At 71.6% G+C, this 54,855-nt stretch carries 54 protein-coding genes and 1 rRNA gene (2 of these 55 cut by a window edge); 34 read left to right on the top strand and 21 right to left on the bottom strand.

All coding sequences use genetic code 11. The features are described from left to right. Window positions 1–82 (top strand): 5S ribosomal RNA (gene rrf / locus ACWH95_RS16320); the annotation flags it as partial. 135 nt (window positions 83–217) lie between these two features. Here the strand turns inward: rrf and ACWH95_RS16325 are convergent. Beyond that, complete coding sequence (locus ACWH95_RS16325) at window positions 218–1,021, bottom strand: IclR family transcriptional regulator (protein WP_240745304.1); 804 nt, start codon at window positions 1,019–1,021, stop codon at window positions 218–220. A gap of 53 nt (window positions 1,022–1,074) precedes the next feature. Here ACWH95_RS16325 and hutH point away from each other — a divergent pair, with 53 nt between their 5' ends. The 3 genes from hutH to hutI are packed head-to-tail and all read left to right on the top strand — an operon-like array spanning window position 1,075 to window position 5,478. Then, window positions 1,075–2,616, top strand: a complete 1,542-nt coding sequence (hutH, locus tag ACWH95_RS16330; protein ID WP_454121012.1) for a histidine ammonia-lyase — start codon at window positions 1,075–1,077, stop codon at window positions 2,614–2,616. Next, window positions 2,609–4,273, top strand: a complete 1,665-nt coding sequence (hutU, locus tag ACWH95_RS16335; RefSeq protein WP_136035668.1) for a urocanate hydratase — start codon at window positions 2,609–2,611, stop codon at window positions 4,271–4,273. The genes hutH and hutU overlap by 8 nt, the downstream gene beginning before the upstream one ends. A gap of 23 nt (window positions 4,274–4,296) precedes the next feature. Then, a complete protein-coding gene (hutI, locus tag ACWH95_RS16340) occupies window positions 4,297–5,478 on the top strand; it encodes an imidazolonepropionase (RefSeq protein WP_454121013.1) in 1,182 nt (393 codons plus the stop codon). Window positions 5,479–5,550: 72 nt separating this feature from the next. Here hutI and ACWH95_RS16345 read toward each other — a convergent pair whose 3' ends face one another. Continuing rightward, the gene (locus tag ACWH95_RS16345) at window positions 5,551–6,468 is read right to left on the bottom strand and encodes an arginase family protein (protein ID WP_454121014.1); all 918 of its coding nucleotides are present in this window, start codon (window positions 6,466–6,468) and stop codon (window positions 5,551–5,553) included. Window position 6,469: 1 nt separating this feature from the next. Further along, a complete protein-coding gene (locus ACWH95_RS16350; RefSeq protein ID WP_454121015.1) occupies window positions 6,470–7,747 on the bottom strand; it encodes a DUF445 domain-containing protein in 1,278 nt (425 codons plus the stop codon). Window positions 7,748–7,783: 36 nt separating this feature from the next. Here ACWH95_RS16350 and ACWH95_RS16355 point away from each other — a divergent pair, with 36 nt between their 5' ends. Beyond that, window positions 7,784–8,056, top strand: a complete 273-nt coding sequence (locus ACWH95_RS16355) for a metal-sensitive transcriptional regulator (RefSeq protein WP_045255889.1) — start codon at window positions 7,784–7,786, stop codon at window positions 8,054–8,056. A gap of 21 nt (window positions 8,057–8,077) precedes the next feature. Here the strand turns inward: ACWH95_RS16355 and ACWH95_RS16360 are convergent, their stop codons facing one another. Together ACWH95_RS16360 and ACWH95_RS16365 are read right to left on the bottom strand one after the other, a co-directional pair. Beyond that, window positions 8,078–9,466: an aminotransferase class III-fold pyridoxal phosphate-dependent enzyme gene (locus ACWH95_RS16360; protein WP_454121016.1), complete on the bottom strand. Its 1,389-nt coding sequence runs from the start codon at window positions 9,464–9,466 to the stop codon at window positions 8,078–8,080. A 25-nt stretch (window positions 9,467–9,491) separates the two neighbouring features. Beyond that, a complete protein-coding gene (locus ACWH95_RS16365; protein ID WP_454121017.1) occupies window positions 9,492–10,976 on the bottom strand; it encodes a CoA-acylating methylmalonate-semialdehyde dehydrogenase in 1,485 nt (494 codons plus the stop codon). 98 nt (window positions 10,977–11,074) lie between these two features. On the opposite strand from ACWH95_RS16365, the gene ACWH95_RS16370 reads away from it, so the two are divergent. Further along, a complete protein-coding gene (locus ACWH95_RS16370) occupies window positions 11,075–12,622 on the top strand; it encodes a PucR family transcriptional regulator (RefSeq protein WP_454121018.1) in 1,548 nt (515 codons plus the stop codon). Between the two features lie 16 nt (window positions 12,623–12,638). Here the strand turns inward: ACWH95_RS16370 and ACWH95_RS16375 are convergent, their stop codons facing one another. From ACWH95_RS16375 to ACWH95_RS16400, 6 genes are all read right to left on the bottom strand, one after another. Then, complete coding sequence (locus tag ACWH95_RS16375; protein ID WP_454121019.1) at window positions 12,639–14,030, bottom strand: aspartate aminotransferase family protein; 1,392 nt, start codon at window positions 14,028–14,030, stop codon at window positions 12,639–12,641. Beyond that, window positions 14,027–14,494, bottom strand: a complete 468-nt coding sequence (locus tag ACWH95_RS16380) for an Lrp/AsnC family transcriptional regulator (protein ID WP_136031144.1) — start codon at window positions 14,492–14,494, stop codon at window positions 14,027–14,029. The genes ACWH95_RS16375 and ACWH95_RS16380 overlap by 4 nt, the downstream gene beginning before the upstream one ends. A gap of 84 nt (window positions 14,495–14,578) precedes the next feature. Then, on the bottom strand, window positions 14,579–15,739 hold the full coding sequence (locus ACWH95_RS16385; protein ID WP_136035754.1) for an acyl-CoA dehydrogenase family protein: 1,161 nt from the start codon (window positions 15,737–15,739) through the stop codon (window positions 14,579–14,581). Next, entirely contained in the window at window positions 15,736–16,494 is a 759-nt protein-coding gene (locus ACWH95_RS16390; protein ID WP_378803877.1) for an alpha/beta fold hydrolase, read from the bottom strand. Before ACWH95_RS16390 ends, ACWH95_RS16385 begins: the two co-directional genes overlap by 4 nt. 48 nt (window positions 16,495–16,542) lie before the next feature. Then, a complete protein-coding gene (locus ACWH95_RS16395) occupies window positions 16,543–17,460 on the bottom strand; it encodes a sugar kinase (protein WP_378803878.1) in 918 nt (305 codons plus the stop codon). Further along, complete coding sequence (locus ACWH95_RS16400) at window positions 17,457–18,620, bottom strand: MFS transporter (RefSeq protein WP_454121020.1); 1,164 nt, start codon at window positions 18,618–18,620, stop codon at window positions 17,457–17,459. Before ACWH95_RS16400 ends, ACWH95_RS16395 begins: the two co-directional genes overlap by 4 nt. Before the next feature lie 423 nt (window positions 18,621–19,043). On the opposite strand from ACWH95_RS16400, the gene nrdH reads away from it, so the two are divergent. The 4 genes from nrdH to nrdF are packed head-to-tail and all read left to right on the top strand — an operon-like array spanning window position 19,044 to window position 22,871. Then, window positions 19,044–19,277 carry a glutaredoxin-like protein NrdH gene (nrdH, locus tag ACWH95_RS16405; RefSeq protein ID WP_017202656.1) on the top strand — a complete coding sequence of 78 codons (234 nt, stop codon included), beginning with the start codon at window positions 19,044–19,046 and terminating at the stop codon, window positions 19,275–19,277. A 6-nt stretch (window positions 19,278–19,283) separates the two neighbouring features. Beyond that, window positions 19,284–19,718, top strand: coding sequence for a class Ib ribonucleoside-diphosphate reductase assembly flavoprotein NrdI (gene nrdI / locus ACWH95_RS16410; protein ID WP_136031133.1), 435 nt, complete (start codon window positions 19,284–19,286; stop codon window positions 19,716–19,718). After that, complete coding sequence (gene nrdE, locus ACWH95_RS16415; protein ID WP_308194380.1) at window positions 19,715–21,859, top strand: class 1b ribonucleoside-diphosphate reductase subunit alpha; 2,145 nt, start codon at window positions 19,715–19,717, stop codon at window positions 21,857–21,859. The genes nrdI and nrdE overlap by 4 nt, the downstream gene beginning before the upstream one ends. Before the next feature lie 31 nt (window positions 21,860–21,890). Beyond that, complete coding sequence (nrdF, locus tag ACWH95_RS16420) at window positions 21,891–22,871, top strand: class 1b ribonucleoside-diphosphate reductase subunit beta (RefSeq protein ID WP_136037131.1); 981 nt, start codon at window positions 21,891–21,893, stop codon at window positions 22,869–22,871. A 96-nt stretch (window positions 22,872–22,967) separates the two neighbouring features. Here the strand turns inward: nrdF and ACWH95_RS16425 are convergent, their stop codons facing one another. After that, on the bottom strand, window positions 22,968–23,972 hold the full coding sequence (locus tag ACWH95_RS16425) for a hypothetical protein (protein ID WP_454121021.1): 1,005 nt from the start codon (window positions 23,970–23,972) through the stop codon (window positions 22,968–22,970). Between the two features lie 120 nt (window positions 23,973–24,092). On the opposite strand from ACWH95_RS16425, the gene ACWH95_RS16430 reads away from it, so the two are divergent. Both ACWH95_RS16430 and ACWH95_RS16435 read left to right on the top strand, forming a co-directional pair. Continuing rightward, window positions 24,093–24,404, top strand: a complete 312-nt coding sequence (locus tag ACWH95_RS16430) for a DUF7882 family protein (RefSeq protein ID WP_136031128.1) — start codon at window positions 24,093–24,095, stop codon at window positions 24,402–24,404. A gap of 18 nt (window positions 24,405–24,422) precedes the next feature. Further along, on the top strand, window positions 24,423–26,159 hold the full coding sequence (locus ACWH95_RS16435; protein WP_454121022.1) for a DUF4304 domain-containing protein: 1,737 nt from the start codon (window positions 24,423–24,425) through the stop codon (window positions 26,157–26,159). A 25-nt stretch (window positions 26,160–26,184) separates the two neighbouring features. Here the strand turns inward: ACWH95_RS16435 and ACWH95_RS16440 are convergent, their stop codons facing one another. Then, window positions 26,185–26,796 carry a flavodoxin family protein gene (locus ACWH95_RS16440; RefSeq protein ID WP_454121023.1) on the bottom strand — a complete coding sequence of 204 codons (612 nt, stop codon included), beginning with the start codon at window positions 26,794–26,796 and terminating at the stop codon, window positions 26,185–26,187. Between the two features lie 88 nt (window positions 26,797–26,884). On the opposite strand from ACWH95_RS16440, the gene ACWH95_RS16445 reads away from it, so the two are divergent. Beyond that, complete coding sequence (locus tag ACWH95_RS16445; protein ID WP_136031122.1) at window positions 26,885–27,091, top strand: hypothetical protein; 207 nt, start codon at window positions 26,885–26,887, stop codon at window positions 27,089–27,091. A 24-nt stretch (window positions 27,092–27,115) separates the two neighbouring features. Here ACWH95_RS16445 and ACWH95_RS16450 read toward each other — a convergent pair whose 3' ends face one another. Genes ACWH95_RS16450 through ACWH95_RS16460 form a run of 3 tightly spaced genes read right to left on the bottom strand, consistent with a single transcriptional unit; the run spans window position 27,116 to window position 28,544 of the window. Next, the gene (locus ACWH95_RS16450; RefSeq protein ID WP_136031120.1) at window positions 27,116–27,718 is read right to left on the bottom strand and encodes a GNAT family N-acetyltransferase; all 603 of its coding nucleotides are present in this window, start codon (window positions 27,716–27,718) and stop codon (window positions 27,116–27,118) included. 33 nt (window positions 27,719–27,751) lie between these two features. Further along, complete coding sequence (locus tag ACWH95_RS16455) at window positions 27,752–28,147, bottom strand: ImmA/IrrE family metallo-endopeptidase (RefSeq protein ID WP_136031117.1); 396 nt, start codon at window positions 28,145–28,147, stop codon at window positions 27,752–27,754. A 25-nt stretch (window positions 28,148–28,172) separates the two neighbouring features. After that, entirely contained in the window at window positions 28,173–28,544 is a 372-nt protein-coding gene (locus ACWH95_RS16460; protein ID WP_136031115.1) for a helix-turn-helix domain-containing protein, read from the bottom strand. Between the two features lie 94 nt (window positions 28,545–28,638). Here ACWH95_RS16460 and ACWH95_RS16465 point away from each other — a divergent pair, with 94 nt between their 5' ends. The 4 genes from ACWH95_RS16465 (at window position 28,639) to ACWH95_RS16480 (ending at window position 31,254) form a co-directional block, all read left to right on the top strand. Continuing rightward, window positions 28,639–28,869 (top strand): helix-turn-helix domain-containing protein, encoded by a 231-nt coding sequence (locus tag ACWH95_RS16465; RefSeq protein WP_206253032.1) that lies wholly within the window; start codon window positions 28,639–28,641, stop codon window positions 28,867–28,869. Window positions 28,870–28,890: 21 nt separating this feature from the next. After that, window positions 28,891–29,820: an aldo/keto reductase gene (locus ACWH95_RS16470; protein ID WP_454121024.1), complete on the top strand. Its 930-nt coding sequence runs from the start codon at window positions 28,891–28,893 to the stop codon at window positions 29,818–29,820. 38 nt (window positions 29,821–29,858) lie between these two features. Continuing rightward, on the top strand, window positions 29,859–30,242 hold the full coding sequence (locus ACWH95_RS16475; RefSeq protein WP_136037193.1) for a PLD nuclease N-terminal domain-containing protein: 384 nt from the start codon (window positions 29,859–29,861) through the stop codon (window positions 30,240–30,242). A 67-nt stretch (window positions 30,243–30,309) separates the two neighbouring features. Further along, window positions 30,310–31,254 carry a DUF1214 domain-containing protein gene (locus ACWH95_RS16480; protein WP_454121025.1) on the top strand — a complete coding sequence of 315 codons (945 nt, stop codon included), beginning with the start codon at window positions 30,310–30,312 and terminating at the stop codon, window positions 31,252–31,254. A 42-nt stretch (window positions 31,255–31,296) separates the two neighbouring features. Here ACWH95_RS16480 and ACWH95_RS16485 read toward each other — a convergent pair whose 3' ends face one another. Both ACWH95_RS16485 and ACWH95_RS16490 read right to left on the bottom strand, forming a co-directional pair. After that, the gene (locus tag ACWH95_RS16485) at window positions 31,297–32,259 is read right to left on the bottom strand and encodes an epimerase (RefSeq protein ID WP_454121026.1); all 963 of its coding nucleotides are present in this window, start codon (window positions 32,257–32,259) and stop codon (window positions 31,297–31,299) included. Continuing rightward, window positions 32,256–32,906: a TetR/AcrR family transcriptional regulator gene (locus ACWH95_RS16490; RefSeq protein ID WP_454121027.1), complete on the bottom strand. Its 651-nt coding sequence runs from the start codon at window positions 32,904–32,906 to the stop codon at window positions 32,256–32,258. Before ACWH95_RS16490 ends, ACWH95_RS16485 begins: the two co-directional genes overlap by 4 nt. Window positions 32,907–33,012: 106 nt before the next feature. Here ACWH95_RS16490 and ACWH95_RS16495 point away from each other — a divergent pair, with 106 nt between their 5' ends. Together ACWH95_RS16495 and ACWH95_RS16500 are read left to right on the top strand one after the other, a co-directional pair. Continuing rightward, window positions 33,013–33,819, top strand: coding sequence for a sugar phosphate isomerase/epimerase family protein (locus ACWH95_RS16495; RefSeq protein WP_454121028.1), 807 nt, complete (start codon window positions 33,013–33,015; stop codon window positions 33,817–33,819). Then, window positions 33,819–34,955 carry a Gfo/Idh/MocA family protein gene (locus tag ACWH95_RS16500; RefSeq protein WP_454121029.1) on the top strand — a complete coding sequence of 379 codons (1,137 nt, stop codon included), beginning with the start codon at window positions 33,819–33,821 and terminating at the stop codon, window positions 34,953–34,955. The genes ACWH95_RS16495 and ACWH95_RS16500 overlap by 1 nt, the downstream gene beginning before the upstream one ends. Here ACWH95_RS16500 and ACWH95_RS16505 read toward each other — a convergent pair. Next, entirely contained in the window at window positions 34,907–36,124 is a 1,218-nt protein-coding gene (locus tag ACWH95_RS16505; RefSeq protein ID WP_454121030.1) for an ROK family protein, read from the bottom strand. The genes ACWH95_RS16500 and ACWH95_RS16505 overlap by 49 nt on opposite strands. 114 nt (window positions 36,125–36,238) lie before the next feature. On the opposite strand from ACWH95_RS16505, the gene ACWH95_RS16510 reads away from it, so the two are divergent. The 7 genes from ACWH95_RS16510 to ACWH95_RS16540 all read left to right on the top strand — a co-directional run bounded on the left by ACWH95_RS16510 (window position 36,239) and on the right by ACWH95_RS16540 (window position 44,234). Then, window positions 36,239–37,348, top strand: a complete 1,110-nt coding sequence (locus ACWH95_RS16510) for a Gfo/Idh/MocA family protein (RefSeq protein WP_136044197.1) — start codon at window positions 36,239–36,241, stop codon at window positions 37,346–37,348. After that, a complete protein-coding gene (locus ACWH95_RS16515; RefSeq protein ID WP_454121031.1) occupies window positions 37,345–38,865 on the top strand; it encodes a sugar ABC transporter ATP-binding protein in 1,521 nt (506 codons plus the stop codon). The genes ACWH95_RS16510 and ACWH95_RS16515 overlap by 4 nt, the downstream gene beginning before the upstream one ends. Further along, window positions 38,862–39,962 carry an ABC transporter permease gene (locus ACWH95_RS16520; RefSeq protein ID WP_136031092.1) on the top strand — a complete coding sequence of 367 codons (1,101 nt, stop codon included), beginning with the start codon at window positions 38,862–38,864 and terminating at the stop codon, window positions 39,960–39,962. The genes ACWH95_RS16515 and ACWH95_RS16520 overlap by 4 nt, the downstream gene beginning before the upstream one ends. Beyond that, complete coding sequence (locus ACWH95_RS16525; RefSeq protein ID WP_136044830.1) at window positions 39,959–41,029, top strand: ABC transporter permease; 1,071 nt, start codon at window positions 39,959–39,961, stop codon at window positions 41,027–41,029. The genes ACWH95_RS16520 and ACWH95_RS16525 overlap by 4 nt, the downstream gene beginning before the upstream one ends. Window positions 41,030–41,043: 14 nt before the next feature. After that, window positions 41,044–42,240, top strand: a complete 1,197-nt coding sequence (locus ACWH95_RS16530) for a substrate-binding domain-containing protein (protein ID WP_454121032.1) — start codon at window positions 41,044–41,046, stop codon at window positions 42,238–42,240. 77 nt (window positions 42,241–42,317) lie between these two features. Further along, window positions 42,318–43,169, top strand: a complete 852-nt coding sequence (locus ACWH95_RS16535) for a sugar phosphate isomerase/epimerase family protein (RefSeq protein WP_454121033.1) — start codon at window positions 42,318–42,320, stop codon at window positions 43,167–43,169. Between the two features lie 57 nt (window positions 43,170–43,226). Beyond that, the gene (locus ACWH95_RS16540) at window positions 43,227–44,234 is read left to right on the top strand and encodes a sugar phosphate isomerase/epimerase family protein (protein ID WP_136031084.1); all 1,008 of its coding nucleotides are present in this window, start codon (window positions 43,227–43,229) and stop codon (window positions 44,232–44,234) included. Window positions 44,235–44,354: 120 nt separating this feature from the next. On the opposite strand, the gene ACWH95_RS16545 is transcribed toward ACWH95_RS16540, so the two are convergent. Then, entirely contained in the window at window positions 44,355–45,317 is a 963-nt protein-coding gene (locus tag ACWH95_RS16545; RefSeq protein ID WP_136031082.1) for an NYN domain-containing protein, read from the bottom strand. Continuing rightward, complete coding sequence (locus ACWH95_RS16550; protein ID WP_136031079.1) at window positions 45,310–46,305, bottom strand: Gfo/Idh/MocA family protein; 996 nt, start codon at window positions 46,303–46,305, stop codon at window positions 45,310–45,312. Before ACWH95_RS16550 ends, ACWH95_RS16545 begins: the two co-directional genes overlap by 8 nt. A gap of 104 nt (window positions 46,306–46,409) precedes the next feature. Between ACWH95_RS16550 and ACWH95_RS16555 the strand changes: the two genes are divergently transcribed. Further along, the gene (locus ACWH95_RS16555; protein ID WP_454121034.1) at window positions 46,410–47,789 is read left to right on the top strand and encodes an NtaA/DmoA family FMN-dependent monooxygenase; all 1,380 of its coding nucleotides are present in this window, start codon (window positions 46,410–46,412) and stop codon (window positions 47,787–47,789) included. A 128-nt stretch (window positions 47,790–47,917) separates the two neighbouring features. Continuing rightward, the gene (locus ACWH95_RS16560) at window positions 47,918–49,552 is read left to right on the top strand and encodes a TIGR04028 family ABC transporter substrate-binding protein (protein WP_454121035.1); all 1,635 of its coding nucleotides are present in this window, start codon (window positions 47,918–47,920) and stop codon (window positions 49,550–49,552) included. A 16-nt stretch (window positions 49,553–49,568) separates the two neighbouring features. Then, window positions 49,569–50,546, top strand: coding sequence for an ABC transporter permease (locus tag ACWH95_RS16565; protein ID WP_136035448.1), 978 nt, complete (start codon window positions 49,569–49,571; stop codon window positions 50,544–50,546). Beyond that, the gene (locus ACWH95_RS16570) at window positions 50,543–51,433 is read left to right on the top strand and encodes an ABC transporter permease (protein ID WP_247639088.1); all 891 of its coding nucleotides are present in this window, start codon (window positions 50,543–50,545) and stop codon (window positions 51,431–51,433) included. The genes ACWH95_RS16565 and ACWH95_RS16570 overlap by 4 nt, the downstream gene beginning before the upstream one ends. A 114-nt stretch (window positions 51,434–51,547) precedes the next feature. Then, window positions 51,548–53,191 carry a dipeptide ABC transporter ATP-binding protein gene (locus ACWH95_RS16575; RefSeq protein WP_454121036.1) on the top strand — a complete coding sequence of 548 codons (1,644 nt, stop codon included), beginning with the start codon at window positions 51,548–51,550 and terminating at the stop codon, window positions 53,189–53,191. Beyond that, the gene (locus ACWH95_RS16580; RefSeq protein ID WP_454121037.1) at window positions 53,188–54,234 is read left to right on the top strand and encodes a putative FMN-dependent luciferase-like monooxygenase; all 1,047 of its coding nucleotides are present in this window, start codon (window positions 53,188–53,190) and stop codon (window positions 54,232–54,234) included. The genes ACWH95_RS16575 and ACWH95_RS16580 overlap by 4 nt, the downstream gene beginning before the upstream one ends. Beyond that, window positions 54,231–54,855 carry the 5' portion of a CMD domain protein gene (locus tag ACWH95_RS16585; RefSeq protein WP_454121038.1) on the top strand. 2 nt of this gene lie beyond the right edge of the window, so 625 of the gene's 627 nt are visible here — the first part of the coding sequence; it begins with the start codon at window positions 54,231–54,233; its stop codon straddles the right edge of the window (only 1 of its three bases is visible, at window position 54,855). Before ACWH95_RS16580 ends, ACWH95_RS16585 begins: the two co-directional genes overlap by 4 nt. Beyond that, window positions 54,854–54,855, top strand: partial view of an alkylhydroperoxidase domain protein gene (locus ACWH95_RS16590; RefSeq protein ID WP_454121039.1) — a 2-nt sliver only. The gene runs 691 nt beyond the window's last position; a 2-nt sliver of its 693-nt coding sequence is all that appears in the window; its start codon straddles the right edge of the window (only 2 of its three bases are visible, at window positions 54,854–54,855); its stop codon lies beyond the right edge, outside the window. Before ACWH95_RS16585 ends, ACWH95_RS16590 begins: the two co-directional genes overlap by 4 nt.

Raw genomic sequence — 54,855 nt, forward strand, 5'->3', positions numbered from 1 at the left:
CATTCCGAACCCGGAAGCTAAGCCTCACAGCGCCGATGGTACTGCAGGGGGGACCCTGTGGGAGAGTAGGACACCGCCGGACTCCTTTTAGTCAAGAAGGCCACCCATCGTTGGGTGGCCTTCTTGCGTTAACGGGCCGCGCCGCCTTGCGTTAACGGGCCGCGCCGCCTTGCGTTAACGGGCCGCGCCGCCGAACCTGCGCGCGCAGGGCACGGCCTCAACGCGTCGTGCGGGCCTCGAGAAGCGCTGCCGCCTCGCGGACCTCCGTGGCCAGTGCTGCGTCGCGGCCGTCCTGCGGTGCGTCACGGCTGTCGCCGGCCCAGGTGACCGCCACCGCAGCGACAGGCCATCCTGTGCGATCCGCGACGACGGCACCGACGGACCGCAGGCCGTCCGCGACCTCGCCGTCCTCCGTGGCGTACCCGCGCTCCCTCACCTGCCGCAGCAGCTCACGCAGCTCCGACGGCCGACGAGGACCGCGACCCGTCCGGTCCGGAAACGCCGAGGGCCCGGGATACAGCGCCCTGATCTGTTCACGGGGCAGCGCGGCGAGCATGGCGCGGCCCGTCGCCGTGAGATGAGCGGGGAGGCGCACGCCGACATCGGTGACCAGGGCCGGGCGTCGGGCCGCACGTTCTTCCACGATGTACAGCACGTCACTGCCGCTCATCACGGCGAGGTGCGCACTCTCTCCCAGGCGGTCGGAGAGCGCCGCGACGATCGGCCGGCCGAGACGGGCGAGCGGTTGCTGACGGGCATACCCGCCCGCGAGCTCGAACGCGGCGGTGCCGAGCGCCCACCGCTGGTCGTCGCGAAGGTGGATCACGAAGCCCCGGGCGGCCAGCGTGTTCAGCAGGTGATAGACGGTGGACCGCGGAAGCCCGAGCTCCCGCGCGATCGCCGACGCAGCGACCGGCGCCGGACGGGTGGCCAGGTGGCTCAGGATCCGCAGCGTCTGGTCGGCGGCCGGCACGCTCGTACCGGCCACGGCGCGCTCGCTGCTGTCTGGGATCACAGACACAGGATCTCACGAAGACGCCGCGCGACGGGGCCGTCGGGTGTGGAATCGGATCCATGAGCTCTTCCACCCCCGTCGTCGTCGGTCGCGGTCCCGTGTCTCTCGCGGATGTCGTCCGCGTGGCTCGTCACGGAGCACCCGTCGTCGTTCCCACCGAGGCCCTGGAGCGGGTGGCCGAGACCCGTCGTGTGATCGACGGGCTCGCGTCGGATCCGCACCCGCACTACGGAGTGTCGACCGGCTTCGGCGCGCTGGCCACGACGTTCATCGCGCCCGAGCGTCGTCTGCAGCTGCAGGCGAGTCTGATCCGCTCGCACGCCGCCGGTACCGGTCCGGAGGTCGAGCGCGAGGTGGTCCGCGGACTGCAGCTGCTGCGCCTGCAGACCCTCGCCTCCGGTCGCACCGGGGTGCGGCCCGCGGTGGTGGAGACGTACGCGGCGCTCCTCAACGCCGGCATCACACCGGTCGTGCGCGAGTACGGCTCCCTCGGCTGCTCCGGCGATCTGGCGCCCCTGGCCCACATCGCGCTCGCGACCATGGGGGAGGGGGACGTGCGCGACGCGCAGGGGACTCTCGTCCCCGCCGCCGACGCCCTGGCTGCCGCGGCGATCGCTCCGCTGACGCTGGTCGAGAAGGAAGGCCTCGCGCTGATCAACGGCACGGACGGCATGCTCGGCATGCTGGCGCTGGCCCTGCACGACCTCGACACACTTCTTCTCACGGCGGACGTGGCCGCGGCGATGTCCATCGAATCGCAGCTCGGTACCGACGCCGTCTTCGCTGCGGACCTGATGGCGCTGCGCCCGCAGGCGGGACAGTCGATCTCGGCGGCACACCTTCGCGCGCTGCTCGCCGACTCGCCCATGGTGGCCAGCCACAAGGGGCCGGAGGATGGACGTGTGCAGGACGCCTACTCCCTCCGGTGCTCTCCGCAGGTGCACGGGGCCGCCCGGGACACGGTCGCGCACGCCGAGACGATCGCGCTGCGTGAGCTCTCCAGCGTGATCGACAACCCTGTCATCACCCTCGACGGCCGCATCGAGTCCAACGGCAACTTCCACGGCGCACCTGTCGCCGCCGTGCTGGACTTCCTGGCCATCTCGGTCGCCGACGTCGCCTCGGTGTCGGAGCGCCGCACCGACCGCGCCCTCGACCCCGCGCGCAGCCACGGACTGCCGCCCTTCCTGGCCGCGGAGGTGGGCGTGGACTCGGGCCTCATGATCGCCCAGTACGCCGCGGCGGGCATCGTCTCCGAGCTCAAGCGCCTGGCCGTGCCCGCCTCGGTCGACTCGATCCCGTCGTCGGCGATGCAGGAGGACCACGTCTCGATGGGCTGGGCGGCCGCCCGCAAGCTGCGCCGTGCGATCGATGGACTGTCGCGCGTGCTCGCGATCGAGATCCTCACGGCTGCGCGAGCCCTCGATCTGCGCGCGCCCCTCGAGGCCGGAGCCGCGACCGGCGCCGTCCGCGACCTCGTGCGGACCGTCGCCGCCGGTCCGGGCCCCGACCACTACCTCTCGCCGGACATGGAAGCCGTGACCGCACTCGTCCAGTCGGGCCAGGTCGCCCGCATCGCAAAGGAGCACATGCATGAGTGACACCGTCGAACCAAAGAGCCGCACCGTCCGCGCACCGCGAGGGAACACCCGCACCGCCAAGAGCTGGGGCGCGGAAGCCGCCAAGCGCATGCTCATGAACAACCTCGACCCCGAGGTCGCCGAGCACCCCGAAGAGCTCGTGGTCTACGGCGGGACGGGCCGCGCGGCGCGCAGCTGGGCCGCATACGAGGCGATCGTCCGCACGCTCGACGAGATCGAGCCCGACGAGACGCTGCTCGTGCAGTCGGGCAAGCCGGTCGGCGTGTTCCGCACGCACGAGTGGGCGCCCCGCGTGCTCATCGCGAACTCGAACCTCGTGGGCGACTGGGCCACGTGGCCCGAGTTCCGTCGGCTGGAGGAGCTCGGGCTCACCATGTACGGGCAGATGACCGCGGGGTCGTGGATCTACATCGGCACGCAGGGGATCCTGCAGGGGACGTATGAGACGTTCGCGGCCGTCGCCCGCTCGCTCGGACGCGATTCGTTGCGCGGCACTCTCACGCTGACCGCCGGCGCCGGGGGCATGGGGGGCGCGCAGCCCCTCGCCGTGACGCTGAACGAGGGGGCCGTGCTGATCGTCGACGTGGACGAGACCCGGCTCGCGCGTCGCGTCGAACATGGCTACCTCGACGAGTACACGCACGACCTCGACGCCGCCGTCGCCCGAGCGGTCGCCGCGAAGGACGCAGGACAGGCGCGCTCCGTGGGCGTGGTCGGCAACGCCGCCGAGATCTTCCCCGAGCTGCGGCGCCGCGGAGTGCCCATCGACATCGTGACGGATCAGACCAGCGCGCATGACCCGCTCGCCTACCTGCCCGTCGGCGTATCCGTGGCGGACTGGCGAGCCGAAGCCGCGCGGGACCCGGAGGAGTTCACCCGACGGTCGCGGGCGTCGATGGCGGCGCACGTCGAGGCGATGGTCGGGTTCCTCGACGACGGGGCGGCCGTGTTCGACTACGGCAACTCCCTCCGCGCGGAAGCCGAGCTCGGCGGATTCGACCGCGCGTTCGCGTTCCCCGGGTTCGTACCCGCCTACATCCGTCCCCAGTTCGAGGAGGGTCGAGGGCCCTTCCGCTGGGTTGCGCTCTCCGGCGACCCCGCCGACATCGCGAAGACCGACCGCGCGATCGCCGAGCTGTTCCCGCAGGACACCGCCCTCCGTCGCTGGCTGGACAAGGCCGGGTCCTCCGTGCAGTTCGAGGGCCTCCCGGCACGCATCTGCTGGCTCGGCTACCAGGAACGGCACCTCGCCGGGCTGAAGTTCAACGAGATGGTGGCCTCGGGGGAGCTCTCCGCGCCGATCGTGATCGGTCGTGATCACCTCGACGCCGGGTCGGTGGCGTCGCCGTACCGCGAGACCGAGGCGATGAAGGACGGCTCAGACGCGATCGCCGACTGGCCGCTGCTCAACGCGCTGCTCAACACGGCCTCGGGCGCCTCCTGGGTGTCGCTCCACCACGGCGGCGGCGTCGGCATCGGGCGCTCGATCCACGCGGGCCAGGTGACCGTCGCGGACGGCACGGACCTCGCGGCCGAGAAGCTCGCGCGTGTGCTGACGAACGACCCGGGGACGGGCGTGATGCGGCACGTGGACGCCGGGTACGAGCACGCCCGCGAGGTGGCGCGCGAGCGCGGCCTGACGATCCCGATGCTCTGAGCCGCCCGGACCCAGGAGACCGCATGCCCACGCTCATCACCCGCATCGGCGAACTCACCACGAACGTCGTGAGCGACCGCGATCCCTGCGGTACCGCCGTCGACGCAGCTGTGCTCCTCGACGAGGGGCGCGTCGTCTGGACGGGCCCCGCTGGCGATGCCGCGGCGCGCACCGCCGGGCTGGCAGACCTCGAGGTCGTGGACGCTGCCGGACGTGCCGTGATCCCCGGGTTCGTCGACAGCCACAGCCACCTCGTGTTCGCGGGCGACCGCGCCGCCGAGTTCGAGGCCCGCATGGCGGGGCGCCCGTACACCGCCGGAGGCATCCGCTCCACCGTGGCCGCGACCAGGGCGGCGACGGACGCCGAGCTGCGGCTGCGGCTGCGGCGGTTCCGTGACGAGATGCTCGCGCAGGGCACCACGACCGTCGAGATCAAGAGCGGGTATGGGCTGAGCGTCGAGGACGAGGAACGGCTCGTGCGGCTCGCCGCCGAGATCACGCCCGAGGTCACGTTCCTCGGAGCGCACGTCGTGCCACCGGAGTACGCGGATCGTGCCGACGAGTACGTGGACCTGGTGGCGGGTCCCATGCTCGACGCCTGTGCGCCGCACTCCCGGTGGATTGACGTGTTCTGTGAGACCGGTGCCTTCACCACCGCGCAGTCGCGGCGCGTGCTGGAAGCCGGCATCGCCCGGGGACTGGGCGCGCGGGTGCACGCCAGCCAGCTCGGCCCCGGCGCGGGGGTGCAGCTCGCCGTCGAGCTCGGCGCCGCGTCGATCGACCACGGCACCTACCTGACCGATGCGGACGTGGCGGCGCTCGCCGGATCCGACACCGTGCTCACCCTGCTGCCCGGGGTGGAGTTCTCTACGCGTCAGCCGTACCCGGACGCGCGACGACTGCTCGATGCGGGGGTGACTGTGGCGCTCGCGTGCGACACGAACCCGGGGTCGAGCTTCACCTCGTCGATGCCGTTCTGCATCGCCGTGGCCGTGCGCGATATGGGCATGACGCCGGCGGAAGCGGTGTGGGCGGCCACGGCCGGCGGCGCCCGCGCCCTGCGCAGAGACGACATCGGCACGCTCGCACCGGGTGCACGCGCGGACCTGGTGCTGCTGGAGGCGCCGAGCCGCGTGCACCTGGCCTACCGCCCCGGCGTTCCGCTCGTGCACCGGGTGTGGAAGGGCGGCGTCGAGGTCGGCTGACCGCCCGCGCTCCGGCTCAGGAGCGGACAGCGTCCGCCGCGGACACCCTCGCCGGCCTCGCCGGCACGATCCTCATCGCCGGAGCGCGAGTCCGGTCAGCAGCTCCAGCAGGCACAGGGCGGCGAGTCGCACCGTCCGAGCGTCGGCGGCATCGGCGGTCGCGTCGACCTCGGCGATGTCGGCGCTCACGACGCGGGGATCCGACGCCACGGCACGCGTGAGGGCGCGGAGCTCCCACGCCTGCAGCCCACCGGGGACGCTCGCCGGACAGCCGGGAGCGACGGCGCGGTCGCACACGTCCACGTCGATGTCGAGGTGCACGCGCGGGTCGGCGCCCGCCCCCGCGACCTCCAGCGCCTCGGTCACCACGTCGGCGGCACCCCGCCGCCGCAGCTCGTCGAGCGTGATCACCCGGATGCCCCACTCGGCCGCGCGCCGGGCGTAGGCGACCGAGTTCGCGAAGTCCGCGATCCCGATCTGCACGATCCTGGTGGGGTCGAGCCGCGTCGTCGGCAGGAGCGACGCCACCGGGGTGTCCTCGACCAGGCGCCGCACCGGGCTGCCGTTGGACACGCCGTCGCGGAGGTCGAAGTGCGCGTCGAACGTGATGAGCCCCGTGGCCCGCGCACCGAGAGCGACCGGGTACGTGAGGGAGTTGTCTCCGCCGAGGGCGACCACGAGCTCCGCCGCCTCCGAGAGCTCTCGCACGCGGGCGATCACCTCCGCCTCCCCCGCGGGCCCGTCCGGCTCGGCGATGTCACCGGCGTCGGTGATGCGCAGCAGCTCGTTCAGGTCGCGGGGCGGCGGACCCATCAGCGCGGTGCCGTAGCGGGGAAGGGCCTCGCGGATCGCGGCGGGCGTGGCGTGCGCTCCGGTGGGCGACAGCGAGGTGCGCCAGGTCGGCACGCCCAGCAGCACGGCATCGGCCGCGGCATCGAACGCGGGCCAGGATCCGGCGCGGGGCCAGAGAGGGTCGTGGGACAGTGGCATGTCAGACTCCCGGGATCAGGGCGTGCGCGAGCGTGAAGATCGCCAGGCCCGCGAGCGCGCCCACCACGGTGCCGTTCAGGCGGATGTACTGCAGGTCCCTGCCCACCATCAGCTCGATCTTCTCGGTGGTCTCGGCGGGGTCCCAGCGCTCCACGGTGTCGGTGATGATCGAGGCGATGTCATGACGGTAGCGCTCGACCAGGAAGACCGCGGCGTCGGACACCCAGGTGTCGACGCGACGCTGCAGGGCGGCGTCCGTGGTGAGGCGCTCGCCCACCTCCTGCAGCGCCTGCACCGCCCGGCTCCGCAGTCCGCTCTGCGGATCGGCGAGCGAGGTGAGCAGTCCGTTCTTCGCGGTGTTCCAGGCCTCGGCGGCCAGCGCTCCCACCCGGGGGCTGTCGAACAGCGACGCCTTCGCGCTCTCGAGCTTCGCGCGGGTCGCCGGGTCGTTCTGCAGAGCGTCGGCCAGCCGGGCCAGATAGCCGTCGACGGCCAGGCGTGCCGGGTGGTGCGGATCGGCCTGCACGGCGCGCACGAACTTGAGGGCCTCGTTGTACACCGTGTCGTCGACGAACCGATGCGCGAGCTTCGGAACCCAGCCGGGGAGGCGTCGCGACACGAGCCCGGTGAACGAGGTGGCGTTGGCCTCCAGCCAGCGCTCGATGCTGTCGGCCGCCAGGTCGACGGCGCCGTGGTGCGCCTCGGACTCGACGATCTTCTCCAGCCAGGCACCGGCGGGCGGACCCCACTCCGGCGCCACGAGGTGCTCACGGGCGAGATCCGTGAGCAGGTCACGGACGTCGTCGTCGCTCAGGGCGTTGAGCACCGCCGTCGCGATCGTCGCGCCCTCCGCGGCGACGCGTTCCGCATGGGGCTCCTCCCGCAGCCACTCGCCGGCGCGGCGCGCGATCGCGGTGGTCGACAGCTTCGTGCGCACCACGTCGGCGGCCAGGAAGTTCGTCTCCACGAACTCGCCGAGCGTACGGCCGATCTCGTCCTTGCGGTTGGGGATGATCGCCGTGTGCGGGATGGGCAGCCCCAGGGGGCGACGGAACAGCGCCGTGACCGCGAACCAGTCCGCGAGAGCACCGACCATGCCGCCCTCGGCCGCCGCGCGCACGTAGGAGAGCCAGCCGATGCGTTCCTGGAACGCGAAGGCGATGACGAACGCGAGGGCCATGAACAGCAGGGCGCCGAGGGCGACGGCCTTCATCCGCCGCAGCGCTCGCCGCCGTTCCTGATCGGCGAGGGAGAGCAGCGTCGTGGGTGTTCGCGGCATGACGTCATCCTTTCACGGGGCGAGTACCCTCGATACGTGATCGAAGACATCAAGAAGCGCGCCCTGCATCGCACGAGCATCCTCGAGGGTCAGATGCGCGGCGTCGCGCGGATGATCGAGAACGAGGAGTACTGCATGGACATCATCACGCAGTCCCGGGCGATCCAGCGCTCCCTCGAGTCTCTCAACCGCTTGCTGCTCGAGAACCACCTGCGCACGCACGTGACCCACATGTTCGAGGAGGGCGGCGAGGAGCGCGACAAGGCCGTCCTGGAACTGCTCAAGGCGTTCGACTTCGACTCCAAGTAGCCCCGCCGGCCGCCCGGCTCCTCAGCCGGCGGCCACCTCGTCCGCCACGGCCAGTGCCTCGTCGATCACCCGCAGCCCGCGCCGCAGCTCCTCCTCCTCGATCACCAGCGGCGGCGCGACGTGCACGCGGTTGAAGTGCGTGAACGGCCAGACCCCTGCGCGTCGAGCGGCCGTGGCGAACGCGACCATGGGCGCAGCGTCGGCACCCGCGGCGTTGAACGGCACCAACGGCTCCCTGGTCTCCGCATCCCGCACGAGCTCGACCGCCCAGAACAGCCCGCGCCCCCGCACCTCGCCCACGGACGGGTGCCGTTCGACCCAGGAGCGCAGGGTCGGCTCGACGACGCCCTCGCCGAGGTCGCGGACGCGCTCCAGGATCCCGTCCCGGCGGAACACCTCGAACGTCGCGACGCCGGCCGCGCACGCCAGCGGATGCCCGGAGTACGTGAGCCCGCCCGCGAACGGCATCGTGTCGAACGCGCGGGCGATGCGGTCGGAGATTACGACACCTCCGAGGGGCACGTAGCCCGAGTTCACGCCCTTCGCGAAGGTGAGGAGGTCGGGCTGCGCGCCGAACGCGTCGATGCCGAACCACTCGCCCAGGCGTCCGAACCCCACCATCACCTCGTCGGCGATGTAGACGATGCCGTAGCGGTCGCACAGCTCGCGCACCCCCGGGAGGTAGCCGGGCGGCGGCACCAGCACGCCGTTCGTGCCGACGACCGTCTCGATGATGATCGCCGCGATCGTCTGCGGTCCCTCGAGCTGGATGGTCTGCTCCAGGTGGGCGAGGGCGCGCTCGGCCTCCTGCTCCGGCGTCTCGGCGTGGAACGGGGAGCGGTACAGGTACGGGCCGAAGAAGCGCACGGCTCCCGCGTCGGCGGTGTCGTTCGCCCAGCGGCGGGGGTCGCCCGTGAGCGAGATCGCGGTCGAGGTGGAGCCGTGGTAGCTGCGGTACATCGACAGCACCTTGCGGCGCCCGGTGGACTGGCGTGCCATGCGCACCGCGTACTCGTTCGCCTCGGCGCCGCCGTTGGTGAAGAACACCTTCTCGAAGCCGTCGGGCGCCACCTCGGAGATCAGCCGGGCGAGCTCGCCGCGGACGTCGTTGGCCATGGCCGGCTGGATGGTCGAGAGCCGCCCCGCCTGCTGTTGGATGGCGGCCACGAGGTCGGGGTGCTGGTGACCGAGGTTCAGATTGACCAGCTGGCTGGAGAAGTCGAGGTAGGCGTTGCCGTCGTAGTCCCAGAACGTGGAGCCGTGCCCCGCGGCGACGGGCAGCGGATCGATCGCCGCCTGCGCGCTCCAGGAGTGGAAGACGTGCGAGCGGTCGTCGGAACGCACGCGCGCGTCGGCCGCCGCATCGGGCAGGGGAAGGGTGGCGCCGTGCCGATCGGTGTAGGTGGTCATGAGTCGTGCCCTCCGGTCGCGGTGGTCAGTGGTTGCTCGGGAAGCCCAGGTCGATCTGGGAGGGGGTGTGGTCGGGCCAGCGAGTCGTGACGACCTTCGAGCGGGTGTAGAAGTGGATGGACTCGGGACCGTAGATGTGGGAGTCGCCGAACAGCGAGTCCTTCCATCCGCCGAACGAGTACGCGCCGATCGGTACAGGGATCGGCACGTTCACCCCCACCATGCCGACCTCGACGTCGAACTCGTACTGGCGGGCGGTGCCGCCGTCGCGCGTGAAGATCGCGGTGCCGTTGCCGTAGGCGTTGGCGTTCACGAGGGCGACCGCGTCGGCGTAGGTGTCCACACGGACGACCGACAGCACCGGGCCGAAGATCTCCTGGTCGTACGCGGCCATACCGGGACGCACATGGTCGAGCAGGCTCACGCCGAGGAAGAACCCGTCGGAGTCGAACTCCTGCCACGTGCCGTCGACGACGACCGTCGCGCCCTCCGCCGGTGCGCCGTGCACGTACGAGGCGACCGCGTCACGGTGCTCGCGCGTGATGAGCGGCCCCATGTCGCTCGCGGCGTCGGTGCCGGGGCCGATCCGGAGTCCGCCGATGCGTGCGGCGACCGCGGCCACCAGGTCGTCGGCCACGTCGCCGACCGCGACCAGCACCGACACCGCCATGCAGCGTTCACCCGCGGAGCCGTAGGCGGCGGACACGGCCGCGTCGGCCGCGGCGTCGAGGTCGGCATCGGGCATCACGACCATGTGGTTCTTCGCGCCGCCGAGCGCCTGCACCCGCTTGCCCGCGGCCGACGCCCGCCGGTAGATCGAGCGCGCGATGGGTGTCGAGCCGACGAAGCTCACCGCATCCACGCGGGGCGAGTCGAGCAGGGTCTCGACGGCCTCCCGGTCGCCGTGCACGACGTTGAGCACGCCGTCGGGGAGCCCGGCCTCCCGGAACAGCTTCGCGAGCCAGACCGCGGCGGAGGGGTCCTTCTCGCTGGGCTTGAGCACGACCGTGTTGCCGCACGCGATCGCGGACGCGACCATCCACAGCGGCACCATGACCGGGAAGTTGAACGGGGTGATGGCCGCCACGACACCGACCGGCTGCTTGACGGAGTGCACGTCCACGCCGCGGGCGACCTGTTCGCTGCGCTCGCCCTTGAGCAGGTGCACGAGCCCGGCGGCGAACTCGACGTTCTCGATGCCGCGCGACACCTCGCCCGCCGCATCGGAGAGCACCTTGCCGTGCTCGGATGTCACGATCGCCGCGAGCTCGGACGTGCGGTCGGCGAGCAGCTGCCGCAACCGGAAGAACACGTCGGCGCGCTTGATCAGGCTGGTGGCCCGCCACGCGGGGAGCGCCGCGGCCGCGGCGGTGACGGCGGCCTCGACCTCCGTGGCGTCGGCGAGCGCCACCTGCTTCGTGATCCGGCCCGTCGCGGGGTCGTACACGGGGGCGGTGCGGCGTGCCGCCGCGGTCTCGCTGCCGTCGATGATGTGTCGGACGATGTCCACGGTTCCTCCGCTGGGTGATGCGCCTGACCGGACACTCTGACCGGCGCTCGCTACGCTGGGTGCGAGTCCATGGTCACAGAGCCGGCAGGAGATGCGGAGTGTCAGAACGTCGGGAGTTCACCCCGTCCGAGACAGATCGTCCGGAGCGACACGGATCGCCGCTGCTGCGGGTGGCGGACGTGGTCGCGCTCCCCGTGGTGCAGGACGGTACGCCGCGCGTGCTCGTGGGCGGGGCGGCGCTGGACGCGGGCGTGCGCTGGGTGCACGCGTCCGACAGTGCCGGGGTCGCGCGATTGCTCGACGGCGGAGAGCTGCTGCTGACCACGGCGGCCGCCTGGCCGCGCGACGCCCGCTCGCTGCGCGCGCTCGTGCGCGAGCTGGCCGCGGTCGGCGTCGCCGGGGTCGTGGTGGAGCTCGGCGACCGGATGCCGCGCGTGCCGGACGCCGTGGTCGAGGCGTGCGCGGAGGCGTCGCTCGCCCTGGTCGCGCTGGCCGGAGAGGTCAAGTTCGTCACGGTGACGGAGGCCGTGCACCGCGCACTGATCGACGCGCAGACGGCGGCCCTGCGCGAACGGCAGCGACTGCACGAGCTGTTCACGGCCCTCAGCCTGCGGGGAGCCCCGGCGGACGTGATCGTGACCGAGACGGCCCGCGCGCTCGACGTGCCGGTCGTGCTGGAGAACCTGGCGGGAGAGGTGATCGCCACCGAAGCGCTGTCCCGTCCCGTCGCCGAGGTGCTCGCGCTGGTCGCCGACGGGGCGTCCGAGCGGGTACCCGTGCAGGCGAGGGGTGTGCGCTGGGGGTCGCTCACGGCACTCGTGGGGCCCCCGCACCCGGCCGGTCGGCTCACGGTCCTGGAGCTGGGGGCCACCGCGCTCGCGTTCGGATGCCTCGCTGACGGAGCGGCAGAGTGGACGGTGCTCGCGCATCGCACGCTGATCGACGACCTGCTGGGGTCGCGGTTCGTACGCGTCGACGATGTCGCGGCACGGCTCGCCCGACTGGGGTTCGACGTGGGCGGGCGTCCGGCGTGCGGCGTGGTCGTGCGCACGACCGAGGCGGCGGAGAGTATCCGAGCCCGCGCGACCGCGGAAGGGGTGGCCGCGCTCGCCGCCCGACGCGACGACGCGGTCGTGCTTCTCGTCGTCCCACCAGCCGGAGGTCTGAGCGACGCCGCCGCGCGCCGCATCGCCGGCCCCGCGGTCGCGGTGGTCATCGGTCAGCCGGCCGACGATGTGCGCGGCCTCCTCGCGTCCACCAGGGCTGCACTGGAACTCGCCGCCCGGGCCCCGGAGGACGCCGCCGACACCGTGCGCCGCGTGGCCGACCGTCCGCTGGCGCAGCTGGTGGCGGCGCTCGGCGATGACCGCCGACTGCAAGAGCACGGCGAACGCATGCTCGCGCCGCTGATCCGCCACGACCGGGAGCGCCGCGGGGATCTGCTCGACGTGCTCGCCGCGCTCGTCGCCCACCCGGGGAACCGGTCGGCGGCCGCGACGGCGAGCCACCTGTCCCGCTCCGTGTTCTACCAGCGGCTCGCGGTCATCGCAGATCTGCTCGCCGTCGACCTCGACGACGGCGAGGTGCTGGCGGCGCTGCACATCGCGCTGCTGGCGCGGCCCCGCGGAGCCCGAGAACGTTCCTGACGCCGCACGGCGTGGCTCAGAGCACCGCCTGCGCCCGCGTGAGCACGTCCCGCAGGATCTGCGTGATCTCGCGGAACTCCGCGGGTCCGACGGTCAGCGGCGGGGCGAGCTGGATGACCGGGTCGCCGCGGTCGTCCGCCCGGCAGTACAGCCCGGCCTCGAACAGTGCGGGCGAGAGGAAGCCGCGCAGCAACCGCTCCGACTCCTCCTCGTCGAACGTCTCCCGCGTGGCGGTGTCCTTGACCAGCTCGATGCCGAAGAAGTACCCGTCGCCGCGCACGTCTCCCACGAGCGGGAGGTCGAGCAGTGTCTCCAGCTCCGCGCGGAACACCGGCGAGTTCTCCCGCACGTGCGCGTTGAGCCCTTCCTCGTCGAAGATCGCGAGGTTCTCCAGGGCCACCGCGGCCGACACGGGGTGGCCGCCGAACGTGTAGCCGTGCGGGAAGGAGACATCGCCCTGCGCGAACGGCTCGTACACGCGGTCGCTCACGATCGTGCCGCCGATGGGGGAGTAGCCGCTGGTCATGCCCTTGGCGCACGTGATCATGTCGGGCACATACCCCAGCCCCGTGCAGGCGAAGGTGTGCCCGAGCCGTCCGAACGCGCAGATCACCTCGTCTGACACCAACAGGACGTCGTGCCGGTCGCAGATCTCGCGCACGCGGGCGAAGTAGCCGGGCGGCGGGGGGAAGCAGCCGCCCGAGTTCTGCACCGGCTCGAGGAACACGGCCGCGACGGTGTCCGCACCCTCGAACAGGATCATCTCCTCGATGCGGTCGGCGGCCCAGCGCCCGAACGCCTCGAGGTCGTCGGCGGGCGCGCCCATCTCGGCCGCGCGATAGAAGTTGGTGTTGGGCACGCGGAACCCGCCGGGTGTGACCGGCTCGAACATCGCCTTCATGGCGGGGATCCCCGTGATCGCGAGGGCCCCCTGCGGGGTGCCGTGATACGCGACGGCACGCGAGATCACCTTGTGCTTGGCGGGCTTCCCCTGCAGCTTCCAGTAGTGCTTCGCGAGCTTGAAGGCCGTCTCCACCGCCTCGCCGCCGCCCGTGGAGAAGAACACGCGGTTGAGGTCGCCGGGCGCCTCGTCCGCCAGCCGGTCCGCGAGCTCGATCGCCGCGGGGTGCGCGTACGACCACAGCGGGAAGAAGGCCAGTTCGGACGCCTGCGCCGCCGCGGCCTCGGCGAGCCGGCGCCTGCCGTGTCCCGCGTTCACCACGAACAGTCCCGCCAGACCGTCGATGTACTCCCGGCCCTCGACGTCCCAGATGCGGTGCCCGTCGCCCCGGACGATGATCGGCACGCCGGAGTCCGCCATGGTCGACTGGCGGGTGAAGTGCATCCAGAGGTGATCCTTCGCCATGGACTGCAGCGCGGACGCGGACGGCACGGAGCGCGAGGTCATCGGGTCCCCCAGTTGTAGAGCTGCTTCTGCAGCTTCGCGTAGATGAACGTCTCGGTCGACAGCACGCCGTCGATCGGACGGATCACGTCGTTCACGAGGGCCAGCAGGTGGTCGTCGTCTTCGCACACGACCTCGACGATCACGTCGAACGAGCCCACCGTGATGACGACGTAGTCGACGGCGTCGATCTCCGCGATCGCCTCCGCCACGTGCCGGGCGTCCCCGGCCACACGGATGCCGATCATCGCCTGGCGGTGGAAGCCGAGCTGCATCGGATCGGTGACCGCGACGATCTGCATCACGCCGGTCTCGGTGAGCCGCTGCACGCGCTGGCGGACCGCTGCCTCGCTGAGGCCCACCACGCGGCCGATGTCGGAGTAGGAGCGACGCCCGTCGTCCTGCAGCAGCTCGATGATGGTCTTGGAGATCGCGTCGAGGGCGGAGTTCTTCTTCGCCGGTGCCATGCTGCGATCCTGGCACTGGCGGCGGTCATGGACAACCGGATCCGTCGAATCTGAGTGACCGACCTGCACGATCCGTGCGTTCGGTCAGGCCTCCACGGGTCCGAGCCAGGCGCTGGCCGCGGTCGCGTGCGCCGACTCGGGGTCGGACGGATGGAACATCCCGGCGAGGACATCGCGGTACAGCCGGGAGAGCTCGTTCCCGGAGAAGTAGGACCCGCCGCCCGCCACCAGCATCGCCTCGTCGACCACGCTCTTGGCCATCGTCACGGCACGGTGCTTGAGGCCGGACAGGGCGGGGAACCAGCGCGGCCCGTGGTCGACGCGCTCGTCCACGTCGCGCGCGAGCGCGGCGATCTGGGGCGGCAGCGCGTCGTACGCGATCGCCATGTCGGCGATGCGCCAACGGATGTCGGGGTCCTGGCTGTACGCGGCGCCGCTCTTCTTGGAGCGACGGGTCTGCGCCGTCGCGACCGCCAGCTCCAGTGCGCGGCGGGCGATGCCGGTGTACACCGACGCGAGCAGGATCTCGAACACGGAGAAGATGCCGAAGACGATGGGGTCGGCGCTCGGGCCCTGGTCGATCCGCCGGACCACGTGCGCGGCGTCGGCGACGGCGCCGTCGAGCCGCGTCGTCCTGCTCTGCGTGCCGCGCATGCCGAGCGTGTCCCAGTCGTCCGAGGTGGTGACGGCGTCGGTCCGCTCGACGAACGCGAACACGAGCTTCGGGGCGTCCGCGCTGGTGGTGTCCAGGCCGTGCAGTCCGAGCCTGGTCCAGACGGGCGCGAGCGAGGTGAAGATCTTGGTGCCCGTGAACGCGTAGCCCCCGTCGGCGTCGGGCACCGCGGCCGTGTCGCTGCCGAACAGCACGAGGTCGTTGCCGCCCTCGCTGATGCCGAACGCGAACACCTCGCCGGCGACCGCGCCGTCCTGCACGAACTCGAGCCCGGGAACACCCCGGTCGGAGAAGACCTTCGCGACCCCGGTCCACACCAGGTGCATGTTGATCGCGAGGGCCGTGGCGGGGGCCGCGCCCGCAAGACGCTGCTGAAGGATCGCGGCCTCGGCGAGCCCGAGTCCTGCGCCGCCGCGCTCGACCGGGACCAGGATCGACAGGTAGCCGGCGTCGCGGAGTTCGTCGAGGTCCTGCTGCGGGAACGTGTTCTCGCGGTCGTGGATCGGCGCGCGTTCGCGGATGCGCGCGAGGAGGTCGTCCGGGAGGTAGCGGGTCGGGTCGAACGCGGTCATGCGAGTGCCTCCAGGAGCTGTCGGATCGCTTCCTCCGGGCGGTCGCGATGAAGGGAGTGCCCCGCGCCCGCCACGACCGACATCGTGATCCGCGGGTTGCCGGCGAGCACCTCGGCGGCGAGGTCGCCCGCGAAGATGCTGTACACGGCGGGATCGGCGCCGATGACATGGGTGGGGACGGTGAGACGGGCGGCGTGCGGGCGTACGTCCCACGGCCGGTTCTGCGCGCTGGTCTGCTCCACGGCCCAGGCGCTCGCGCGCCGCACGGCGTCGATCTTCAGCTCGTGGTCCTGCGGGTGCCAGTGCGGGTGCTCCTCCCGGACGACCTCGATCCGGTTGTCGGCGAACGCCCGTTCCTGACTGCGCCGCACGATGCCCGCGTCGCGTCCGTCGACGTGCAGGGCCGGGTCGATCAGCACGAGGCGTCGCGTCCAGTCCGGCGAGCCGGCGGCGGCGACCGTCGCGGCCGCGCCGCCGAGCGAGTGGCCGACGACCGCGTCCCACGGTCCTCCGTCGTCGGGTGTCGTCGCCGCGAGGTCGGCGGCGTACGCGTCGACGGTGTAGTCGAGGGAGCGGGGGGCGTCACCGTGCCCGCGCAGGTCGACGGCGGTCGCGGCCGCTCCGGTCGCCGCGATGGCATCGCCCAGCCGCCACATGAGGGCGCCCGACGAGCCGAGTCCGTGCACGAGAAGAATGCGGCGCGCGGCTGCGGGATCGCCCCACGACCGTCGGGGCAGGGTGAGGGGTGCGGGCATGGCACCAGCCTACGACCGCGGCCGCGGCACCGGTCGGCCCGGCGGGGCTCAGCCGACGCGGCTCAGCGGGGGCAGGTCGGCCGCGATCCGCAGGACCCGGGCGGCGGCGGCGTGCCCGGCGGCCAGGCGTGCGGCGAGGTCCTCGCCCTCGAGCGTCGCCGCGAGGAAGCCGGAGGCGAACGCGTCGCCGGCTCCCACCGGCTCGACCACGTCCACCGTGGGGGCCGGGACGAAAACGGGCTCGGCGTCGTGCGTGAACGCGGTCGCGCCCACGTCGCCGTCCTTCACCACGAGCAGCGCGCAGTGGGGGAGATGCGCCCGGATCGCGGCCGGTGTCGCGGTGCCCCAGATGCGCTCCGCCTCGTCGCGGCCGACGAAGGCGATGTCGGCGGCGTCCGCGAGTCGCGCGAGCGTCGAGGCCGCGTCCTCCGGGCTCCACAGGGCGCGGCGGTCGTTCACGTCGAACGACACGGTGGCTCCCGTGGCGCGGGCGTCGGCGTACAGCGCATCGACCGCCGCCAGGCAGGTGGGCGAGAGCGCCGGGGTGATGCCGGTGGTGTGCACGATGCGCACGCCCTCGAGCCGGGCGGCGTCGAGGAAACCGGGAGCCATGCGGGAGGCCGCGGATCCGCGCCGGTAGTAGTAGACCGCGGACGACTCGACACCGGGATCCTTGAACATGACCCCGGTCGGCGCGTCCCCGTCGCGCTCGACCCACAGCTCGACCCCGCGACGCTCGAGCTCGCCGGCGAGACGGTCGCCCAGCGGGTCGTCGCCGAGGCGCGAGGCCCAGGCGGCGCGGTGCCCGGCCGCCGCGACGCCGACCGCCACGTTGGCCTCCGCGCCGGCATGGGTGAGGGTCGCGGTGTCGGCGTCCGCGAGCGGTGCGCCGGTGGGGGTGATCAGGGCCATCGACTCGCCGACGCAGACGATCTCGGGCGCGGGGGAGGGGACGGGGAGGCTCATGAGGGGGTGACCGCCAGGGGTTCGGTGTCGGGATGCGGGCTCGCGTCGCGGTGACGCAGGTCGGGGAAGGCGCGGACGAAGACGATGGAGACCAGGAGGCCGACGCCGGCGAAGATCGTGGCGGCGAGGTAGGCGCCGCGCCAGTCGCCGACGTCGACGAGGAAGCCCGCGACGGCGGACCCCGCGGCGGCGCCGATCAGCTGCCCGGTTCCCGCCCAGCCGAAGGCCTCCGCTGTCTCGCTGAACTTGACGCTCGCGGTCGTGATGGCGAACAGGACCGCGAGCGCGGGGGCGATGCCGATGCCCGCCAGGATCAGGGTGCCCCCGAGCCAGAAGACGTTGAGCATGACCATGGTGAGCGCGAGCCCGACCGTGACGATGAGGAGCCGTCGGGCCATGGCCCACGGGCCGATCGGGATGTGGCCGAACGCGAGGCCTCCGGCCAGGCTGCCCGCCGAGAACACCGCGAGGATGAGGCCCGCCGCGAGGCTGCCGTGCTCGAATGTCGCGACGACGCCGACCTCCACGGCCGAGCAGGCGCCGATCAGGAGGAAGCCGATCACGGTGGCCAGCAGCACGGGGGGCTTGAGCACGACCGTGCCGAGAGCGTTGCGGCTGCGCGGGATGCGCACGCGCCCCACCTCGGGGGAGAGGATGAACCACGCGCCGCCGCCCACGAGCACGATCGCGACCAGCAGCAGCCCTTCGGTCGTGCCGATCTGGGTGGAGACCAGGGTGATGACGACGGGGGCGAGCACCCAGATGATCTCCTGCAGCGAGGCGTCGAGCGAGAAGAGCGGGGTGAGCTGACCGGCGTTGACGAGCTTGGGGTAGATCGTGCGCACAGCGGCCTGCACGGGAGGGGTGGAGAGCCCGGCGACCATGCCGAGCGCCATGTATCCCGGCACCGAGAGCGAGAGGACGGCCAGGCCGAGCACGGCGAGCACGCACACCGTCAGGGTGAGGGTGAGCACGCGACGCATGCCCCACGCGCCCATCCAGCGGCTGGTGATCGGCCCGGCGACGGCCTGCCCGGCGCTGGTCGCGGCGAGCACGAGACCGGCCGATCCGTAGGAGCCGGTCTGCTGTTCGACGTGCAGCAGGATCGCCAAAGACATCATCCCGTTGGGGAACCGCGCGGTGAGCTGGGCGGCGATCATGCGCCCGACTCCCGGCGTGCGAAGGAGATCCCGATAGCCCGCCACCCGACAACGGTACCGGCCCGCGAGGGGGCTGCGGAGACGGCGTCGGGGACGACACGCCGCGACACGCCCGCGACACGCCGAAGAGCGAATTCCACAGGCATTCGGATGTCCGAGGCCCGGCGTACGGTGCCCCCTGTGGATGGATCTCTCCCAGCGTCTTCCCAGCCGCGATTTCACGCGGTTCGGGAGGGCTGCGAGCGCACCTCCGCCTGTGGAAGAAACGGTGGAGAACCTGTGTTGTATCAGTGGAGAGCGGTGGAAAAACTACACGGATGTAACTACTACCCCTTGTGGTCACTCCGAATGTCCGCACCCATATGTAGTATTGAGATCCCGGCGGGGGCCTGCCGGAGAAACCAGAGATTCGAGGGGAATCAGATGTCGATCACGGTCTACACCAAGCCTTCCTGCGTTCAGTGCAACGCCACCTACCGCGCCCTCGACGCCAAGGGCATCGAGTACGAGATCCACGACCTGTCGGAGGACCCGACGGCCCTGGAGCAGGTCAAGGCGCTCGGCTACATGCAGGCGCCGGTCGTCGTCACCGACGAGGACCACTGGTCGGGCTTCCGTCCCGACAAGATCGACGAGCTCGCCTCCCGCCTGGCGTGATCGGCCATGAGCGCCGTCGCGACCGCAGCGCCGCTCCTGGTCTACTTCTCGAGCGTGTCGGGTAACACCGCGCGCTTCATCGAGAAACTCGGGTTCCCCGCCCGACGCATCCCCCTTCACCGCACGGACGAAGACCTCGTCGTTGACGAGCCCTTCGTGCTGGTCACCCCCACCTACGGTGGGGGTGCGGGGCGCGGCGTCGAGAAGGGCGCGGTGCCCAAACAGGTGATCCGGTTCCTCAACGACGAGCGCAATCGGCGCCACATCCGCGGAGTGATCTCCGCGGGCAACACCAACTTCGGCGACGCGTTCTGCCTCGCCGGCGACATCATCAGCCGCAAGTGCCACGTGCCTCACTTGTATCGGCTCGAGATCTTCGGCACACAGGACGACGTGGATCGCGTGAGCGACGGATTGGAACGACGGTGGGAACTTCAGTGACCGAGACGGTGGCCTTCAAGGTGAACCCCGCATACGAGGGGCTCGACTATCACGCCCTCAACGCGATGCTCAACCTGTACGACGCGAACGGCAAGATCCAGTTCGACGCCGACAAGCGCGCCGCGCGGGAGTACTTCCTGCAGCACGTGAACCAGAACACCGTCTTCTTCCACTCGCTCCGTGAGCGCCTGGACTACCTCGTGGAGAAGGAGTACTACGAGGGTGCGGTCATCGAGAAGTACTCGTTCGACTTCGTGCAGAAGCTCAACGACCTGGCCTACTCCAAGAAGTTCCGCTTCGAGACGTTCCTCGGCGCGTTCAAGTACTACACGAGCTACACGCTCAAGACGTTCGACGGCAAGCGCTACCTGGAGCGCTTCGAGGACCGCGTCGTGATGACGGCCCTCGCCCTGGCCGACGGCGACGAGAAGCTCGCGGTCAACCTGGTCGAGGAGATCATCTCCGGTCGCTTCCAGCCGGCCACCCCCACGTTCCTCAACGCGGGCAAGGCGCAGCGCGGCGAACTCGTCAGCTGCTTCCTGCTGCGCATCGAAGACAACATGGAGTCGATCGCCCGCGGCATCAACTCCGCGCTGCAGCTCTCGAAGCGCGGCGGCGGCGTCGCCCTGCTCCTGTCGAACATCCGCGAGGCCGGTGCGCCGATCAAGCAGATCGAGAACCAGTCGTCCGGTATCATCCCCGTCATGAAGCTGCTCGAAGACAGCTTCAGCTACGCCAACCAGCTCGGCGCGCGTCAGGGCGCCGGCGCGGTGTACCTCAACGCGCACCACCCCGACATCATGCGGTTCCTCGACACCAAGCGCGAGAACGCCGACGAGAAGATCCGCATCAAGACGCTGTCGCTCGGCGTGGTCGTGCCCGACATCACGTTCGAGCTCGCCAAGAACGACGAGGACATGTACCTGTTCTCGCCGTACGACGTCGAGAAGGTCTACGGCGTGCCGTTCGGCGACATCTCGGTCACCGAGAAGTACCGCGAGATGGTCGACGACCCGCGCATCAAGAAGACGAAGATCAACGCCCGCGAGTTCTTCCAGACCGTCGCCGAGATCCAGTTCGAGTCCGGCTACCCGTACGTCATGTTCGAGGACACGGTCAACAAGGCCAACCCCATCAAGGGGCGCATCAACATGTCCAACCTGTGCAGCGAGATCCTGCAGGTGAACACGCCGACCACGTACAACGACGACCTGTCGTACGACAGCATCGGCAAGGACATCTCGTGCAACCTCGGCTCGATGAACATCGCGCTGTCGATGGACGCCGACGACCTCGGCCAGACGGTCGAGACCGCGATCCGCGCGCTCACCGCGGTCAGCGACCAGAGTCACATCGGCTCGGTGCGCTCGATCGAAGACGGCAACGACCGCTCCCACGCGATCGGCCTCGGCCAGATGAACCTGCACGGGTACCTCGCCCGCGAGCACGTGTTCTACGGTTCGGAGGAGGGCATCGACTTCACGAACATCTACTTCTACACGGTGCTGTTCCACGCGCTGCGCGCGTCGAACAACCTCGCCATCGAGCGCGGCACCACGTTCGATGGGTTCGAGGACTCGACCTACGCATCGGGGGAGTTCTTCGACAAGTACATCGAGCGCGCCTGGGTCCCCGAGACCGAGAAGGTGAAGGAGCTCTTCGCCGGCAAGCACATCCCGACGCAGGAGGACTGGGCCGCGCTGAAGGCGTCGATCCAGGAGCACGGTATCTACAACCAGAACCTGCAGGCCGTGCCGCCCACGGGCTCGATCTCCTACATCAACAACTCCACGTCGTCGATCCACCCGATCGCGTCGAAGATCGAGATCCGCAAGGAGGGCAAGCTCGGTCGCGTGTACTACCCGGCGGCGTTCATGACGAACGACAACCTGGAGTACTACCAGGACGCGTACGAGATCGGCTACGAGAAGGTCATCGACACGTACGCCGCGGCCACGCAGCACGTCGACCAGGGCCTGTCGCTGACGCTGTTCTTCAAGGACACCGCCACCACGCGTGACATCAACAAGGCGCAGATCTACGCGTGGCGCAAGGGCATCAAGACGATCTACTACATCCGCCTGCGTCAGCTGGCGCTCGAGGGCACCGACATGACCGAGTGCGTCTCCTGCATGCTCTGACCGGCCTCCGCACCCCAAGGAACAACGAGAAATGACTCCGCACGAACCCCTCAAGCTGGTCGACAGCGTGCAGGCGATCAACTGGAACCGCATCCAGGACGACAAGGACCTCGAGGTCTGGAACCGCCTGGTGAACAACTTCTGGCTGCCCGAGAAGGTGCCGCTGTCGAACGACATCCAGTCGTGGAACACGCTCACTCCCGAGGAGCAGACGCTCACGATGCGGGTGTTCACCGGCCTGACGCTGCTCGACACCATCCAGGGCACCGTCGGCGCCGTGTCGCTCATCCCCGATGCGATCACTCCGCACGAGGAGGCCGTCTACACGAACATCGCGTTCATGGAGTCGGTGCACGCGAAGAGCTACTCGTCGATCTTCTCGACGCTGTGCTCGACGAAGGAGATCGACGAGGCGTTCCGCTGGTCGGTGGAGAACCCGAACCTGCAGAAGAAGGCGCAGATCGTCACGGACTACTACCGCGGCGACGACCCGCTCAAGCGCAAGGTCGCCTCGACCCTGCTGGAGAGCTTCCTCTTCTACTCGGGCTTCTATCTGCCGATGCACTGGTCGAGCCGGGCGAAGCTCACCAACACCGCCGACCTCATCCGCCTCATCATCCGTGACGAGGCCGTGCACGGCTACTACATCGGCTACAAGTTCCAGCGCGGGCTCGAGACGCTCGACCAGGCGCGCAAGGACGAGCTGAAGGACTACACGTTCTCGCTGCTCTACGAGCTGTACGACAACGAGGTTCAGTACACGCAGGACCTCTACGACGGCGTCGGCCTGACCGAGGACGTCAAGAAGTTCCTGCACTACAACGCCAACAAGGCCCTGATGAACCTGGGCTACGAGGCGATGTTCCCCTCGACGGTCACCAACGTGAACCCGGCGATCCTGTCGGCGCTCTCCCCGAACGCGGACGAGAACCACGACTTCTTCTCGGGGTCGGGCTCCTCGTACGTCATCGGCAAGGCCGAGGCCACGGAAGACGACGACTGGGACTTCTGAGTCCCCCGGCCGACGTCGACGATCGATAGGCCCCGCGACCCGATCACCATGAGCAGGTGGCGGGGCCCTTCCGCGTGGACGTGCACCCGGCAGTCGTCACCGGGCGTCGCGCTCGTCGGCCAACCGGGCGCGGCGCTCCTCCTCGCGCTTGGAGTACGTGGCGGCCCGGATCGCCTCGTCGGACTCCAGGCCGGTGCCCAACGCCCCGCCGACAGTCGCCGCCGACGCGACGAACCAGGTGAGCACGAACAGATCGCCGAACTCGACGGACCGCCCGAGGTCTTCACTCATGACCGCGGGGTCGAGGACGAACAGCGCCCACGCCAGGTTCACGACGTAGAGCGTCAGATAGCAGATGACGATCCCGACGGTGAGGGTCAGCAGCGTCGAGGTGTTGTAGAGACGGGATCGCTCCCGCGCCGCGGGCGAGTGGTCGTCGGGTCGGTCCCACAGCCTGCCGTCGATCACGATCCAGGCGATGATGATCGCGATCGAGGCCACCGTCGCCGCCACCAGGCGCCAGGGCGACAGCGAGAGGGCGAGAGACCACACGGTCGGCTCGATGGTCGCCACCGCGCCGGTGGCGAGGGCGGCGACGAGCGCCGATTTGAGACCCGCGGCGAGCCGCCACGGGCGGTTGGCCAGCACCATGCCCAGGAGCACACGCCCCCGGGCGCTGAGCCGGGGGAGCGGCAGGCGCTGCTCTTCCGGCGAGACGGGTTCAGCCATCCCGTCCACGAGGCCCCGAACCGCGTGTCGTGCGCGGCGCTGCACCCGGAACCCTCCCAGTGCGGGAAGCGACAGGACGGCGGAGCGCCGTCGAGGGTGGACCGCTGCCAGGAGATAGCGGCCGTCGTCGTCGCGGAGCGGAAGCTCGGTGACGCCGATGACGAGGTCCCACCCGTGCTGATCGGCGTGCGAGCGGAGTCGCTCCAGAGCGACGTCCACATCCTCCGACCCGAGGGTGAACGGCTCGCTGACGAGCTCGACGATCCATCCGTCGGCCTCGGCGGCGAGCGGTGGAGTGAGGCCGGTCATCCGGCGCGCAACGGCGGTGGGCGACGCCGGATCCGCGACGAGACCCACTCTGATCGTCTCCATGCGCGGAACCTACACCCGCACCGCGCCGGGCCCAGGGCCTTGACAGCCCCGGACGAGTCCTCCTCCCGCGAGCGCAGCACGGCCTTCGCATGCGGGAGAGCCGCCCGCTACAGTCGTGGCATGGGAACCATGCAGTACGGGAGCGGCAGCGAGATCCAGATCGAGGACCGCGCCCTCGCACACCTCAAGGTCGCGATCGCGACCAAGCTCCGCCGCAACGAGAGCTTCACGCTCTCCTGGCGTCACCCCGAGGGCGATACGCCCGGTCGCTCGACCATCTGGCTGCACCCGTCCATCCCGCTCCGGTTCACGTTCGAGGAGCCGGAGACCCCGCAGCTCAACGTGAAGTGGATCCAGGCGCTGATGGTCGAGGCGAGCTCGTCCGGAGGTATCAGCCTGGTCGACGAAGTCATCGATGGTCCCGCCGAGTAAGCGCTCGGCGGTGCCGGCGTGGCACTGACCCGCGAGGCACTGCGCCGTGAGCTGGGGGAGGCCCTCGGTCGTCCCGTGTCGTCGGACACCGACTGGGCGGAGGCCTTCGCCGGGAGAGCGTCGACACCGCGCCTCCAGCTCGTCGCGCTGCTGCTGATCATGGACGTCAGCCCGCAGCTCGTGAACGGGTGGCGGCATCGATCGGCCGAAGACGATCTCATCCGATCCCTCCCGCGCAAGAAGCTGCCCTGGGACGCAGAGACCGCGGCGTTCGCCCTGCGCGCCGCGCTCGCCATCGATGCCATGAGCTATGTGTGCGCCCCGGCGCTGCGCGGCGCCAAGACGGCGACGGACGCCGGGCATCGGGATGCCGAGCTGTATGAGGCGCTCGAGGCCAGCGTGCAGCACCTCGACGGGCTGATGTCCGGACGGTTCGCCTCTCGCTACGGCGTCGACAAGGATCTCAAGGTCGCGCGCCGCCTGCGGGCGTCGTTCCTGCCGTCGGGAGTCCTCGACCTCACGGTGGTCGACGACGGAGACGAGTGGGCCGAGTCGGCACGACGACTCGCCCGCGCGCTGCCCGTGGATGACATCGAACCGATCGTGCGGCACCTGGCCGCGCTCGGACACAAGGCGCCGTCCCAGACCTGGCAGCGCCAGGCGCGGCAGCACGTGCAGTCCGACGCCGGCCGCCGTCTGGTGCGCGAGTGGATACGCGCCGCGGCCGAGACCGGGGTGGCCGCGGACGGCCATCTCTTCACGCCGTCGAACGAGGATCTCGTGCGCGCGGCCGTCGTCGCCGCGCGCTGGCTGTCCTCGGACGACGTACCCGCGCCGCTACTCGGCGCGCTCGCCCGCCAGGGCGCCGCCACGCGACCCCCGCAGACCGAGTCGCTCGCCCTGCGGGTGGCGACCGCGGCGATCGACAGTCTGGTGCAGCGCGATGCGCCCGCCGACACCGCAGAGATCGAGGCGCTGCTGGAGAGCATCGCACGCCGCGATCTGGTGAAGCGCATCGGAGCGGCGCTCGGCTCGGAGGCGACGGCCCGAGCGGCGACGCGCGACGACGACCTGAAGCGGGAGAAAGCGGCGGCCGTACGGGCCAAGGCGAATCCGATCCCCCGGGTGCTGCGTGGTGAGGTCGATCGGCTGTTGCGCGACCACGTCGACGGCACGATGCGCGGATTCGGCTTCCGCAAGTCGGGGCGCACGTGGCGGCGGACCGTGGAGGACCGCGTCGAGGTCGTCGACTTCTTCTCCAGCGGCCTGCACATGAGCGTGCACTACGGCGTGCTGTTCCCGGCGCTGCATCCGGAGGACGGCGTCGCCGCCCACCGCGACCCGCAGCGGGTGAAGCCCTACCAGCTCGATGTGTCGATCGTGGAGAGCGCGTGGTTCGCGGAGGAGGACACCCTCGAGCGGCTGGCCGCCCGCGTGCGCTCGGCCATCGTGCCGTTCCTGGGCGCCTGCGGCGACCGGGATCGGCTCGCGGCGGTGCTCACCACAGGGGAGGGCATCCCGGCTGCGGAGGGCGTGCGGGATCCGGTGACCGGCCACACCGAGACGACGCTCCACCTGCGCACCCGACCGTTCACGCCCGGCATCGCGCTCGGCGCCCTGTCGTGCGTGGCCGGGGACCGGCTCTCCGCGCAGGCGTGGCTCGACGAGGCCGATGCCGCGGTCGATCCCCTCAGCCATCCACGGTCGAAGGCGGAGATCGACTACTGGCGCCGGCGCCTCGCGGCCACGGAGTGAGGGCGCCGCGGCGGGTGTCCTCGCGTCAGGACGCCGGGTACGGCTGCGCGGTCAGCTGCCGTGCGAGGTGTGCCGCGTTGCGCGCGGCCGTCTGGATGGCCGAGGCCACCTTCTCCGGGGTCTCCTCGAGGTCTTTGTAATCGACCGTCTGCATCGCCTCGCCGTTCCAGTACACCGAGGCCTGGGCGGGGATCGTGTAGCCGATGTCGTCGAGCGCCTGGAACAGGATCGCCGAGATGTGGTGGGCGCCGTCCTCGTTTCCGAGCACGCCGGCGATCGCGACCTTGTCGAACAGGATCGGGCGGCCCTGGTCGTCGGTCTCGCTCAGCTCGGCGTCGAGCCGCTCGAGCACGCGCTGCGCCATGCTCGAGTGCTGGCCCATCCAGGTCGGCGTCACGAACACGAGGATGTCCGCCGCCAGCACCCGCCGACGCAGGGCTGGCCACTGGTCGCCGTCGCCCATGTCCTTCTCGACACCGGGACGGATGTCGAAGTCGACGGCCCGGACCACGTCGCCCGAGACGTCGTGCGCGGACAGGGCGTCGAGCAGCTGGCGCGAGAGGAGATCGGAGCTCGACTCCGCGGGGGAGGGCTTGAGCGTGCAGGAGATCGCGAGGGCGGTGAGCGTACTGGTCATGCGACGATCACACCAGGGCCGGTGACCGCGGCACAGGGCCTTCCCGGGGCCGGGCTATCCTGGTAGGGCACCGACGACAGGAGATCCCGTGATCCTCAGCTTCTTGTTCTTCATGATCCTCTTCCTCGGAGGCTTCTGGCTGCTGGGGATCGCGCACGAGCTCCCCGACACCGCCGCTGCGCTCACCTTCTGCGCCGGCATCATCCTGGTCTCGCTCGCCCTCGGTTTCGCGATGCGGCAGCGCGGTTCGGCCACGCGCCGCTCCAAGAACTGGACCGGCAGCCCGACCGAGTGAGGCCGACCCCGTCGGCGCGATCGCTCAGCGCCGACGGGACAACCGCGCCTCCAGGTTCGCCCGGACCGCGGGCCACTCGGGCTCGATGATGGAGTACTCGACGCTGTCGCGGAGCGCGCCGTTGCGGTAACGACTCATCGCGCGCATCACGCCGTCCTGCTTGGCGCCCAGTCGCTCGATCGCCGTGCGCGACTGGAAGTTGACCCACTGCGTGGTGAGCCCCACGCGGAACACCCCGAGCGTTTCGAACGCGTGCCGCAGGAGCAGCAGCTTCGACTCCGCGTTGGTTCCGGTTCCGTGCGCGGACGGGCGGTTCCAGGTGTAGCCGATGTGGAGCCGGGGCACGTCGGCGACGATGTCGTAGTACGACGTGAGGCCGAGGATCCGTCCGCTCGCGTCGATCGCGGTGAACGGCAGCATCTCGCCGCGGTCGACGAGCCCGAGCCGCCGATCCACCTCCGCGGCCACGCCGTCGGGCTCCGGGACCGACGTGTACCACGCCGTCTTCCACAGCTCGCCCTCGCGGACGGCGTCGACCAGCCCGTCGATGTGGGAGCGATCGAGGGGACGCAGCTCGACGAGGTCGCCGGTCAGGGTCACGGGGGCGGGCGGGACGAGGAAGGCCATGTCCCCATTCAACCAGCGCGATGCGGGTGGACCTCACGCCGCCCGGGTCGCGGTGGTCCCCTGGCGCAGCAGACGCTGGAAGGCGACGACGATCTCGACCGTGACATCGAGCTCGAAGGCGAGGCTCGCGAGGTGCGCGCCGCGAGCCCGCTCGGCGGCGGCATACGCCTGCGGTGTGAGGAGGAGCCGGGCGGCCCATTCGTCCGCCGCCCGTTCCTGGCGTTCGCGGGTGTGGGGGACCTCGGTGGGTCGATGACCGAGATGTGCGTGACCCAGCTCATGCGCCAGCACGCTGCGGGCCGTCCGTCTGCTCATGCCCGGCGCGAGGCGGATGGTGCCGGTCGCGGGGTCGAACCCGCCGCGCGTGCGTCCCGGGCGCTCGATCACGCGCAGACCGAGGTCTTCGGCGCGCAGGAGGAGCTGCTGCATGTGCGTCCTCCCACGGTCGTCGGCGTCAGTCGTAGAGGTCGTCGGTGTCGGCGTCGTGCCGCTCGTCGGATTCGAAGGCGACCTCGCGGGTATTGTCGCGCGGGGTGGCGACATCGGCGGTGCGGCGCAGGGGAGTGATGATGGCGGTGGTGCCGTCGGCGTCGAGGCGCTCCTCGGCTCTCGCGACCAGGACGTGCGGCTCGATCCCGAGAGTCGCGCACACGGCATAGACCACGGGCACCGGGATCGCGCGCTTTCCGGTGACGTAGTTGTCGAGGGCGCTGCGTGCGATCCCCACGCTGCGCGCCATCGCCGCGATGCTGCTGCGCGCGGCGGCGATCTCGGCCCGCATCTGCCGCCCGACGGCCTCGTTGAACTGCTCGGCAGGTGTCCTCATTCGGCACACCCTAGCAGCGCTCCGAGATCAAGATGCCGTCATATCGGTTCATTCTTCCCGAGTGAGCGTCCGCGTGTGGGGGTAGTGTCGGCGTATGGGGACAGAACTGAGTCACACGATGGCATCGACGGTGGAGGCGGCGCGACTGCACGCCGGAGTGTCGCTCGACCGGCTGGCGGATCGATCAGGCATCTCCGCTCGTCGACTGCACGACCTCTTCGACGCGCGCGTGGACTTCACCATGGTCGACCTCGCGCGCATCGCGGCGGCGCTCGACATCCCGGTGACGGACCTCCTGCCGTTCTCGACTGCCGTGGACCCGTGAGTGCGCGATAGCGTGGCGACCATGAAGACCGTGCCCTTCGGAACCGCCACCGCCCCCGCCGTCATCGCCGGGATGATGCGTATCGCCGACAAGGACGACGCCCACATCCGCGCGCTGTATGCGACAGCCCGCGAGGCCGGCATCGACTTCTTCGACCACGCCGACATCTACGGCGGTGCGATGCACCGCTGTGAGGCCCGCTTCGCGGAGGCGCTCGCCCTCAGCCCGGGCGAGCGCGACGAGATCGTGCTGCAGACCAAGTGCGGCATCGTGCCGACGCAGGGGATGTTCGACTTCTCCTACGACCACATCGTCACCCAGGTCGAGGGATCGCTCGCGGCGCTGCGCACCGATCGCATCGACGTCCTGCTGCTGCACCGACCGGACGCGCTCGTCGAGCCCGACGAGGTCGCGCGCGCGTTCGACCACCTCGAGTCCTCCGGCAAGGTCAGGGCGTTCGGCGTCTCGAATCACACCCCGTCGCAGATCGACCTGCTCCGCACGGCCGTCCGCCAGCCCCTGATCGCCAACCAGCTGCAGCTGTCGCTCACCCACGCGCCGATCATCGCGCAGCCGGTCGCAGCGAACATCGGCGGACACGACCAGAGCATCGTGCGCGACGGCGGGGGCATCGTCGACTACTGTCGGCTGAACGGCATCACGGTGCAGGCGTGGTCGCCGTTCCAGAGCGGCACCGACGCCGGTGTCTTCCTGGGCAGTCCGGAGTATGCCGAGCTGAACGCCGTGATCGACCGGCTCGCGGCCCAGTACGGCGTCGAGCCGATCGCGATCGCCACCGCGTGGATCACGCGGCACCCCGCCGGGATGCAGGTCGTGCTGGGGACCACGACCCCCGAGCGCGTGCGGGACGCGGCGGCCGGCGCCGACGTCGTCCTCACGCGGCCCGAGTGGTACGAGCTGTTCCGCACCGCCGGGCATCTCCTGCCCTAGGGCGGCGCGGCGCACGACCCGTCGTCTACCCTGAACTCATGCCGTTCCTGTTCTCGCTGCTGATCATCGCGCTGATGGTCGGTGCGCTGATCGACATCATCACCCGCGACGACGGGCAGGTGAAGCACCTGCCCAAGATGGTGTGGCTGATCATCGTGATCCTGCTGCCGCTCGTCGGAAGCCTGCTGTGGTTCGCGCTCGGACGCGAGTACGGCGAGGGCGGCGTCGCGATCCCCCGGATGCGGAGGGCCGAACGACCCGCCGCACCCACCGTGACGGCGCCCCCCTCCCGGCCCCGCGACACCCGCACGACGGAGCAGCAGATCGCCGACCTCGACCGCGAGATCGAGGAGTGGCGGTTGCGCGAGGAACTCGAGAAGCGGCGACGCGACGACGGCGACGCGCCCGCGGCGGGAGCGTAGACGGTTCGGAGACCGGCCGTTCGAGACGATCCTGGCTCGGGGTGCGCGTCGGTGCCATCATGCCGGTATGAGCGCACCCGTGAACGTGGAGAACTTCGCCGTCGCCGAGACCCACCGCATGATGTCCGACCTGCAGCGCGATGCCGGGGGCGTGAACCGGTTCCGACACAACAGGGAGCCGGCCGCGATCGAGCATCAGACGGTCATCCGGCTCAACCGCGACACGCTCTACAGCTTCGCCGTCGTCGACATCCGCGCGGGGGCGACGCTCACGATCCCGGACCACGGCGATCGCTACCTCTCGGCGATGGTCGTCAACGAACGCCACTACGTGGACGCCGTCTTCCACGACCCCGGAGAGTACCGGCTGACCACCGAGCGGTTCGGCACACCCTACGTCGTGGTCGCGGTGCGCATCCTCGTCGACCCGGAAGACCAGGCAGACGTGGCCGTCGTGACGGCGCTCCAGGATCAGCTCGGGATCGACAGTGCGTCCGCCGAACCGTTCCCCCTCCCCGACGACGACCCCGCGGACCTGGACGAGACACGCGGGGCGCTGCTGACTCTTGCGCGGAACCTGCGCGGCTTCGACCGCATGTTCGGAGCCGAGGCCGAAGTCGATCCGGTCCGGCACCTGATCGGAACCGCGGCGGGGTGGGGAGGGCTGCCCTCCTGGGAGGCTCAGTACATCGGAGTCGACCCGCGGCTGCCGCAGGGGCGATACGAACTCCGAGTGGTCGACGTTCCCGTGGACGGGTTCTGGTCCATCTCGGTGTACAACGCCGACGGCTTCTTCGAGCCGAACGACCGCGGTGCCTACACGATCAACAACATCACCGGAGTCCGGGACGACGACGGCGCCATCACGGTGCGGTTCGGCGACCACCCCGACGGCGTGCCGAACGTGATCCCGATCCCGGAGGGGTGGAACTACCTCGTTCGTCTGTACCGTCCGCGGGCCGAGCTCCTCGACGGGAGCTGGACGTTCCCGGCCCTGCAGCGTTCGGTGTGACCCTCGCCGGAGACGTCGACCTGATCGCGCGCCGGGGTGCGATCAGGTCGACGCGGCGAAGGAGGAGCGCAGCGCCTCATCGAGGTCGGGGTGGCGGAAAGTGAAGCCCGCGGCACGGAGCTTCTCGGGCAGCACCCACCGGCTCTTCAAGACGAGCTCGGTCTCGGTGCGGATGCCGATCGCGCCCAGCTCCAGCATCCACCGCGGCGTCGGCGGGCCGAGACGCACCCCCAGCGCGCGACGCACGGCCGCCATGACGGCGACGTTGTCCACGGGGTTCGGTGATGCGGCGTTCACCGGACCCTCCAGCGCCGGCGTCTGCTCCAGGAACTCCACGATCCGCGCCACATCCTCGAGGTGGATCCAGCTGAACCGCTGGCGACCGCGGCGCGCGCCGAAGCGATGCGCGGTGCCGGCCTCCCGGCGCGCACGGCTCACCGGCCAGCGCCCGTCGTACTGCGGACCACCGAGGCCCAGGCGGGCGAGGGTGCGCAGCGGGCCGAGCACTCCGCCGTCGCCCAGCACGATCGCGCTGCGCAGGGCGACACGGCGCGTGCCGGGCAGCGCGCCCGTGAACAGTTCCCGCTCCCAGGCCTTCGCGACGTCGACCGAGAAGCCGCTGCCGAGCTCGCCGTCCGCCTCGGTCATCGGCCGGTCCTCGGCGTGGCGGTAGATCGTCGCGGTGGACGAGTTGATCCACAGGGCGGGCGGGGTCGAGGCGCGCGCGATCGCGGTGCGCAGGGCGGCGGTGGTGTCGAGCCGGGAGCGGAAGATCTCGGCGCGGTTCGCCGGCGTGTATCGGCAGTTGACGCTCTTGCCCGCGAGGCCGAGGACGAGCGCGGAACCCTCGACCGCCGCGTCGATCCCGGCCTGATCGGTCCAGGCGAGGTCGGCGCCCGCGCGAGAGACCGTCACGACCTCCCGCCCCTGTCCGCGCAGGCGCTCCGTGAGGTACTGCCCCATGAATCCGGTGGACCCGCCCACCACGACCCGTCCTGTGCTCATGCGCGGTCATCCTCCGGTGGTCGGGGCTCGGCGCCCGGGGTGGGGCGGAGCAGGCGGTCCAGCAGTGTCAGCGCCTCGTGCTGCGGGGCGTCGGGGTCGAGCAGCCACTGCGTCTGCAGGCCGTCCGAGGCGGCGATGACCAGGGCAGCGACCGCCTCGGGGTCGGCGTCGTCGCGGATGCGCCCCTCGCGCTGCTGCTGCCGCACGGTCGCGGCGATGCTCGCTCGCAGTCGCGCGAACCGGTCGGTGGCGAACTCCCTCGCCGCCGGATGGCCCTCCTCGAGCGCGGAGGCCACCAGGGCCGAGTACAGCTGCACGAGGCCTGGCACCTCGCGGTTGACCCTGGCCGACAGGATCATGCTCTCCACGGGTGTCGCGTCGTCTCGCGCCTCGGGGTGCCGGCCAGGGGCGTTGCTCTCGCGGTAGACCGCGACCAGGAGCTCCTCCAGGGAGCCGAAGTAGTGCGTGAGCGCGGCGTGCGTGACGCCGACCTCGCTGGCGATCGCGCGCAGGCTCGTGCGGTCGGCGCCGCGGGTCGCGAACACCTCGATCGCGCGGTCGAGGATCTCCTGCCGACGCGCGATTCCCTTGGCGTAGGCGCCACGGGCGCGTGGGCGCTCGGGACCGTCGGCGGAGGAGGAGGGCATGGCCCGAGTCTAGTGCGATCAAAACTTCCATGTGGAGGTATTCGGTGATAGCGTGCCAGCGCGGGGCACCACCCGCGAGTCGCCGACGACCCGAGGAGCACGACCGATGACGATCCAGACGTCCCTGCAGCTGTTCACCATCCGCGAGCAGCTGGAGGCCGACCTCGACGGCACTCTCGCCGCCGTCGCCGCGCGCGGGTTCACGGCCGTCGAGCCGTACGACTTCGTGCGCAGGGCCGAGGCGATGGCCGCCGCGCTCGCCGCCGCCGGTCTCACCGCGCCCTCCGGACACGCGTTCCTGGCGTCGGAGTCGTTCGTCAACCCGGACGGCAGCGGCACCACCCTGCCCGTGCCCGCGCCCGCCGAGGTGTTCGCGGCGGCGAAGACGCTCGGCATGCACACCGTGATCGACCCGTACACCGAACCTGCCCGCTGGGAGTCGGTGGCGCAGATCGCCGAGACCGCCCGACTGCTCAACGCCGCGGCCGAGGTCGGCGCCGCGATGGGCGTGCGCGTCGGCTACCACAACCACGCCCACGAGCTCGAGGCCGCGTTCGACGGCGTGACGGGTCTGGAGGTGCTGGCGGGCCTGCTCGACGACCGCGTGGTGCTGGAGGTGGACCTCTACTGGGTGGCGCGCGGTGGGGTCGACCCCGTGGCCCTGCTGGAGCGCCTGGGCGACCGCGTGATCGCGGTGCACGCCAAGGACGGCACGCTCGACCCCGCCCTGCTCGACGCCTACCCGCCGGCGGACCAGGTGCCCGCGGGCGACGGCGCCGTCCCGCTCGTGGCGGCCATCGCGGCGGCCCCCGCGCTCGAGCTCGCCATCGTGGAGTTCGACCACTACGAGGGCGACCTGTTCGACGCGATCGAGCGCAGTCGGCGGTTCCTCGACGCGGAGGTCGCGGGCTGATGGGGCGCACAGGCGACGCGGTCGGCGTCGGCATCATCGGCGCGGGCAACATCAGCGACCAGTACCTGCAGAACCTGACCCGGTTCCCCGACGTGCGGGTGCTCGCGCTCGGCGACCTCCTCCCGGAGCGCGCCCGCTCTCAGGCCGAGGCGTACGGCGTGCCGCGGGCGGGCGGCGTGGACGTGGTGCTCGACGACCCCGACATCGCCGTGGTCGTCAACCTCACGATCCCGGCCGCGCACGTCGCGGTGTCCGAGGCGATCATCCGCGCCGGGAAGCACGTGTGGACGGAGAAGCCGCTCGGCGTGAGCCGGGAGGAGGCCAGCCGGCTGCTGCGCACCGCCGAGGCGGCCGGACGGCGCATCGGCGCCGCGCCCGACACGGTGCTCGGCCCCGGGGTGCAGACCGCGAAGCGCGCGATCGCCCGCGGCGACATCGGGCGGCCGCTGTTCGGGCAGACGACGTTCCAGTGGCAGGGCCCGGAGATCTTCCACCCGAACCCGGCGTTCCTCTACGCCAAGGGCGCCGGTCCGCTGCTCGACATGGGCCCGTACTACGTCTCGACGCTCGTGCACGTGTTCGGCCCGGTGGCGGCGGTCGCCGCGCTCGGGCTGCAGGGGGCGCCGACCAGGCGGGTGCAGGTCGGCGAGCTCGCCGGGCAGGAGTTCCCCGTCGAGATCCCGTCGACGCTGAGCGTGCTGCTCGACTTCGAGGGCGGCGGTCAGGCCCAGAGCCTCTACAGCACCGACTCGCCCCTCGTGCGGCAGGGCATCGTGGAGATCACCGGGACCGAGGGCACGATCACGATCCCCGACCCCAACACCTTCGGGGGACCGATCACGATCACCCGCCCGCTCGCGCGCCACTTCGTGCCGCCGGAGCCCGTGGAGCAGGAGATCGTCGACGTCGCCCAGGAGGGCGTGCTCGCCGGTCGCGGCATCGGCCTGTTGGACATGGTCCGCTCGATCGCGGACGACCGCCCGCACGTCGCCACGGGCGAGTTCGCGTACCACGTGCTCGACACGCTGCTGTCGATCGAGGAGGCCGCGGAACAGCGCCGCTTCGTCGAGGTGGCCAGCACGCTCGATCAGGTCGGCGCGCTGTCGGCCGACTTCGACCCCTTCGCCGCGACATAGCGGTCGACGCTCGCGGGGGAGAGCACCTCGCGGGCGACCATGATCGCCGCCCCCAGCACCGCGGCCCGGTCTCCGGCCTGGGACTGCACGATGGCCAGGTGCTGGGTGGCGAGGGGGATCGACCGGCGGTACACGACCTCGCGGACACCGGCCAGCAGATGCTCGCCGGCCCGCGCGATGCTGCCGCCCAGCACGATGATCGACGGGTTGAGGAGGTTCACGACGGTGGCGAGCACCTCGCCCACGTCGCGGCCCGCCTGCCGGGTCGCCTCGATCGCCGCCGCGTTGCCTCCGCGTACCAGGTCGACCACGTCGGAGGCGCTGTGCACCTCGTGCCCCGCCGCGCGCAGCGCGATCGCGAGGGCCGAGCCGCTGGCCAGGGCCTCGAGGTCGCGCTCGTCGTCCGGATCGCGCTCGGATCCCGCCCCCCGCGGCACCTGCACGTGGCCCATGTCGCCCGCCGACCCCTGGGCTCCGCGCTGCAGCTGTCCGCCCGCGATGATGCCGGCGCCGATGCCCGTGGACACCTTGACGAAGATCAGGTCGTCGACGCGGGGCCAGCTCGTGGCCTGCTCGCCGAGCGCGAGGATGTTCACGTCGTTGTCGACCAGCACGGGCACGTCGAATGTCCGCTGCACATAGGCGGGAACGTCGAAGCGGTCCCACCCCGGCATGATCGGCGGGTTCGTGGGCCGTCCGGTCGAGTGCTCGACGGGGCCGGGAACCCCGATGCCGACGCCGACCAGCGGTAGTCCGTCCGCGGTCGCCGCGAGCAGCGCGGCGCCGTCGGCGAGGATGGTGTCGAGGAGCTTCTCGGGGCCGTCGCCGATGTCGATCGTGCGCGTGCGGGCGTCGAGGATGACACCGGACAGATCGGCGACCGCGACCGTGGCGTGCGTGGCACCGAGGTCGACCGCGAGCGAGAGTCCGGCGCGGGGATTGAAGGCCACCCGCGCGGGCGGGCGTCCGCCCGTGGAGGCGGCTTCGCCCGCCGGCCGCAGGAGCCCGGCGGCGAGGAGCGCGTCGACGCGGAGGGCGACGGTCGAGCGGGCGAGTCCGGTGAGCGCCGCGAGCTCGGCCTTGGTGCGCGCCTGGCCGTCTCGGAGGATCTGGAAGATCTCGCCCGTCCCCGGGAAGGGCACCGTGACCGGCCTCAGCACGTCAACCATTCGGTCAGTAAACCACAGCACTTCGGAGTGCAGACGCAGAACTTCGAATTCGGTTCGAACAACTTTTGACGAAAAGCTAGCAAAAGTCGTTCGGAGTGTGTCAGACTCCCCGACATGACAACGGATGTCACAGACACCGGTCTCGGGACGATCCGAGCCGGCATCCTCGGCGGGGGATTCATGGCCCGCGTCCACCGCGCGGCAGCGCGCGACGCAGGGGGAGAGCTGCGGGCGATCGCCACCCGGTCGGCCGCGGGCGGACGCGATGCGGCGCAGGCCCTGGGGGCCGAGCGGGCGGAGGTCGACGCCGACGCCCTCCTCGACGCCGACGACATCGACGTGGTGCACATCTGCACCCCCAACGCCACGCACGCCGACCTCGCGCGCCGCGCGCTGCACGCCGGCAAGCACGTGATCTGCGAGAAGCCGCTCGCGACCACCGCGGACGACGCCCGCGAGCTCGCGGAGGCGGCCGCCGCGGCCGGCCTCATCGGCGCCGTCCCCTTCATCTACCGCTACCACCCCATGGTGCGCGAGGCCAGGGCCCGCATCGCCAGGGGAGAGGCGGGAGACCTGCTCACCCTCGACTGCTCCTACCTCCAGGACTGGATGCTGCTGCCCGGCGACGACGACTGGCGCGTGAGGTCTGAGGCAGGCGGCGCCTCGCGCGCCTTCGCCGACATCGGCTCGCACCTGTGCGACCTGATCGAGTTCGTCACGGGAGAGCGCATCCGTGCCCTCAGCGCCCGCAGCCGCCGCGTCTACGCGGAGCGCGGCGGGCACGCCGTCGACACCGAGGATCTCGTCGCCGTGCTCGTCGAGACCGGCTCCGGCGCGCTCGGCACGCTGCTCATCTCGCAGATGGCACCGGGGCGGAAGAACGCCCTCACCCTGGAGCTGCACGGCTCGCGGCAGAGCCTGCGGTTCGAGCAGGAGCGCCCGGAGGAGCTCTGGGTCGGGATGCGCGAGGAGTCCCGGCTGCTGCTGCGCGACCCCGCGACCGCCGGCGCCGATGCGGCCCGGCTGCAGCGGGTGCCAGCGGGGCATGCGATGGGCTATCAGGACGCGTTCAACGGCTTCGTGGCGGACGTGTACGCCGCGATCGGCGGGGCTCGACCGGACGGACTCCCGACCTTCGCCGACGGACACCGCTCCGCCGTGCTCACCGAGGCCGTGCTCGACTCGGCGGCGCACGACGGCCGATGGGTGGAGGTGACGGCATGACCGCCACGACGACGCAGCCCGTGCTCGCGGCGCGCGGCATCCGCAAGTCGTTCTTCGGCGTGGAGGTGCTGCACGGCGTCGACCTGGACGTGCGACCGGGTGAGGTGCACGGCCTCGTGGGCGAGAACGGTGCGGGCAAGTCCACGCTCATGAAGATCATCGCCGGAGTGCAGCCCGCCGACGAGGGCACCCTGACGTACCTCGGCGAAGAGGTGCACCACGCGCACCCGCGGCAGGCCATGGACGCGGGCATCGTGACCGTGTTCCAGGAGTTCACCCTCCTGCCCGAGCGCACGGTCGCGCAGAACGTGTACCTCGGACGTGAGCCGCGCCGGGCGGGCTTCGTGGACGTGCGCGGCATGAACGCGAAGACGAGCGCACTGCTCGACGACCTCGGAGTGTCGTTCATCGACCCGCAGGCCCGCGTCGGCTCGCTCACCGTGGCAGAGCAGCAGATCGTCGAGATCGTGAAGGCCCTGTCGTTCGACGCCCGGGTCATCTCGATGGACGAGCCGACGGCGGCGCTCAGCGACCGCGAGGTCGAGCTGCTGTACGCCATCATCCGCCGGCTCACCTCGCGCGGGGTCGCGGTGCTCTACGTGTCGCACCGGCTCAAGGAAATCTTCGACCTCTGCGACCGCATCACCATCCTCAAGGACGGCGCCCTCGTGTCCACCGACGACACCGCGGCGCTCACGACCGACGAGCTCGTGCGGCGCATGGTCGGCCGCTCCATCCAGTCGTACTTCCCCGACGCGCTCGAGGGCACCGCGGTGGGGGAGCCGCGGCTCGAGCTCGACGGCTGCGGCAACGCCTACGTGGACGGCGTGTCGCTCACGCTGCGCGCCGGCGAGATCGTCGGCGTCGCCGGGCTCCAGGGCTCCGGACGCACGGAGCTCGTGGAGGGCGTGTTCGGCATCCAGGCGTTCACGCGCGGCACGATGCGCATCGACGGCGCCCCCGTGCGCATCACCGGCCCCCGGGCGGCCGTCCGTGCGGGGCTCGCGCTCGTGTCGGAGGACCGCAAGGCGCAGGGCCTCGCGCTCGGCCAGTCGGTGCTCGACAACGCCCTGCTGGTCGTGCGCAGCGTGTTCGCCGGGCGCACGGCCGCGTCGCGCCGCGAGGTGCCCGGCGTGCTCAGCGCGCTGGAGGTGTCGTCGCGCGGGCTCGACCAGGAGGTGCGGTTCCTCTCCGGCGGCAACCAGCAGAAGGTCGTGCTCGCGAAGTGGCTGCTCACCGGACCGCAGATCGTGCTGTTCGACGAGCCGACACGCGGCATCGACGTGGGCGCGAAGTACGCGGTGTACGAGCTGATGCGCCAGCTCGCGGCGCAGGGCACGGCCGTGCTGATGGTCTCGAGCGAGCTGCCGGAGGTGATCGGCATGAGCGACCGCATCCTGGTGATGCACGACGGGGAGCTGGTCGCCGAGCTGCCCGCGGGCTCCCCGGAGCACGAGATCCTCGCCGCGGCGACCGGTGCGGATGCGCGCCGCTCGACCGAGGGAGGCCAGCGATGACCACCGCCACCCGCCCCCGGCTGCGCATCGACTCCACCGTGATCGTGCTCGGCATCCTCGTGCTGACCCTCGTGGTCGGGGCGATCCTCGTCGCGACCGTCGGCCGCAACTTCCTCAGCCCCGGCAACATCCGCGACGTGCTGACCGGCATGAGCGTGCTCGGACTGGTCGCGATCGGGCAGACGCTCGTGGTGCTCGGGGCGTCGCTCGACCTCTCCGTCACCTACGTCATCAGCCTGTCGAGCCTGCTCGCGGCCACCCTGATGAACGGCAACCCCGGCAACATCCCGGTCGCCGTGGCCGTCACGCTGCTGGTGTGCGCGGGCATCGGGCTGCTCAACGGCGTGATCGTGACGGTGCTCAAGGTGAACGGCTTCATCGCCACGCTCGGCGTGGGGCTGATCCTCCAGGGCATCCTCAACACGAACTTCGAGGGCTCGGCGGGCAACGTCCCCTGGGCGTTCCAGCTGATCGGCGCCACCGGCGTCGGGCCCGTCCCGGTGTCGACGATCATCATGATCGTGCTCGCCGTGGTGGTCTGGGTGCTGCTGAACCGCACCCGCACCGGCGCGCACCTGTACGCCGTCGGCGGCGACCCGGAGATCGCACGGCTCAGCGGCGTGCGCACGCGGATGCCGCTGATCTGGGCGCACGTGCTGTGCTCCGTGTTCGCGGGGCTCGCCGGACTGCTGCTCGCGAGCCGCCTCGGCGTCGGCAGCCCGACGGTGGGGCAGCAGGGCGGCTATGCGCTGCTCTCGATCGCCGCGGTCGTGCTGGGCGGCACGCTGCTCCTCGGCGGCCGCGGCTCCATCTGGGGCACGATCGGCGGCGTCGCGATCCTCGCGGTGGTCGACAACGTGATGAGCGTGCTGCAGGTGAACCCGTTCCTGAAGGACGTGGTGCGCGGCGTGGTCATCGTCGCGGCGGTCGCGGTGTACAGCCGTCGCGCGATCGTGCGGCGTCGCCCGCGCTTCGGCGCCGGGGGCACGCGCACCGGGGGCGATGCGGCGGCCAGAGCCGCGGAGGCCGAGATGGCGGCGGCGGCGCGGGAGCTCGCGCCCAGTCCCGGCTCCACGACGGAAGGAACGCGCTCATGAAGGCCCTGCGCACCCTCGTCAGCCCGCGCGGCGCCGTGTTCCTGCTGCTGGTGGTGCTGCTCGTCGCGGTCACGATCCTCAACCCGAGCTTCGCCGAGCCGGGGCAGTTCATGCGGTTCCTGCAGCGGGTCGCACCCATCGCCATCGTCGCGATCGGGCAGTACTTCGTGATCATCGCCGGCGAGTTCGACCTGTCGCAGGGCTCGCTCATCACGGCGCAGGTCATCATCGCCGGCAACCTGGTGGGCCAGGACGACGCCCGCACCATCCCGGTGCTGCTGCTCATGGTGGTCTTCGCGGTGGCCGTCGGGCTCGTGAACGGCCTGATCACGACGCTGCTGAAGGTGCCGTCGTTCATCGTGACGCTCGGCATGATGCTCGCGCTGCTCGGCGGGGTGATGTGGTGGACAGGGGGAGCGGCCACCGGAAACCCCGCCGACAGCTTCCGCGAGATCGGACGTGGCGGCCTGCGCGACGTGCCGCTGCTGGACTTCATCCCGTGGGCGGTGCTGCTGCTGATCGTGTGGCTCGCGCTGGGCATCGTCCTCACGAAGCGGCCGCTCGGCAAGACCCTCATCGCCATCGGCGACAACGCCAGGGCCGTGGACTACGCCGGTGCCCGCCGCGCCTGGGTCACCACGCGCGCGTTCGTGATCTCCTCGCTCTCGGCCACGCTGTCGGCCGTGCTGCTGGTCGGCTATGCGGGCGTGCACCCGTCGGTCGGCCGCGGCTACGAGTTCACCGCCATCACAGCGGTCGTGCTCGGCGGCGTCGTGCTCGGCGGTGGCCGGGGCTGGATCGTGGGTGCGGTCGCCGGGGCGTTCACGCTCGAGGCGCTGTTCATGCTCCTCAACATCGCGGGGGTGCCGTCGACGCTGCGCGACGCCGTGCAGGGCGTCATCATCATCGCTGCGGTGGCCTACTCCGCCGTCGCCTTCCGTGCCCGCCGCGCACGCGGCCCCCAATCCGCGGCGCCGGAGCCCGCGGAACCCGAACCCGCGGCGCCCGTGACCCACGGGGCCGCCACGACCTCACGCACCATCCACACAGAAACCAGAGGAGATTAGCAATGCGACGATCGATGAAGATCGCCACCGCCGGGGTGGCCCTCTTCGGCCTCATCGCGCTCGCCGGGTGCACGACCGACCCGTCCGTGGCGCCGGCGGAGTCGGAGAACCCCGAGCAGGCGGCGGAGACGACCGAGTGGTTCGACCAGGAGCTGTTCGACAAGCAGGACCAGGAGCGCGGCGTGGAACCCCAGGGTCCGGCCGACGAGCCCTACCTGCAGCACATCAACGCCGAGATGGTGGACACGTCCGAGTTCGCCAGCGCCGGGGCCAAGAAGGCCTGCTTCGCGAACGCCTCGATCTCCAACCCGTGGCGGCAGACGGGCTGGATCACCATGAACGAGCAGCTCAAGGCGCTGCAGGAGGCCGGGGCGATCAGCGAGATGGAGACGCGCGACGCGCAGGACTCCGATGACACGCAGATCGCCGACATCGACTACTTCATCTCGGAGGGGAACTGCGACGTGTTCCTCATCTCGCCGAACAGCACGGCGGCCATGACGCCCGCCGTCGACCGGGCGTGCGAGACCGGGAAGCCCGTGGTGGTGTTCGACCGCGGTGTGAACACCGACTGCCCCGTCACCTTCATCCACCCCATCGGCGGCTTCGCCTGGGGCATCGACACGGCCGAGTTCCTGATCGACAACCTGGAGGAGGGCGACAAGGTCGTGGCCCTGCGCATCCTCCCCGGCGTCGACGTGCTGGAGCACCGCTGGGCCGGTGCCGAGAAGCTGTTCGACGAGGCGGGCATCGAGGCCGTGGACTACTTCACGGGCGCCGACCCGGCGGAGATCAAGAGCATCATCAGCGACGAGCTCGCCAAGGGCGACGTCGACGGCATCTGGATGGACGCCGGTGACGGCGCCGTCGCGGCGATCGAGGCGTTCGAGGACGCCGGCGCGGACTACCCGGTCATGACCGGTGAGGACGAGATGAGCTTCCTGCGCAAGTGGAAGGACACGGGCCTCACCGGCCTCGCCCCGGTGTACTCGAACTTCCAGTGGCGCACCCCGCTGCTCGCGGCGCAGATGATCTTCGCCGGCCAGGAGGTGCCGAAGGAGTGGGTGCTGCCGCAGAAGCCCATCACCGAGGCGGAGCTGGACGACTACCTGGCGGCGAACGAGGGCATGCCCGACGGCCACTACGCCAAGTTCGGCGGGGAGAACCTCCCCGGTTACCCGACGGTGTGGCAGGAGCGGCAGATCCCGTAACCGCCTGCGCTCCCGCCCTTCCGCTCCGTGTCACCGGGGTGGGAGGGTGGGAGCGACTCCCTGATCGAAGGACAACGATGCCCCGCACGATCGCCGTCAACACCTGGGTGTGGACGTCTCCGCTCACCGACGAGACGCTGGAGCCGCTCGCGCACACCGCCGCACGGATGGGCTACGACGCCCTGGAACTGCCGCTGGAGAACCCCGGCGACTGGGACCCCGTGCGGGCGCGTGCCGTGCTGGACGGCCTCGGGATGGGCGCGGTCCTGGTCGGCGCGATGGGGCAGGGGCGGTCGCTCGTGGCACGCGCGGGCGACGTGCCGGCGACGCAGGACTACCTGCGCGCCTGCCTCGACGCGGCCGCGATCCTCCGTTCCCCGGTCGTGGCCGGTCCGTTCTACGCGCCCACCGGGGCGACCTGGCGGATGGACGCGGAGGAGCGCACCGCGGTCGTGGCCGAGCTGCGGGAGAACCTGGCGCCCCTGGCGGACGAGGCGGCGGCCGCCGGGCTCATCCTCGCCGTCGAGCCCCTCAACCGGTATGAGACGAGCGTGCTCAACACGGTCGCGCAGAGCCTCGACGCGCTCGAGCCGCTGCTGGGCGCGGGCGTGGGGCTCGCCCTCGACACGTACCACCTCAACATCGAGGAGAAGCGGCCGGCCGACGCGATCAGGGCCGCGGGATCCGCGATCGCCCACGTGCAGGTGTGCGGCAGCGACCGCGGGGCGGTGGGCGACGACCACACCGACTGGCCGGGCATCCTCGCGGCGCTCGACGACGCGGGCTACCGCGGGGTGCTCGGGCTGGAGAGCTTCACCGGCGAGAACGCGACGATCGCGGTCGCGGCGTCGGTGTGGCGCCCGCTCGCCGCGAGCCAGGACGAGCTCGCCGCGCACAGCATCGCCCATCTGCGCGCCCTGGGTGCCTGACCCCGCGACCCCGCCCGCCCCCGCCCCGTACCCCGTACCCGCGACCAAGGAGGATCCATGAGCACTCGTCCGGTCACCCTGTTCACCGGCCAGTGGGCCGACCTGCCGTTCGAGGAGGTGGCCCGGCTCGCCGCCGAGTGGGGCTACGACGGGCTGGAGGTCGCGGCATCGGGGGACCACCTCGACCTGCGCCGCGCCGACGAGGACGACGCCTACCTCGCCTCGCGCCGCGAGATCCTCGACCGACACGGCCTGCGGCTCTTCGCGATCTCGAACCACCTGGCGGGCCAGGCCGTGTGCGACGCCCCGATCGACTTCCGCCATCAGGGCATCCTGCGCCCGTACGTGTGGGGCGACGGCGAGGCCGAAGGGGTGCGGCAGCGAGCGGCCGAGGACATGACGCGCGCCGCCCGGGTCGCCCGCAAGCTCGGGGTCGACACGGTCGTGGGCTTCACCGGCTCGTCGATCTGGCCCTACGTGGCGATGTTCCCGCCCGTGCCCGCCGCCGTGATCGAGCAGGGGTTCCAGGACTTCGCCGACCGCTGGAACCCGATCCTCGACGTGTTCGACGGCGAGGGCGTGCGGTTCGCGCACGAGGTGCACCCGGGCGAGATCGCCTACGACTACTGGTCGAGCGTGCGTGCGCTCGACGCGATCGACCACCGTGAGGCGTTCGGGTTCAACTGGGACCCCTCGCACATGATGTGGCAGAACATCGACCCGGTCGGGTTCATCGTCGACTTCGCCGACCGCATCTACCACGTGGACTGCAAGGACACCCGGATGCGTCCGCACAACGGCCGGGCGGGCGTGCTCGGGTCGCACCTGCCGTGGGGCGACCCGCGGCGCGGCTGGGACTTCGTGTCGACCGGTCACGGTGACGTGCCGTGGGAGGACGCCTTCCGGGCGCTCGACGCGATCGGCTACGACGGCCCGATCTCGATCGAGTGGGAGGACGCCGGCATGGACCGGCTCCACGGCGCCCCCGAAGCGCTCGGCTTCGTGCGGTCGCTGCTGTGGCCGCCGCCCGAGGCCGCGTTCGACGCCGCCTTCAGCAACCAGTAAGGGCCGGGCCTCGGCCTGGATGGGCCAGGCCCCGCGCCGGCGGGTGGATCAGGCCCCGCGCCGGCGGGTGGATCAGGCCCCGCGCAGGCGGGTGGATCAGGGCTCGCGCAGGCGGGTGGATCAGGGCTCGCGCAGGCGGACGAGGCGCTCGTGCCCCGTCTCCTCGAGCTCGGCGATGTCGTCGCGCGACTTCAGGAAGTCGGAGAACGACCGGTAGCCGAGCGCCTTCTCGCTGAAGGACGGGTCCATGCGGCGCATGTGCGTCTTGACCGCTGAGCTGTGCAGCCACTCGTCGGCATCGGCCTTGTCGTGCCCGAGGCGCAGCGCCCGCTCCAGCAGACGCGTGGCCTCGCCCTGGTCGTCGATCTTCTCCTCGACCTTGGGCTCCTCGGTCTTCGCGGCCTTGGCCTTCGCGCGCGTCTTGGGCGCCGCCTTCGGCTTGGTCGCGGTGTCCGCCGGTGGGGCCGCGAGTTCCGCCGGGGCCTCCGCGGGCGTGCGGTTCACGCTCTTCGCCGGGCGGGCGACACCGGGCAGCGAGTCGTACGACTCGAACTCGTCGCACGCGGCGGCGAGCGACTTCGCGGTGGAGCCGGCCACGCCGACCCCGATCACGTAGCGGCCGAGGCGCTTGCAGCGCTGCGCGAGCGGCACGTAGTCGCTGTCGCCCGCCACGATCACCACGTGGGTGAGGTCGGGCAGGCGGAACATGTCCTCCACCGCGTCGACCGCGAGCCGGATGTCGGCGCCGTTCTTGGCGTACGCGGCGGCCGGGAACAGCTGCACCAGGTCGACCGCACGGGCCACGAGCTGCGAGCGGTACTCGGCGTTCACGGGCGACGACCAGTCGGCGTAGGCCCTGGTGAGCACGAGGGTACCGAACGAGGCGGCGTAGTCGATGATGGCGCCGACCTCGATCATCGCCCTGTTCAACCGCTCGGCGACCTCGGGGTCGTTGGGGTTCTCGGTGATGCGCTGGCGGTCCTTGCCGTACGAGTTGCGGCCGTGGACGCGGTCGTACCAGGAGATGACGATGTTGTCGAAGTCGAGGTAGACCGCGACACGGGCGTCGGGGGTCTCAGCCACGGTGGTCCTCCTCGCCGGGGTAGCGGACGCCGATCTGGGCGCGGATCTCGTCGAGCGCCCCCATGATCGCGACGCTCTCGGCGATCGGGAGGATGTCGCCGGCGAGGTTCCCCTCGGCCACGAGACGCTCCGCCGCGATCGCCTCGAACTGCATCCCGCGCCCGGTGATGTCGGTCACGTACTCCTCCGCGACCGTGCCGTCGGGCAGCACCAGACGGAACGTGGTGGGCGCGTACCAGACGCGATCGATGTCGATGCGGGCGGCGGTGCCCACGATGCTCGCCGCGTTGGGGCCCGCGCCGCGCGAGGACGACAGGCTGGTCGACACTGCGCCGCCCTCGTGCGTCATGACCGTGGCGACCTCGGAGTCGGCGCCCGTCTCGACCAGGCGGCCCACCGCGCGGATGCTGGTGGGGGCACCCAGGATGTCCCAGATGAACGAGATCGGGTAGATGCCGAGGTCGAGCAGCGCGCCGCCGCCCAGCTCCAGCGCGTTCAGGCGGTGCGCCGGGTCGGTCGGCAGGAGCTGCGTGTGGTCGGCGCTCACGGTGCGGATCTCGCCCAGCGCCCCCTCGGCGATCAGCTCGCGGATGCGCACCATGTGCGGCAGATACCTGGTCCACATGGCCTCGGTGACCAGCAGGCCGCGCTCGGCGGCGAGCGCCTGCAGGTCGGCGGCCTCGGTCTGGTTCAGCGTGAACGCCTTCTCGACCAGCACGTGCTTGCCGTGCTCCAGGGCGAGCCGGGCGTTCTCGTGGTGCATCGGATGGGGTGTGGAGACGTAGATGATGTCGACGTCGGGATCCGCCACGAGCGCCTCGTACGAGGCGTGCGCGTGCGGGATGTCGAACCGCGCGGCGAACGCGTCGGCGGACTCCTGCGAGCGCGAGCCGACCGCGACCAGGTCGAGGCCCGCCGTGCGCAGGTCGGAAGCGAAGGCGCCGGCGATGCCGCCGGTCGCGAGGATTCCCCAACGAAGACCAGTCATCCTCTCAGCGTAGAGGGTGGGGTGGACATGTCGCCGTGTGACGTCGCGTGACCCCCGGCTTCCGCGCCGTGGTCGCCGCCGTCCCGCGCTCCTAGCGTGACGGCATGACCGAACCCCTCGTGATCGGCGCCATGGTGCGCACGCTCGGTGCCTACCCGTCCGGCTGGCGTCACGCCGGAGCACACCGCGACCCCGCACGCGACGCCGATGTCCTGCGGCGCATCGCCGCGGCGGGCGAGGAGGCCGGGCTCGACTACCTGTTCTTCGGCGACTGGCTCGCGACGGGCCCCGACCTGGAGTTCCGCGACCCGTACCTGCTCGCGCGCATCGACCCGGTCAGCGCCGTGCTGTTCCTCGCCGGCCTCACCTCGCGCATCGGGCTCATCGCGACCGTCAACACGACCTACGCGGATCCGTACACGACCGCGCGGTCGCTGGCGTCGCTCGACGTGCTCTCGGGCGGACGCGCCGGGGTGAACCTGGTCACCGGGGCCGAGCCGCGCGCGGCGGGCAACCACGGACGCGAGGCGCACGCCGACAACGAGACCCGCTACGACCGGGCGGAGGAGTTCGTCACGGCGCTGCGCCGGCTCTGGGACTCGTGGGACGCCGACGCCTGGATCGCCGACGCCGAACGCGGGGTGCTGATCGACGCCGACCGGCTGCGCGCCGCGAACCTGGAGGGCGCGCACGTGCGCGTGACGGGACCGCTCAACGTCGCACGGCCGCCGCAGGGGCGCATCCCGGTGGTGCACGCCGGCACGTCGCCGCGGTCGCGTGCGCTCGCCGCGACCGCGGCCGACCTCGCCCTCATCGCCTCGCCGACCCTGGCCGACGCGGTCGCCACGCGGCGGGGGCTGCGGGAGGTCGCGGCGGAGGCCGGGCGCTCGCCGGAGGAACTGCGGGTGATCGCGCCCGTGCTGCCCGTGGTCGCCGAGACGCACGCCGAGGCGCAGCGCATCGTGGCGCGGTTGCTCGCGCTCGTGCCGCTCGCGGAGGGGCATCAGGTCGAGCGCCCCGGGTTCCCGGCGAACCGCACGGTCGCGGCGCTCGCGGACGCCTTCGACGTGCCGGGGGACGACCCCCTGCGCGTCGCGGCCTTCGACGCCCCCGTCGCTCCCGCCGAGGCGCTGCGCCTCGGCGGACGAGGGGCCGCCCTGATCGAGCGCGTGGCCCACCTCGCGGGTCTCGGCATCGGCGCCGACGCAGCCCTCACCTGGCGGCATCTGGTCGCCGCGCATGCCGTGCCCGCCGCGTTCGTGGTCGGTGACGCCGCCGCGGTCGCCGACCACTTCGAGACGTGGCGCGACGCGGGAGCGGCCGACGGGTTCAACGTGCTCTCGGCGTTCCAGCCCGCGCAGTTCGAGGCGTTCACGCACCTGGCGGCGCCCGAGCTGCGGCGACGCGGACTGCTGCGCGAGCACGGTGACGGCGCGATCACGCTGCGCGACCGCCTGCGTGTGACGTCGCGTGTCGATGCGTGACCGCGGGTGTCGCCGGGCGACCTTCCGCGTCCGCCGCCCGGCGCGCACCGCCCGCCGCTTCCTAGCGTGAACCCCACGCCGCACCCGTACCCACCTGCACCCACCCGCACCCCCGAGGAGTCCTCCGCATGAACCGCCGCCTGATCCGTACCGCCGCCGTCGCGCTGCCCCTCGTCCTGGCCGGGAGCCTCGCCGCGTGCGCGACCTCCGCCGCCCCCGCCGGCACACCGACCGACGCCGGGGCCCCTGTCGCGGGCGGCACGCTCACGTACCTGGAGCACCAGGCCTACACGAACCTGTACCCGCCGCAGGCCGGCTTCTACCCGAACGGCGGCATCGTCAACAACATCGCCGCCCGGCTCACGTGGCAGAACCCGGAGACGCTCGAGATCGAGCCGTGGGTCGCCGCGGATTGGACCGTGAACGACGACGCCACCGAGTACACGTTCGACCTGAACCCCGGCGTCACCTTCTCGGACGGCACGCCCCTCGACGCCGACGCCGTCGCGAAGAACTTCGACACCTACGGCCTGGGCGACGCCGACCGCGGGCTCACCGTGTCCGAGGCGATCAACAACTACGTCGGCAGCGAGGTGGTCGACCAGGACACCGTCACGTTCCGCTTCTCCGCCCCGTCGCCCGGGTTCCTGCAGGCCACGTCCACCATCAACTCCGGCCTGCTGTCACCCGACACGCTCGACGGCACGATCGAGGACTTCGGCGCGGGCAATGCGGCCGACATCGTCGGCTCCGGTCCGTTCACCGTCACCGACGAGAAGCTCGGCACGGAGTACACCCTCGCCGCGCGCGACGACTACGCCTGGGGTCCGGAGAGCGCCGACAACGACGGCCGCCCGTACCTCGACGCCGTGCACGTGCTGATCACCCCGGAGGACTCCGTGCGCATCGGCTCGCTGCTCGCGGGGCAGGCCGACTACGTGCGCTACGTGCAGGCGTTCGACGAGGATCGTGTGGAGGGCGCCGGCTTCACGCTCTACGCCCCGCAGACCCGCGGCGTGAACAACTCGATCGCCCTGCGGCCGGACAACCCGCTGCTCTCCGACATCCGCGTGCGCCAGGCGATCATCGCGGCCGTGAACGCGCAGGAGGTGGTCGACACGCTCTTCACCGAGAACTACCCGGTGGCGACGTCGGTGCTGTCCTCCCAGGCGGTCGGCTACAAGGACGAGTCGGAGCACTACACCTTCGACCCCGACCGGGCCGAGGAACTGCTCGACGAGGCCGGCTGGACGCCCGCAGGCGACGGCATCAGGGAGAAGGACGGCGAGCGCCTCGCGATCACGGTCTACGAGGCGAAGCCGCAGCCGCTGTCGAAGCAGACGCTGGAGCTGATCGCCCAGCAGCTCGCGAAGGTCGGCGTCGAGCTGACCGTGAAGCCCGGCGATGCCGGCACCTTTGCCGAGGACACGCGCGACCCGCTGAAGACCGGGTTCTATCACTCGATGGTCGGACGCGCGGACCTCGACGTGATCAAGAGCCAGTACTTCACGAAGAACCGCGACGTGCTGATCTCGCAGGACGCGACGCTCGACGAGCTGCTGCTCGCCGTGGCCTCCGAGCCCGACGCCGACGCGCGCATCGCCGCGTCGCAGGCCGTGCAGGACTACATCGCCGAGCAGGCCTACGTGATCCCGCTGTTCGAGGAGCCGCAGGTCTACGGTGCCGCGACGTACGTGCACGGCGTGGCGTTCGAGTCGGTCGGGCGCCCCACGTTCTCCGGCGTCTGGCTCGCGGAGCACTGAGGGCGACGGTGACGCGATGAGCTTCGTCCTCCGACGAGCCGGGCAGGCCGCGATCGTGCTGGTCGCGGCCTTCACGGCCACCTTCTTCCTGCTGCAGCTCCTGCCGGGCGACGCGATCCTGATCAAGTTCTCCGACCCGAGCCTCGGGCTCTCGCCGGAGCAGCTCGACGGGATCCGCGCGACCTATGGCGCCGACCTGCCGTGGTGGGAGCAGTACGTGCACGCCGGGCTCGGCTTCCTCGCCGGCGACTTCGGCTACTCGACGCAGTTCGGCACCCCGGTGCGCACGATGCTGGCCGAGGCGCTGCCCGCGACCCTGCTGCTCGCGTCGCTCGGGCTCGCGGTGGCGCTCGTGCTGGCCGTGCTGATCGCCGGGCTGTCGTCGCTGGCGCCGTTCGCGTGGCTGCGCGCGGGACTGCGCCAGGTGCCTGGCCTCTTCGTCGCGGTGCCGGTGTTCTGGCTCGGGATCCTGCTCATCCAGGTGTTCTCGTTCGGCCTCGGCTGGGTGCCGATCGTGGGAGCCGACCCGGTGAGCGGGCTCGTGCTGCCCGTGCTCACCCTGGCCGTGCCGATCTCCGCGCCCCTCGCCCAAGTGCTGGTGCGGGCGATCGACCAGGTGCAGGCGCAGCCGTTCGTGACCGTGCTGCGGGCGAAGGGCGCACCGCCGGCGTGGGTGCTCACGCGCTCGGTCGCGCGCAACGCGGCGGTGCCGACGCTCACGATCGCGGGCGTGCTGTTCGGTGAGCTCGTGGGCGGCGCCGTCGTGACGGAGACCGTGTTCGGCCGGACCGGGATCGGACGCCTCACGGAGCAGGCCGTCGCGAACCAGGACATCCCGGTGCTGCAGGGGGTGGTGCTGCTGTCGGCACTCGGCTTCGTGCTCATCAGCTTCGCGGTCGACCTCGCCACGCCGCTCATCGACCCGCGGCAGCGCACCTCCGCCCGCCGCGGTCGCCCCGAACCCCGCCGCACGCTGCAGGAGGCCACCGCATGACCGCGCCCGTGATCGCCGAGACCGCGGACGCCGTCTCCGCGACCCCCTCGGCCCCCGCCCCCGCCGCGACCCCGCGGCGCCGTCGCGGCCTGCGTCGCCGCCCGTGGGGGCTCTACCTGGCCGTCGCCGCGGTGGCGCTCGCGGTGCTCTGGGCGCTGATCCCCGGGGTGTTCGCGCCGGGCGACCCGCTCACGGGCGTGCCGGCCGACAAGCTGCTGCCCCCGAGCGCCGCGCACTGGTTCGGCACGGACACGCTCGGCCGCGACCTGTTCGGCCGGGTCGTGCACGGCGCGGTGCACTCGCTCTCCGGCGCGCTGATCGCGGTGACGGTCGGCCTCGCCCTGGGCACGGTGCTCGGTGCGATCGCCGGATCGGTCGGCGGGATCGTGGACGACGTGCTGATGCGCATCGTCGACGTGCTCCTGGCGATCCCCGGCCTGCTGCTGTCGCTGTCGGTGATCATCCTGCTCGGGTTCGGCACCGTCAACGCGGCCATCGCGGTGGGACTCGGCAGCGTCGCGGCGTTCGCGCGCCTGATGCGCGCCGAGGTCGCGCGGGTGCGGCGCACCGAGTACGTCGAGGCGGCGTTCGGCAGTGGCGGGACGTTCGTCGCCGTGCTGCGCCGCCACGTGCTGCCCAACTCCCTCACCCCGATCGTCGCGCTCGCCGCGCTCCAGTTCGGCACCGCGATCCTCGCCATCTCCACGCTCGGGTTCCTCGGCTACGGCGCTCCGCCGCCCACGCCCGAGTGGGGCCTGCTGATCGCCGAGGGGCGCAACTACATCGCGACGGCCTGGTGGCTCACCGCCCTCCCCGGCCTCGTCGTGGTCGCGGTGGTGCTCAGCGCCAACCGCATCAGCCATCGCCTCGGAAGGGGAGTGCGATGAGCGCGATCTCTGCGTCCACGACCACGATCAGCCACCGCCTCGGAAGGGGAGTGCGATGAGTGCGATCTCTGCGTCCACGACCACGATCAGCCACCGCCTCGGAAGGGGAGTGCGATGAGTGCGGGCCCCGTCCTCACCGCCACCGACCTCACGGTGTCGTACGGCGACCGGGAGGTCGTGCACGGCATCTCGTTCGACATCGCCGAGGGTGAGACGCTCGCGCTCGTCGGCGAGTCCGGGTCGGGCAAGTCCACCACGGCGCACGCGCTGCTGGGGCTGCTGCCGGAGGGGGGTCGCGTCGACGCGGGGCGTGTGCTCCTCGGCGAGCTCGACATCTCCGGCTGGAGCGACCGCGCCCTGCGCGGCATCCGCGGCCCCGAGATCGGGCTCGTGCCGCAGGACCCCGCCACCTCGCTCGACCCCGTGCGCCCGGTCGGGGTGCAGGTGGAGGAGATCCTGCGCCTGCACGGGCACCGGGACCGGAGGTCGCGTCGGGCCAGGGCGATCGAGCTGCTCGACCGCGTGGGCATCGACGACCCGGGGCTGCGCGCACGGCAGTATCCGCACGAGCTGTCCGGCGGCATGCGGCAGCGCGTGCTGATCGCGACCGCGGTGGCGCTGCGCCCGCGGCTGCTGATCGCGGACGAGCCCACCAGCGCGCTCGACGCCACGGTGCAGCGCACGGTGCTCGACCTGCTCGACGAGCTCCAGCGCGAGGAGGGGACGAGCATCCTGCTGGTGACGCACGACCTGGGGGTCGCGGCCGACCGTGCCGCGCGGCTCGTGGTGCTCAAGGACGGCCGCATCGTCGAGCAGGGGGCGAGCGACGCGGTGCTCGCGGCGCCGCGGGAGCCGTACACGCGGCAGCTGCTCGCCGACGCGCCCGCCTTCGCGACCGGGTTCCGCCGGCCGGACGCACCGCCGTTCCTGCGGGATGCGGCCGCGGTCGCCGCCGAGAACCCCTACGCGATCGTCGCCGAGGGGCTCGTGAAGGAGTTCCGCATGGCGGGTCGCGAGCGGTTCCGCGCGGTGGACGACGTGTCGTTCCGCGTGCGCCGCGGCACCACGCACGCGCTCGTGGGGGAGTCGGGCTCGGGCAAGACCACCACGGCACGACTCGTCACCCGGTTCCACCGCCCTGAGGCCGGATCGATCGAGGTCGCCGGGGCCGACGTGACGGCCGCGACGGGCGCGCCGTTGCGCGCGCTGCGCCGGCGCATCCAGCTCGTGTACCAGAACCCGTTCGCGTCGCTCGATCCGCGGCAGCACGTCGTCGACATCGTCGCGGAGCCCCTGCAGAACTTCCGCGTCGGAGGCAGGGCCGAACGGCGGGAGCGCGCACTCGCCCTGCTCGACCGGGTGGCGCTGCCGGCCGACGTCGCCCGCCGCACCCCGCGGGAGCTGTCGGGCGGACAGCGGCAGCGCGTCGCGATCGCCCGTGCCCTCGCGATCGACCCGGAGATCGTGGTGCTCGACGAGGCGGTGTCCGCGCTCGACGTGACGGTGCAGGCCCGCATCCTCGAGCTGCTCACCTCGCTGCAGGCCGAGCTCGGGCTCACCTACCTCTTCATCTCGCACGACCTCGCGGTGGTGCGGCGCATCAGTCACACGGTGTCGGTCATGCGCCGCGGCCGCGTGGTGGAGGAGGGCCGGACCGAGGAGCTGTTCCACGACCCGCAGCACGAGTACACCAGGGAGCTGCTCGCCGCCGTGCCCGGCGTCGGCGACGCTCCCCAGAGCCGAGAGGTCCTCGCATGACCGCACCAGCCGCCGCACCCACCGTGGCGTTCTTCACCCGTCTGCTCGACGACGCGTCGCCCGCCGATCGCTACGCGCTGGCCACGGCGCAGCTCCAGCACGCGGAGCGGCACGGCATCGGGCGTGCGTGGGTCGCGCAGCATCACTTCCGCGCCGCGGAGGGCGGGCTGCCGTCGCCGCTCGTGTTCCTGGCGCACGCCGCCGCGCATACGAACCGCCTCCGGCTCGGCACCGGGGTGATCACGCTGCCCCTGGAAGACCCGGTGCGCGTGGCGGAGGATGCGGTGGTCGCCGACCTGCTCTCCGGCGGGCGTCTCGATCTCGGGCTCGGCAGCGGGGGCACGCCCTCGTCGTTCGTACCGTTCGGGGAGGACGTGCGCGACAAGGCCGCCACGTACGACCGCAAGCTGCGCGTGCTGCTCGACGCGCTCGCGGGCGAGGACGTCGGCGGCGACAACACCCTGTACCCCGACCCGGGCGACCTCGCCTCACGCGTCTGGCAGGCGACGTTCTCGGCCGCGGGCGGGAGCCGCGCGGGTGTGCACGGCCACGGGCTGCTGCTCTCGCGCACGCAGCCGCGCACGGCCGAGCGCCTCCGCGCGCCGCTGTCGGCGCTGCAGGACCCCATCATCGACGCCTACCTCGACGCGCTGCCGGCCGGCGTCACGCCGCGCATCACGGCCTCGCGCACCGTGTTCGTGGCGGATGACAGGGCCGAGGCGCTGCGGTTCGCGGAGGTCGGGCTGCGGCGCGCCGCGGAGGGCTTCCGCCGCCAGGGGCAGACGATCCCGGGCGACGACCTCGACGACCTGATCACCGCGCTCGACACCCACCTGGGCACGCCGGAGGAGGTGGCCGCCTCGCTCGCGGACGACGCGACGCTGTCCCGCGCGACCGAGGTCGCGTTCCAGGTGCACTCGGTCGACGCGCCCCACGAGCACGTGCTGCGCTCGATCGAGCTGTTCGCCGCCGAGGTCGCCCCGGCACTCGGCTACGCCCTCACCCCGTCCCCCGCGGACACGACCCTCAAGGAGAACGCATGACCGACGACATCGTCGACCGCATCGCGGAGGTGACGCCGGGGCTCGACGCGCTGCGGCGGCGCCGTCCGATCACGCGCGAGCAGTTGCAGGCGAGCTTCGACGCGCTGTTCCGCCCCGTCTCGGTGCAGCACGCGTCGCAGGCCGAGCGCGAGCTGATCGCGGCCTTCGCGACCGGGCTCGCCGGCGCCGACGACCCGTCCGCGCTGTTCTACGCCGACCGGGCGGAGGCCGCCGATCCCGAGCGCGCCGCGGTGGTCAGGGCCGAGCTGGCCGGGGCCGCCGCCACCGGGCCGTTCGGCGCGTACACCGAGGCCGGGCTCCAGGGGGAGAGCACCGACGGGCTGAGGTATGCGCCGGACGCCGCCGCCACGGACGCTCTGGGCGAGCGACTGGCCGCCGCGCTCGCCCACGCGCACCTGCTGGTGCTGCGGCCGCGCGAGGCCTCGGCCGCCGACCTGGGCCGCCTGCTCGACGCGGGGTGGACGCCCGACGGCATCGTCACGGTGTCGCAGCTCGTGTCGTTCCTGGCGTTCCAGCAGCGCGTCGTGACCGGGCTCCGCGTGCTCGCCGCCGCCGGACTCGCGACCGCCACCACCGCCGCCACCGAGGAGGAGGCCGCAT

The organism is Microbacterium sp. NPDC055502 (genome assembly GCF_053643635.1).

Coding starts and splice junctions, on each gene's coding strand:
- hutH (WP_454121012.1), top strand. CDS start 1,075: ATGAGCTCTTCCACCCCCGTCGTCGTCGGTCGCGGTCCCGTGTCTCTC.
- hutU (WP_136035668.1), top strand. CDS start 2,609: ATGAGTGACACCGTCGAACCAAAGAGCCGCACCGTCCGCGCACCGCGA.
- hutI (WP_454121013.1), top strand. CDS start 4,297: ATGCCCACGCTCATCACCCGCATCGGCGAACTCACCACGAACGTCGTG.
- ACWH95_RS16345 (WP_454121014.1), bottom strand. CDS start 6,468: ATGCCACTGTCCCACGACCCTCTCTGGCCCCGCGCCGGATCCTGGCCC.
- ACWH95_RS16350 (WP_454121015.1), bottom strand. CDS start 7,747: ATGCCGCGAACACCCACGACGCTGCTCTCCCTCGCCGATCAGGAACGG.
- ACWH95_RS16360 (WP_454121016.1), bottom strand. CDS start 9,466: ATGACCACCTACACCGATCGGCACGGCGCCACCCTTCCCCTGCCCGAT.
- ACWH95_RS16375 (WP_454121019.1), bottom strand. CDS start 14,030: ATGACCTCGCGCTCCGTGCCGTCCGCGTCCGCGCTGCAGTCCATGGCG.
- ACWH95_RS16380 (WP_136031144.1), bottom strand. CDS start 14,494: ATGGCACCGGCGAAGAAGAACTCCGCCCTCGACGCGATCTCCAAGACC.
- ACWH95_RS16385 (WP_136035754.1), bottom strand. CDS start 15,739: ATGACCGCGTTCGACCCGACCCGCTACCTCCCGGACGACCTCCTCGCG.
- ACWH95_RS16390 (WP_378803877.1), bottom strand. CDS start 16,494: ATGCCCGCACCCCTCACCCTGCCCCGACGGTCGTGGGGCGATCCCGCA.
- ACWH95_RS16395 (WP_378803878.1), bottom strand. CDS start 17,460: ATGAGCCTCCCCGTCCCCTCCCCCGCGCCCGAGATCGTCTGCGTCGGC.
- ACWH95_RS16400 (WP_454121020.1), bottom strand. CDS start 18,620: ATGATCGCCGCCCAGCTCACCGCGCGGTTCCCCAACGGGATGATGTCT.
- nrdH (WP_017202656.1), top strand. CDS start 19,044: ATGTCGATCACGGTCTACACCAAGCCTTCCTGCGTTCAGTGCAACGCC.
- nrdI (WP_136031133.1), top strand. CDS start 19,284: ATGAGCGCCGTCGCGACCGCAGCGCCGCTCCTGGTCTACTTCTCGAGC.
- nrdF (WP_136037131.1), top strand. CDS start 21,891: ATGACTCCGCACGAACCCCTCAAGCTGGTCGACAGCGTGCAGGCGATC.
- ACWH95_RS16425 (WP_454121021.1), bottom strand. CDS start 23,972: ATGGAGACGATCAGAGTGGGTCTCGTCGCGGATCCGGCGTCGCCCACC.
- ACWH95_RS16430 (WP_136031128.1), top strand. CDS start 24,093: ATGGGAACCATGCAGTACGGGAGCGGCAGCGAGATCCAGATCGAGGAC.
- ACWH95_RS16440 (WP_454121023.1), bottom strand. CDS start 26,796: ATGACCAGTACGCTCACCGCCCTCGCGATCTCCTGCACGCTCAAGCCC.
- ACWH95_RS16450 (WP_136031120.1), bottom strand. CDS start 27,718: ATGGCCTTCCTCGTCCCGCCCGCCCCCGTGACCCTGACCGGCGACCTC.
- ACWH95_RS16455 (WP_136031117.1), bottom strand. CDS start 28,147: ATGCAGCAGCTCCTCCTGCGCGCCGAAGACCTCGGTCTGCGCGTGATC.
- ACWH95_RS16460 (WP_136031115.1), bottom strand. CDS start 28,544: ATGAGGACACCTGCCGAGCAGTTCAACGAGGCCGTCGGGCGGCAGATG.
- ACWH95_RS16465 (WP_206253032.1), top strand. CDS start 28,639: ATGGGGACAGAACTGAGTCACACGATGGCATCGACGGTGGAGGCGGCG.
- ACWH95_RS16470 (WP_454121024.1), top strand. CDS start 28,891: ATGAAGACCGTGCCCTTCGGAACCGCCACCGCCCCCGCCGTCATCGCC.
- ACWH95_RS16475 (WP_136037193.1), top strand. CDS start 29,859: ATGCCGTTCCTGTTCTCGCTGCTGATCATCGCGCTGATGGTCGGTGCG.
- ACWH95_RS16480 (WP_454121025.1), top strand. CDS start 30,310: ATGAGCGCACCCGTGAACGTGGAGAACTTCGCCGTCGCCGAGACCCAC.
- ACWH95_RS16485 (WP_454121026.1), bottom strand. CDS start 32,259: ATGAGCACAGGACGGGTCGTGGTGGGCGGGTCCACCGGATTCATGGGG.
- ACWH95_RS16490 (WP_454121027.1), bottom strand. CDS start 32,906: ATGCCCTCCTCCTCCGCCGACGGTCCCGAGCGCCCACGCGCCCGTGGC.
- ACWH95_RS16495 (WP_454121028.1), top strand. CDS start 33,013: ATGACGATCCAGACGTCCCTGCAGCTGTTCACCATCCGCGAGCAGCTG.
- ACWH95_RS16500 (WP_454121029.1), top strand. CDS start 33,819: ATGGGGCGCACAGGCGACGCGGTCGGCGTCGGCATCATCGGCGCGGGC.
- ACWH95_RS16505 (WP_454121030.1), bottom strand. CDS start 36,124: ATGGTTGACGTGCTGAGGCCGGTCACGGTGCCCTTCCCGGGGACGGGC.
- ACWH95_RS16510 (WP_136044197.1), top strand. CDS start 36,239: ATGACAACGGATGTCACAGACACCGGTCTCGGGACGATCCGAGCCGGC.
- ACWH95_RS16515 (WP_454121031.1), top strand. CDS start 37,345: ATGACCGCCACGACGACGCAGCCCGTGCTCGCGGCGCGCGGCATCCGC.
- ACWH95_RS16520 (WP_136031092.1), top strand. CDS start 38,862: ATGACCACCGCCACCCGCCCCCGGCTGCGCATCGACTCCACCGTGATC.
- ACWH95_RS16525 (WP_136044830.1), top strand. CDS start 39,959: ATGAAGGCCCTGCGCACCCTCGTCAGCCCGCGCGGCGCCGTGTTCCTG.
- ACWH95_RS16530 (WP_454121032.1), top strand. CDS start 41,044: ATGAAGATCGCCACCGCCGGGGTGGCCCTCTTCGGCCTCATCGCGCTC.
- ACWH95_RS16535 (WP_454121033.1), top strand. CDS start 42,318: ATGCCCCGCACGATCGCCGTCAACACCTGGGTGTGGACGTCTCCGCTC.
- ACWH95_RS16540 (WP_136031084.1), top strand. CDS start 43,227: ATGAGCACTCGTCCGGTCACCCTGTTCACCGGCCAGTGGGCCGACCTG.
- ACWH95_RS16550 (WP_136031079.1), bottom strand. CDS start 46,305: ATGACTGGTCTTCGTTGGGGAATCCTCGCGACCGGCGGCATCGCCGGC.
- ACWH95_RS16555 (WP_454121034.1), top strand. CDS start 46,410: ATGACCGAACCCCTCGTGATCGGCGCCATGGTGCGCACGCTCGGTGCC.
- ACWH95_RS16560 (WP_454121035.1), top strand. CDS start 47,918: ATGAACCGCCGCCTGATCCGTACCGCCGCCGTCGCGCTGCCCCTCGTC.
- ACWH95_RS16565 (WP_136035448.1), top strand. CDS start 49,569: ATGAGCTTCGTCCTCCGACGAGCCGGGCAGGCCGCGATCGTGCTGGTC.
- ACWH95_RS16570 (WP_247639088.1), top strand. CDS start 50,543: ATGACCGCGCCCGTGATCGCCGAGACCGCGGACGCCGTCTCCGCGACC.
- ACWH95_RS16575 (WP_454121036.1), top strand. CDS start 51,548: ATGAGTGCGGGCCCCGTCCTCACCGCCACCGACCTCACGGTGTCGTAC.
- ACWH95_RS16580 (WP_454121037.1), top strand. CDS start 53,188: ATGACCGCACCAGCCGCCGCACCCACCGTGGCGTTCTTCACCCGTCTG.